The sequence below is a fragment of the Curtobacterium sp. VKM Ac-2887 genome (assembly GCF_015350935.1).
In the GTDB taxonomy this organism is placed as follows: Bacteria; Actinomycetota; Actinomycetes; order Actinomycetales; family Microbacteriaceae; genus Curtobacterium.
Map to the genome: position 1 here is coordinate 170,756 of NZ_JADKSB010000005.1, position 57,671 is coordinate 228,426.

At 71.0% G+C, this 57,671-nt stretch carries 51 protein-coding genes (1 of these 51 cut by a window edge); 8 read left to right on the forward strand and 43 right to left on the reverse strand.

Going from position 1 to position 57,671, the window contains the following annotated elements:
- Nucleotides 1–193, reverse strand: the 5' portion of a protein-coding gene (locus tag ITJ69_RS07950; RefSeq protein ID WP_111085771.1) for a HesB/IscA family protein. 179 nt of this gene lie to the left of the window's left edge; the window shows 193 of its 372 coding nt (coding positions 1–193); its start codon is at nt 191–193; its stop codon lies off the left edge, out of view.
- Between the two features lie 58 nt (nt 194–251).
- Nucleotides 252–1,679 (reverse strand): dipeptidase, encoded by a 1,428-nt coding sequence (locus ITJ69_RS07955; RefSeq protein ID WP_194672495.1) that lies wholly within the window; start codon nt 1,677–1,679, stop codon nt 252–254.
- Nucleotides 1,680–1,732: 53 nt separating this feature from the next.
- On the opposite strand from ITJ69_RS07955, the gene ITJ69_RS07960 reads away from it, so the two are divergent.
- Nucleotides 1,733–2,308, forward strand: coding sequence for a DUF3043 domain-containing protein (locus ITJ69_RS07960; protein ID WP_235035956.1), 576 nt, complete (start codon nt 1,733–1,735; stop codon nt 2,306–2,308).
- Between the two features lie 378 nt (nt 2,309–2,686).
- Here the strand turns inward: ITJ69_RS07960 and ITJ69_RS07965 are convergent, their stop codons facing one another.
- From ITJ69_RS07965 to ITJ69_RS08090, 26 genes are all read right to left on the reverse strand, one after another.
- Nucleotides 2,687–3,763 (reverse strand): quinone-dependent dihydroorotate dehydrogenase, encoded by a 1,077-nt coding sequence (locus ITJ69_RS07965; protein ID WP_194672496.1) that lies wholly within the window; start codon nt 3,761–3,763, stop codon nt 2,687–2,689.
- Complete coding sequence (gene nrdR / locus ITJ69_RS07970; protein ID WP_194672497.1) at nt 3,760–4,239, reverse strand: transcriptional regulator NrdR; 480 nt, start codon at nt 4,237–4,239, stop codon at nt 3,760–3,762. The genes ITJ69_RS07965 and nrdR overlap by 4 nt, the downstream gene beginning before the upstream one ends.
- Before the next feature lie 13 nt (nt 4,240–4,252).
- Nucleotides 4,253–5,560 (reverse strand): histidinol dehydrogenase, encoded by a 1,308-nt coding sequence (hisD, locus tag ITJ69_RS07975; RefSeq protein ID WP_194672498.1) that lies wholly within the window; start codon nt 5,558–5,560, stop codon nt 4,253–4,255.
- Nucleotides 5,561–5,572: 12 nt separating this feature from the next.
- Nucleotides 5,573–6,448, reverse strand: coding sequence for a hypothetical protein (locus tag ITJ69_RS07980; protein WP_159573273.1), 876 nt, complete (start codon nt 6,446–6,448; stop codon nt 5,573–5,575).
- Entirely contained in the window at nt 6,445–6,795 is a 351-nt protein-coding gene (locus ITJ69_RS07985; RefSeq protein ID WP_194672499.1) for a DUF2200 domain-containing protein, read from the reverse strand. Before ITJ69_RS07985 ends, ITJ69_RS07980 begins: the two co-directional genes overlap by 4 nt.
- Before the next feature lie 13 nt (nt 6,796–6,808).
- Complete coding sequence (gene dnaE, locus ITJ69_RS07990) at nt 6,809–10,291, reverse strand: DNA polymerase III subunit alpha (RefSeq protein ID WP_216834008.1); 3,483 nt, start codon at nt 10,289–10,291, stop codon at nt 6,809–6,811.
- A 438-nt stretch (nt 10,292–10,729) separates the two neighbouring features.
- A complete protein-coding gene (locus ITJ69_RS07995) occupies nt 10,730–11,659 on the reverse strand; it encodes an RluA family pseudouridine synthase (protein ID WP_123672602.1) in 930 nt (309 codons plus the stop codon).
- Complete coding sequence (lspA, locus tag ITJ69_RS08000; protein ID WP_228505129.1) at nt 11,656–12,324, reverse strand: signal peptidase II; 669 nt, start codon at nt 12,322–12,324, stop codon at nt 11,656–11,658. The genes ITJ69_RS07995 and lspA overlap by 4 nt, the downstream gene beginning before the upstream one ends.
- 2 nt (nt 12,325–12,326) lie before the next feature.
- Nucleotides 12,327–13,013 (reverse strand): DivIVA domain-containing protein, encoded by a 687-nt coding sequence (locus tag ITJ69_RS08005; RefSeq protein WP_165900993.1) that lies wholly within the window; start codon nt 13,011–13,013, stop codon nt 12,327–12,329.
- A 231-nt stretch (nt 13,014–13,244) separates the two neighbouring features.
- The gene (locus ITJ69_RS08010) at nt 13,245–13,541 is read right to left on the reverse strand and encodes a YggT family protein (protein ID WP_111085780.1); all 297 of its coding nucleotides are present in this window, start codon (nt 13,539–13,541) and stop codon (nt 13,245–13,247) included.
- 71 nt (nt 13,542–13,612) lie between these two features.
- Nucleotides 13,613–14,191 (reverse strand): cell division protein SepF, encoded by a 579-nt coding sequence (locus ITJ69_RS08015; protein WP_123292468.1) that lies wholly within the window; start codon nt 14,189–14,191, stop codon nt 13,613–13,615.
- Nucleotides 14,192–14,234: 43 nt separating this feature from the next.
- Nucleotides 14,235–14,960 (reverse strand): YggS family pyridoxal phosphate-dependent enzyme, encoded by a 726-nt coding sequence (locus ITJ69_RS08020; RefSeq protein WP_132100586.1) that lies wholly within the window; start codon nt 14,958–14,960, stop codon nt 14,235–14,237.
- A gap of 7 nt (nt 14,961–14,967) precedes the next feature.
- Nucleotides 14,968–16,128 (reverse strand): cell division protein FtsZ, encoded by a 1,161-nt coding sequence (gene ftsZ / locus ITJ69_RS08025; protein WP_111085783.1) that lies wholly within the window; start codon nt 16,126–16,128, stop codon nt 14,968–14,970.
- Between the two features lie 145 nt (nt 16,129–16,273).
- Entirely contained in the window at nt 16,274–17,650 is a 1,377-nt protein-coding gene (locus tag ITJ69_RS20930) for an FtsQ-type POTRA domain-containing protein (protein ID WP_194672500.1), read from the reverse strand.
- On the reverse strand, nt 17,647–19,050 hold the full coding sequence (gene murC, locus ITJ69_RS08035) for a UDP-N-acetylmuramate--L-alanine ligase (RefSeq protein ID WP_159573276.1): 1,404 nt from the start codon (nt 19,048–19,050) through the stop codon (nt 17,647–17,649). The genes ITJ69_RS20930 and murC overlap by 4 nt, the downstream gene beginning before the upstream one ends.
- Nucleotides 19,047–20,186, reverse strand: a complete 1,140-nt coding sequence (gene murG, locus ITJ69_RS08040) for an undecaprenyldiphospho-muramoylpentapeptide beta-N-acetylglucosaminyltransferase (protein ID WP_243650002.1) — start codon at nt 20,184–20,186, stop codon at nt 19,047–19,049. Before murG ends, murC begins: the two co-directional genes overlap by 4 nt.
- On the reverse strand, nt 20,183–21,442 hold the full coding sequence (gene ftsW / locus ITJ69_RS08045) for a putative lipid II flippase FtsW (RefSeq protein WP_123938312.1): 1,260 nt from the start codon (nt 21,440–21,442) through the stop codon (nt 20,183–20,185). Before ftsW ends, murG begins: the two co-directional genes overlap by 4 nt.
- Nucleotides 21,411–22,940: a UDP-N-acetylmuramoyl-L-alanine--D-glutamate ligase gene (gene murD / locus ITJ69_RS08050; protein WP_159573277.1), complete on the reverse strand. Its 1,530-nt coding sequence runs from the start codon at nt 22,938–22,940 to the stop codon at nt 21,411–21,413. The genes ftsW and murD overlap by 32 nt, the downstream gene beginning before the upstream one ends.
- Nucleotides 22,941–22,944: 4 nt before the next feature.
- Entirely contained in the window at nt 22,945–24,048 is a 1,104-nt protein-coding gene (gene mraY / locus ITJ69_RS08055) for a phospho-N-acetylmuramoyl-pentapeptide-transferase (RefSeq protein ID WP_123938314.1), read from the reverse strand.
- Nucleotides 24,045–25,553, reverse strand: a complete 1,509-nt coding sequence (locus ITJ69_RS08060; protein WP_194672501.1) for a UDP-N-acetylmuramoyl-tripeptide--D-alanyl-D-alanine ligase — start codon at nt 25,551–25,553, stop codon at nt 24,045–24,047. Before ITJ69_RS08060 ends, mraY begins: the two co-directional genes overlap by 4 nt.
- Nucleotides 25,550–27,220, reverse strand: a complete 1,671-nt coding sequence (locus ITJ69_RS08065) for a Mur ligase family protein (RefSeq protein ID WP_159573279.1) — start codon at nt 27,218–27,220, stop codon at nt 25,550–25,552. Before ITJ69_RS08065 ends, ITJ69_RS08060 begins: the two co-directional genes overlap by 4 nt.
- Before the next feature lie 14 nt (nt 27,221–27,234).
- Complete coding sequence (locus tag ITJ69_RS08070) at nt 27,235–29,004, reverse strand: peptidoglycan D,D-transpeptidase FtsI family protein (RefSeq protein WP_159573280.1); 1,770 nt, start codon at nt 29,002–29,004, stop codon at nt 27,235–27,237.
- Between the two features lie 49 nt (nt 29,005–29,053).
- A complete protein-coding gene (locus ITJ69_RS08075) occupies nt 29,054–29,761 on the reverse strand; it encodes a hypothetical protein (RefSeq protein ID WP_159573281.1) in 708 nt (235 codons plus the stop codon).
- 1 nt (nt 29,762) lies between these two features.
- The gene (gene rsmH / locus ITJ69_RS08080; protein ID WP_123292832.1) at nt 29,763–30,728 is read right to left on the reverse strand and encodes a 16S rRNA (cytosine(1402)-N(4))-methyltransferase RsmH; all 966 of its coding nucleotides are present in this window, start codon (nt 30,726–30,728) and stop codon (nt 29,763–29,765) included.
- A gap of 106 nt (nt 30,729–30,834) precedes the next feature.
- Nucleotides 30,835–31,266: a division/cell wall cluster transcriptional repressor MraZ gene (mraZ, locus tag ITJ69_RS08085; RefSeq protein WP_071254530.1), complete on the reverse strand. Its 432-nt coding sequence runs from the start codon at nt 31,264–31,266 to the stop codon at nt 30,835–30,837.
- Nucleotides 31,267–31,831: 565 nt separating this feature from the next.
- Complete coding sequence (locus ITJ69_RS08090; RefSeq protein ID WP_131846264.1) at nt 31,832–32,233, reverse strand: DUF3040 domain-containing protein; 402 nt, start codon at nt 32,231–32,233, stop codon at nt 31,832–31,834.
- Nucleotides 32,234–32,343: 110 nt separating this feature from the next.
- On the opposite strand from ITJ69_RS08090, the gene ITJ69_RS08095 reads away from it, so the two are divergent.
- A complete protein-coding gene (locus ITJ69_RS08095; RefSeq protein ID WP_111085795.1) occupies nt 32,344–33,462 on the forward strand; it encodes a polyprenyl synthetase family protein in 1,119 nt (372 codons plus the stop codon).
- A gap of 70 nt (nt 33,463–33,532) precedes the next feature.
- On the opposite strand, the gene ITJ69_RS08100 is transcribed toward ITJ69_RS08095, so the two are convergent.
- A complete protein-coding gene (locus tag ITJ69_RS08100) occupies nt 33,533–33,889 on the reverse strand; it encodes an Rv2175c family DNA-binding protein (protein WP_111085815.1) in 357 nt (118 codons plus the stop codon).
- Nucleotides 33,890–34,060: 171 nt separating this feature from the next.
- Here ITJ69_RS08100 and ITJ69_RS08105 point away from each other — a divergent pair, with 171 nt between their 5' ends.
- Nucleotides 34,061–35,362 carry a LysM peptidoglycan-binding domain-containing protein gene (locus ITJ69_RS08105; protein ID WP_323743064.1) on the forward strand — a complete coding sequence of 434 codons (1,302 nt, stop codon included), beginning with the start codon at nt 34,061–34,063 and terminating at the stop codon, nt 35,360–35,362.
- 82 nt (nt 35,363–35,444) lie between these two features.
- The gene (pknB, locus tag ITJ69_RS08110) at nt 35,445–37,508 is read left to right on the forward strand and encodes a Stk1 family PASTA domain-containing Ser/Thr kinase (protein ID WP_194672502.1); all 2,064 of its coding nucleotides are present in this window, start codon (nt 35,445–35,447) and stop codon (nt 37,506–37,508) included.
- A gap of 303 nt (nt 37,509–37,811) precedes the next feature.
- Here the strand turns inward: pknB and ITJ69_RS08115 are convergent, their stop codons facing one another.
- The 3 genes from ITJ69_RS08115 to ITJ69_RS08125 form a co-directional block, all read right to left on the reverse strand.
- A complete protein-coding gene (locus ITJ69_RS08115; RefSeq protein WP_123340362.1) occupies nt 37,812–39,197 on the reverse strand; it encodes a class II 3-deoxy-7-phosphoheptulonate synthase in 1,386 nt (461 codons plus the stop codon).
- Between the two features lie 93 nt (nt 39,198–39,290).
- A complete protein-coding gene (locus ITJ69_RS08120) occupies nt 39,291–40,016 on the reverse strand; it encodes a lysophospholipid acyltransferase family protein (RefSeq protein ID WP_123292455.1) in 726 nt (241 codons plus the stop codon).
- A gap of 61 nt (nt 40,017–40,077) precedes the next feature.
- A complete protein-coding gene (locus tag ITJ69_RS08125) occupies nt 40,078–41,031 on the reverse strand; it encodes an ROK family glucokinase (RefSeq protein WP_111085799.1) in 954 nt (317 codons plus the stop codon).
- 122 nt (nt 41,032–41,153) lie between these two features.
- Between ITJ69_RS08125 and ITJ69_RS08130 the strand changes: the two genes are divergently transcribed.
- Nucleotides 41,154–43,049, forward strand: coding sequence for a long-chain fatty acid--CoA ligase (locus tag ITJ69_RS08130; protein ID WP_323743065.1), 1,896 nt, complete (start codon nt 41,154–41,156; stop codon nt 43,047–43,049).
- Nucleotides 43,050–43,142: 93 nt separating this feature from the next.
- Here ITJ69_RS08130 and ITJ69_RS20715 read toward each other — a convergent pair whose 3' ends face one another.
- The 3 genes from ITJ69_RS20715 to ITJ69_RS08140 all read right to left on the reverse strand — a co-directional run bounded on the left by ITJ69_RS20715 (nt 43,143) and on the right by ITJ69_RS08140 (nt 47,315).
- On the reverse strand, nt 43,143–43,274 hold the full coding sequence (locus ITJ69_RS20715; protein ID WP_260155074.1) for a hypothetical protein: 132 nt from the start codon (nt 43,272–43,274) through the stop codon (nt 43,143–43,145).
- 125 nt (nt 43,275–43,399) lie between these two features.
- Complete coding sequence (locus ITJ69_RS08135) at nt 43,400–43,903, reverse strand: peptide deformylase (protein WP_159573893.1); 504 nt, start codon at nt 43,901–43,903, stop codon at nt 43,400–43,402.
- Between the two features lies 1 nt (nt 43,904).
- Entirely contained in the window at nt 43,905–47,315 is a 3,411-nt protein-coding gene (locus ITJ69_RS08140) for a pyruvate carboxylase (RefSeq protein WP_194672503.1), read from the reverse strand.
- A gap of 60 nt (nt 47,316–47,375) precedes the next feature.
- Between ITJ69_RS08140 and ITJ69_RS08145 the strand changes: the two genes are divergently transcribed.
- On the forward strand, nt 47,376–48,197 hold the full coding sequence (locus ITJ69_RS08145) for a ParA family protein (protein ID WP_123939176.1): 822 nt from the start codon (nt 47,376–47,378) through the stop codon (nt 48,195–48,197).
- A 338-nt stretch (nt 48,198–48,535) separates the two neighbouring features.
- Here ITJ69_RS08145 and ITJ69_RS08150 read toward each other — a convergent pair whose 3' ends face one another.
- The 5 genes from ITJ69_RS08150 to ITJ69_RS08170 all read right to left on the reverse strand — a co-directional run bounded on the left by ITJ69_RS08150 (nt 48,536) and on the right by ITJ69_RS08170 (nt 52,628).
- Entirely contained in the window at nt 48,536–49,096 is a 561-nt protein-coding gene (locus tag ITJ69_RS08150) for a MerR family transcriptional regulator (RefSeq protein WP_111085817.1), read from the reverse strand.
- Nucleotides 49,097–49,280: 184 nt separating this feature from the next.
- Complete coding sequence (locus ITJ69_RS08155) at nt 49,281–49,985, reverse strand: MerR family transcriptional regulator (RefSeq protein ID WP_123312968.1); 705 nt, start codon at nt 49,983–49,985, stop codon at nt 49,281–49,283.
- Complete coding sequence (locus ITJ69_RS08160) at nt 49,985–50,464, reverse strand: FHA domain-containing protein (RefSeq protein WP_123292449.1); 480 nt, start codon at nt 50,462–50,464, stop codon at nt 49,985–49,987. The genes ITJ69_RS08155 and ITJ69_RS08160 overlap by 1 nt, the downstream gene beginning before the upstream one ends.
- A gap of 113 nt (nt 50,465–50,577) precedes the next feature.
- Nucleotides 50,578–51,597, reverse strand: coding sequence for a FecCD family ABC transporter permease (locus ITJ69_RS08165; protein ID WP_323743066.1), 1,020 nt, complete (start codon nt 51,595–51,597; stop codon nt 50,578–50,580).
- A complete protein-coding gene (locus tag ITJ69_RS08170; RefSeq protein ID WP_123340359.1) occupies nt 51,594–52,628 on the reverse strand; it encodes a FecCD family ABC transporter permease in 1,035 nt (344 codons plus the stop codon). Before ITJ69_RS08170 ends, ITJ69_RS08165 begins: the two co-directional genes overlap by 4 nt.
- A 160-nt stretch (nt 52,629–52,788) precedes the next feature.
- On the opposite strand from ITJ69_RS08170, the gene ITJ69_RS08175 reads away from it, so the two are divergent.
- Nucleotides 52,789–54,318 carry a S1C family serine protease gene (locus ITJ69_RS08175; protein WP_228505136.1) on the forward strand — a complete coding sequence of 510 codons (1,530 nt, stop codon included), beginning with the start codon at nt 52,789–52,791 and terminating at the stop codon, nt 54,316–54,318.
- A 30-nt stretch (nt 54,319–54,348) separates the two neighbouring features.
- Here ITJ69_RS08175 and ITJ69_RS08180 read toward each other — a convergent pair whose 3' ends face one another.
- Both ITJ69_RS08180 and ITJ69_RS08185 read right to left on the reverse strand, forming a co-directional pair.
- Nucleotides 54,349–55,506: a hypothetical protein gene (locus ITJ69_RS08180; protein ID WP_194672504.1), complete on the reverse strand. Its 1,158-nt coding sequence runs from the start codon at nt 55,504–55,506 to the stop codon at nt 54,349–54,351.
- Nucleotides 55,507–55,977: 471 nt separating this feature from the next.
- Nucleotides 55,978–56,235 (reverse strand): hypothetical protein, encoded by a 258-nt coding sequence (locus ITJ69_RS08185; protein ID WP_323743067.1) that lies wholly within the window; start codon nt 56,233–56,235, stop codon nt 55,978–55,980.
- Between the two features lie 33 nt (nt 56,236–56,268).
- Here ITJ69_RS08185 and ITJ69_RS08190 point away from each other — a divergent pair, with 33 nt between their 5' ends.
- The gene (locus ITJ69_RS08190; protein WP_123292446.1) at nt 56,269–56,631 is read left to right on the forward strand and encodes an RNA-binding S4 domain-containing protein; all 363 of its coding nucleotides are present in this window, start codon (nt 56,269–56,271) and stop codon (nt 56,629–56,631) included.
- Nucleotides 56,632–56,662: 31 nt separating this feature from the next.
- Here ITJ69_RS08190 and ITJ69_RS08195 read toward each other — a convergent pair whose 3' ends face one another.
- Nucleotides 56,663–57,628, reverse strand: a complete 966-nt coding sequence (locus tag ITJ69_RS08195; RefSeq protein ID WP_194672505.1) for a DnaJ domain-containing protein — start codon at nt 57,626–57,628, stop codon at nt 56,663–56,665.
- Between the last annotated feature and the right edge of the window lie 43 nt (nt 57,629–57,671).

The following is a 57,671-nucleotide window of genomic DNA, read 5'->3' on the forward strand; positions in this document are numbered from 1 at the left end:
GGCGCTCGTCGAAGTACAGCTGGTAGATCAGACCCGAGCAGCCCCCGGGCTGGACGGCGAGGCGCAGGCGCAGGTCGTCGCGGCCCTCCTGCTCGAGGAGACTCGCCACCTTGCCGGCCGCGGCGTCGCTCAGGAGGACGCCGTGCGAGGCCGCCTCGGTCACCGGTGCGTCGGTGGTGATGGTGTCGCTCATCGCGCGTCTCCCTCCGGGCGGTGCGGTTCACCGCGCCTGGCGTCGATTGTAAGCACCGTCAGCTGCGCGTCGCGAGCCTGGCGAGCAGGATCGCCTCGGACGCGATGGCCCGGTGCAGGACGCCGAGGTGCTGCGACTCGTTCGGGCTGTGGGCGCGGGTGTCCGGGTCCTCCACCCCGGTGACCAGGATCTGGGCCTCCGGGAACTCCGCGGCGAGGTCCGAGACGAACGGGATCGAGCCGCCGATGCCCTGTTCGACCGCCTCGGCACCCCAGCCCTCGCGCATGGCCGTGCGGGCCTCCTGGACGGCCCAGCCGGCCGTGTCGACGAGGAAGCCGTCGCCGCTGTCGGGCTCGGAGATCTCCATGCGGGCACCGAAGGGCACGTGTGCCCGCAGGTGCCGTTCGACGGCCGCGTACGCCTCCGTGGCGGGCTGGCCGGGTGCGACCCGGACCGAGACGCGGGCGGAGACGGTCGGGAGCAGCGTGTTGGAGGCGTTCGCGACGCTCGGCACGTCCATGCCGGTCACGGTGATCGACGGCTGGAACCACATGCGCGACAGGACCTCGCCGGTGCCGATCGGTCGGACGCCCTCGACCAGGGCCGCGTCCACGGCGAGCTCGTCGTCGGTCCGTGCCGGGACGTCGGCTTCGTACGAGGTGAGCCCGTCGACGGCGACCGAACCGGCGTCGTCGTGCAGCGACGCGAGCAGCTTGACCATCGGGATCATGGCGTCCGGCGCCGCTCCCCCGAACATCCCGCTGTGGCTGGCGTGTTCGAGGGTCGTCAGGGTGAGCTTGAAGGTGACGTTGCCGCGGAGCGAGACCGTGATCGACGGCACGTCCACCGACCAGTTGTCACTGTCGGCGACCACGATGACGTCGGCTGCCAGGCGCTCCTTCTGGTCGGCGAGGAAGATGCGGAAGGACCGGGAGCCGAACTCCTCCTCGCCCTCGACGAACAGGACGACACCGAGGTCGAGGTCGTCGCCGAACTGCGCGTGGATCGCTCGGAGTGACGCGATGTGGGTCATCACACCGGCCTTGTCGTCCGAGGCGCCGCGACCGTACAGCCGGTCACCGCGGAGGGTCGGCTCGAACGGCGGCGTCTCCCACAGGGCGTCGTCGCCCTGCGGCTGCACGTCGTGGTGGGCGTAGAGCATGACGGTCGGCTTGCCGTTCCGGGCCGGGCGGACGGCGAGCACGGCGGGCTGACCGAGCTCGAGCGGCTCGTCGTCGCTGATGGCCGAACGGATGATCTCGACCTGGTCCTCGGCGAAGACCCCGGTGCTCAACGCCAGGTCCGCCACGGCACGCGCGCTCGCGAGCACGTGCGACTCGTCGAACGCCGACCACGACACCGACGGGATCCGCACCAGCGCGGACAGATCGGCGATCGTCGCGGGCAGTGCACCCTGCACCTGTTCGCGCAGGGCGTCGAGGAGAGCGGGGTCGGTCGCGGAGCTGGGCTGTGCGGTGTCGGTCATGCCCGGTAATCTAGAGGACGATCCCGCACGCACAACGCCGTTAGGAACGCACCGTGGCGAAGGCAGCCCCCAAGACCAACACGACCGTGAACCCCACCGAGGAAGAACTCCTCGAGCAGGGCAAGGGCCGCCCGACGCCGTCCCGCCGTGAGCGCGAGGCAGCGAACCGCCGCCCCCTCGTCGGCAACACGCCGGTCGACAAGAAGGCCGCCCGCGCGCGACTCAACTCCGACCGCGAGCGCGCCCGCGTCGGCATGGCCAACGGCGAGGAGCGCTACCTGCCGGCGAAGGACCGCGGTGAGCAGCGTCGCTTCGTCCGCAACTGGATCGACGCGCGCTGGAACGTCGGCGAGATCATGATGCCGGTGCTCGTGCTGTTCCTGATCGTCGGGTTCGCCGCCTCGCAGACCGCGATCGCCTCGTACTCGCTCCTGCTCGTGTGGGCGTTCGTGGCCCTGTTCGTGATCGACTGCGTGGTCCTCTGGCTGTCGATGCGTCGCAAGCTCACCACCAAGTTCGGCGAGATGCAGCGCGGCACGTTCCTCTACATCCTGACGCGGGCGTGGCAGCTGCGGTTCCTGCGCCTGCCGAAGCCCCAGGTCAAGCGCGGGCAGTACCCCGCCCTCTGACCCCAGCGTCGCTGTCCGAAGCGCCGTCCGGCCTCGCCGGGCGGCGCTTCGTCGTTCCGGCGTGCGCGCTGCGCGGCGAGGTTCCACGACCCGCCGCGTGCGCGTCGCCGAGGTTCCACAGACGGCCCGCCCGCGCGCCGAGGTTCCGAAATCTCGGACACTCAGCGGCCGCGGCCGGGCGTGGCCACGCACCGACGGACGGGAGGCCCGTGGCGGGACCGCACCGGGCCTCCCGTCCCAGGGGTGGTCGGCGAGGTTCCACGACTCGCCGCGTGCGCGTCGCCGAGGTTCCAGAGACGGCCGCCGATGGCCGCGAGATGCCGAGATTTCGGAACCTGGAGGGCGCCGGGCGGGACGCGCGCCCGCTCCCGCCCGCGCTCAGCGCGCGGCGCGGCGCAGCCGCTTGCGACGCAAGCGGTTGATGCGCGTGGCCCAGCTCGGCCCCTCGTAGAGGAACGCCGTGTAGCCCTGCACCAGGGTGGCCCCGGCGTCGATGCGGTCCTGCACGTCCTGCTCGGTCGTCACCCCGCCGACGGCGATGACGCAGAACTCGGCGGGCACCGCGGCACGGACGCGACGCAGCACCTCGAGCGAACGCGCGGCGAGGGGAGCACCAGAGAGTCCCCCGGCACCCATTGCCTCGACGTCGGCCGGGTCCGCGGTGAGTCCCTCACGGGAGATCGTCGTGTTGTTCGCGATGATGCCCGACAGCCCGAGCGACACCGCGAGGCCGGCGATGGCGTCGACCTGCTCGTCGGTCAGGTCCGGCGCGATCTTCACCAGCACGGGCGTGTCGCCGGCGGCGTCGCGGACGGCGGACAGCAGCGGTCGGAGCTGGTCGAGTTCCTGCAGGCCGCGCAGGCCGGGCGTGTTCGGGGAGCTGACGTTGACCGCCAGGTAGTCGGCGAACGGCGCGAGGCGTCGTGTCGACTCCAGGTAGTCGTCGATGGCGTCCTCGACGGCGACGACCCGGCTCTTGCCGATGTTCACGCCGATGACCGGGCGACCCGGGTTGCGTCGGGCGCGCTCGAGCCGTCGGGCAGCGGCACCGGCGCCGTGGTTGTTGAAGCCCATCCGGTTGATGAGGGCGCGGTCCTCGATGAGACGGAACAGGCGCGGACGCTCGTTGCCGGGCTGGGGCTTCGCCGTGATCGTGCCGACCTCGACGTGACCGAAGCCGAGCAGGCCGAGGCCACCGATGCCGCGGGCGTCCTTGTCGAACCCGGCGGCGAGGCCGAAGCGCGACGGGAAGTGGATGCCCATCGTCGTGATGCCGTCAGCAGCTGCCGGGCGGGAGTACCGCTCGACCAGACCGCCCACGAACGGCACGTGGGGCAGCGCCTTGATAACGGCGAACGCCAGGTGATGGGCCCGCTCGGGGTCCATCTTGGCGAAGACCGACCGGAAGACGACGGCGTACCCGGACCGGACCAGGCCTTCCGCGACCCCGCTCACGCGCCGGCACCCGCCGGCGAGCCGGCAGCGTGGTGGTCGCGGCGGAGCTGGCCGATGGCGTCCTCGAAGTCCTCGAGCGAGTCGAAGGCCTGGTAGACGCTGGCGAACCGCAGGTACGCGACCTCGTCGAGCTCACGGAGCGGCGCGAGGATCGCGAGGCCGATGTCGTTCGCGTCGATCTGGCTCGAGCCGGACGACCGCACGGTCTCCTCGACGCGCTGCGCGAGCACGGCCAGGTCGCCGTCGGTGACCGGGCGCCCCTGGCAGGCCTTGCGCACGCCGGAGACGATCTTGTCGCGGCTGAACGGTTCGGTGACGCCGTTGCGCTTGACGACGTTGAGCGACGCGGTCTCGGTGGTCGAGAAGCGTCGTCCGCAGTTCGGGCACTGTCGACGGCGGCGGATGGAGGTTCCGTCGTCGCTCGTCCGTGAGTCGACGACGCGGGAGTCCGGGTGGCGGCAGAAAGGGCAGAACATGTCGTCGCCCAGGCTATCGGTTCGTGCGCTCCGTCACGGCGGCGCCGTGCGCGGGGAGCTGCTCCTCGGTCGACAGCGCGACGATGTGCGCGGCGACCTCGTCGAGCGCCGACGCCGAGTACCGGATGACCTGCTGCGGCCGCAGGAACGTGGACGCGGACAGTCCGGAACCGAAGCGCGCCTGGCCGCCGGTGGGCAGCACGTGGTTCGACCCGGCCAGGTAGTCCCCCAGGCTGACGGGCGTACTCGGCCCGACGAACACCGCTCCGGCGGCGTCGATGTCGGCGAGCACCGCGTCGTCGTCGGCCGTCTGGATCTCGAGGTGCTCCGGCCCGTACGCGTTGCTCACGGTCGCGGCGTCGGCGAGGGAGTCCACCAGCACGATCGCGGACTGCGGTCCGTCCAGGGCGGTCTGGAGGCGCGCAGCCGTCCCGAGCAGCGCCGTGCGTTCCGGGATGGCGGCTTCGACCGCATCGGCGAACGTCGCCGACGTCGTCACCAGCACACTGCCGGCCTGCTCGTCGTGCTCGGCCTGGCTGATGAGGTCGGCGGCGACGAACCCGGGGTCGGCGGTCTCGTCGGCGATCACGAGGATCTCGGTCGCACCGGCCTCGGAGTCGATGCCGACGACACCGCGCACCAGGCGCTTCGCGGCGGCCACGTAGTTGTTGCCAGGACCGGTGACCAGGTCGACGGGCTCGAGGTCGATCGCGGGGACGCCGTAGGCCAGCGCGCCGATCGCCCCGGCACCGCCCATCGCGTAGACCTCGTCGATGCCGAGCAGTCCGGCCGCGGCCAGGATCGTCGGGTGGACCGCACCGCCGTGGTCGCGCTGCGGCGGGGACACGAGTGCGATCGACCGGACCCCGGCGACCTGCGCCGGGACGACGTTCATGACGACGCTCGACGGGTAGACGGCCTTGCCACCGGGCACGTAGAGCCCGACGCGGCGCATCGGCTGCCAGCGCTGGTGCACCTCAGCGCCGTCGGCGAGGGTGGTGACGGAGCCGGCCGGCACCTGTGCGGCGCTGGCGGCTCGGACGCGGCGGATGGCTTCGTCGAGCGCTTCCCGCAGTTCGGGGGTCAGCCCGGCGACGGCCGCCGCGATCTCGGCGACCGTCACCCGGACGTTGGCCGGGGCTCCCCCGTCGAAGCGTTCGGCCTGGTCGTGCAGTGCGTCCGCTCCGCGGTGTCGGACGTCCTCGACGAGCTCGCGGGCGGCGTCGACCGCGTGCGACACGTCACCCACGGCGCGCGGCATGAGTCGGAGGAGTTCGGCACGGGCGGGCAGGCCGCCGCGGAGGTCGATTCGCTGCATCATCAGGGAACAAGCCTACCGAGGTGACGTGGGCGTCCGCCGTCCGACGAGTGCGTCGACGACCGGCCGGTGGTGTGCCACGGCCGCGGCGTCCCAGACACCGAGCAGGTGCAGTGTGGCGATGCGGAACACGAGCGCCCGGGTCAGCAGCGACGTCCATTCCGGCTCGTCTGCCTCGGCCGCAGCCCCGTGCGCGGTCCTGCCGAGGGCTGCCAGTCGCCCGACCGGGAAGCCGTGCCAGCAGACAGCGTCGACGGCTGCGATCGCTGCGCCGAACTCCGCTGGACGCCAGTACGGCGGCCAGTCGATGATCGTCGGCGGCTGCCCGTCAGCGAACAGCACGTTGCCGAGCAGGTCACCGTGGACCAGCTGCGACGGCGCTCGGACCGGCCGGAACGCCGCGGCGAGCCGGGCGAGGATCGGGTCCGCCGGCAGCGGTTCCTCGCCCCACGCCATCCGGTCGGCACGGGCCCACGGGGCGGTGACGGCGCCGGGATCCGTGCCGAGGAACGCGGGCCGCTCCAGGCCGGCGATCGCGCGGTGGAAGGCACGGCCCGCCCGGATCACGTCCTCGACGCGGGACTCGTCGGCCGCACCGGGCACGAACTCCCACGCCTCCCAGTCCCCCGACCTCCAGCTGCCGTCGCGGGCGGCCACGGGCCGAGGCGTGCGGAACTCAGCCGGGTGCTCGGACTCCGCTGCGTGTTCGAGTTCCGCCAGGACGCCGGCACGCCAGTCGGTCACCGCCGGATCGTCGTGGGGCCGGAGGACGATGCCCTCGGCACGCCAGGTCAGCCCGCGCCCGCCCGCGAGCGGCACAGGCGTGGACTCGGCGACCCCGAAGGCACGCAGCACCTCGGCGCCGGGAACGCTCCCGTCGGCTCCGGTCACGCGGTCCGCAACACCTTCGCCATCGGACGGCCCTTCGCGACCTCGTCGACGAGCTTGTCGAGGTACCGGATCTGCCGCATGAGCGGGTCGTCGATCTCCTCGATCCGGACGCCGCAGATCACGCCCGTGATGAGCGGCGCGTTCGGGTGCAGCTGCGCGGCGACGAAGAAGTCCTCGAACGTGGTCTCGTCCGCCAGGTGCCGTGCGAGCGCTGCGTCGTCGAACCCGGTCAGCCACGTGATGACGGCGTCGAAATCACCCTTCGTGTGGCCCTTCCGCTCCACCTTCGCCAGGTAGTGCGGGTAGACCGCCGCGAAGGGCGTCCCGAAGATCCGGTGTCCGGCCACGATCACATCCCTGCTACACCAGACAGCGCGGCCCGAGCAGGCTCTTCAGCTCGCCGAACAGGTCGGGTGTCAGGTTCACCGGGAACGGCAGCTCGAACGTGCGCGCGACGTCGTCCTTCAGCAGCTTCAGCCGGACCTCGGTCTCGCCCTGGTGCCGTCCGAGCACTGCGGCGAGCTCCGTCACCGTGGAGGTGGTGGCCTGCCGCTCCGGCAGCGACAACGTGAGCGGACCGGAGCCCATCGCGTCGCCGATCGCCGGCTGGAACATGCTCACCGCGTGCAGGGCCTTGCCGTCGTCGCGGACGTTCACGCGCCCGCGCAGGACCACGATCGAGTCGGCCACGAGCGACGGTCCGAACTCCTGGTAGGTCTTGCCGAGGAACATCACGCCGATCTGGCCGCCGAAGTCCTCGATGTCGACGATGCCGTACGGGTTGCCGCTCGTCTTCGCCACCCGGTGCTGCACGCTCGTCAACAGCCCCGCGACCGTGACGGTCTCCCCCTCGACCGAGTCGTCGGCCGCGATGAGGTCGGCGATGGTGATCGACTGGTGCTTCGCGAGCTCGATCTCGAGACCCGCGAGCGGGTGGTCCGAGACGTAGAGGCCGAGCATGTCGCGCTCGAACGCGAGCTTGTCGCGCTTGGACCACTCCGGACGGTCGGGCACCTGCGACACCGGACCGGTGGCCGGCGACTCCTCGGCGACCTCGGCGAACAACGAGTCGAAGTCGAAGCCGACGTTGCCGTGGGCCTCGTCGCGCTTGACCTTGACGGCGCCTTCGACCGCGCCCTCGTGGATCTCGACCAGGGCGCGGCGGGAGTCGCCGAACTCGTCGAAGGCACCCGCCTTGATGAGCGACTCGACGGTCCGCTTGTTCGCCGACGAGATCGGGATCTTGCGCAGGAAGTCGTGGAACGACTCGAACGCGCCCTTGTCGGTGCGGGCCTTCACGATGTCGTCGACGACGTTGAACCCGACGTTGCGGATCGCACCCATGCCGAACCGGATGTCCTCACCGACAGCGGCGAAGAAGCCGATCGACTCGTTGACGTCCGGCGGCATGACCTTGATGCCCATGCGGCGGCACTCGTTCAGGTACAACGCGAGCTTGTCGCGGGCATCGCCCACCGAGGTGAGCAGCGCCGCCATGTACTCGGCCGGGTAGTGCGCCTTGAGGTAGGCGGTCCAGAACGAGACGACACCGTACGCGGCGGAGTGCGCCTTGTTGAAGGCGTAGTCGGAGAACGGCAGCAGGATGTCCCACAGCATCTTGATCGCCGCGGCCGAGTAGCCGTTGTCCAACATGCCCTTCTCGAAGCCCGCGTACTGCTTGTCGAGCTCGGACTTCTTCTTCTTGCCCATCGCGCGGCGGAGGATGTCCGCCTGGCCGAGGGAGAACCCCGCGACCTTCTGCGCGATGGCCATGACCTGCTCCTGGTAGATGATCAGGCCGTAGGTCCCGCCGAGGATCTCCGCCAGGGGCTCTTCGAGCTCCGGGTGGATCGGCGTGATCGCCTGCTCGCCGTTCTTGCGGAGCGCGTAGTTCGTGTGCGAGTTCGCACCCATGGGGCCCGGACGGTACAGGGCGATGAGCGCGGAGATGTCCTCGAAGTTGTCGGGCTTCATCAGGCGCAGCAGCCCGCGCATCGGCCCGCCGTCGAGCTGGAAGACACCGAGTGTGTCACCGCGCTGCAGGAGCGCGTACGCCTCGGGGTCCTCGAGTCCCATGGTCTCGAGGTCGAGCTCGATGCCACGGTTGTTCTTGATGTTGTCGAGGGCGTCACTGATGATCGTGAGGTTGCGGAGCCCCAGGAAGTCCATCTTGATCAGGCCGAGCGACTCCGCTGCCGGGTAGTCGAACTGCGTGACGACCTGGCCGTCCTGCTCCCGCTTCATGATCGGGATGATGTCGATGAGCGGATCGCTCGACATGATGACGCCGGCCGCGTGCACGCCCCACTGGCGCTTCAGCCCCTCGAGCCCGAGCGCGGTGTCGAAGACGGTCTTCGCCTCGGGGTCGTTCTCGACCACGGTGCGGACGTCGACGGCTTCCTTGTAGCGCGGGTGGTCCTTGTCGAAGATCCCGGTGAGCGGGATGTCCTTGCCCATCACGGGCGGCGGCATCGCCTTGGTGAGCTTCTCGCCCATGCCGAACGGGAACCCGAGGACGCGCGAGGAGTCCTTCAGCGCCTGCTTCGCCTTGATCGTGCCGTACGTGACGATCTGCGCGACGCGCTCCGACCCGTACTTCTCGGTGACGTACTTGATCGCCTCACCGCGGCGCCGGTCGTCGAAGTCGACGTCGAAGTCGGGCATCGAGACGCGGTCCGGGTTCAGGAACCGCTCGAAGATCAGGCCGTGCCGGATCGGGTCGAGGTCGGTGATGCGCATCGCGTACGCGACCATCGAGCCGGCACCGGAACCACGGCCGGGACCGACGCGAATGCCGTTGTTCTTCGACCACAGGATGAAGTCGGAGACCACGAGGAAGTACCCCGGGAACCCCATCTGGTTGATGATGCCGACCTCGTAGTCGGCACGCTCCTGCACCTCGGCCGGGATGCCGTCCGGGTACCGGTAATCCAGCCCCTTCGCGACCTCCTTCTCGAACCAGGAGTGCTCGGTCTCGCCCGCCGGCACCGGGAACTTCGGCATGTAGTTCGCCGAGGTGTCGAACTCGACGTTGCACCGCTCGGCGATGAGCAGCGTGTTGTCGCAGGCCTCGGGGTTGTCGCGGAAGACGTGCCGCATCTGCTGCGGGGACTTCAGGTAGAACTCGTCGGCGTCGAACTTGAACCGGTTCGGGTCGTTCAGCGTCGAACCCGACTGCACGCAGAGCAGGGCGGCGTGCGACTTGGCGTCGTGCGAGTGCGTGTAGTGCAGGTCGTTCGTGCCGACCAGCGGGATGTCGAGGTCCTTCGCCAGCCGGATCAGGTCGCTCATGATCCGACGCTCGATCTCGAGTCCGTGGTCCATGACCTCGGCGAAGTAGTTCTCCTTGCCGAAGATGTCGCGGTAGTCGGCGGCGGCCTTGACGGCTTCGTCGTACTGGCCGAGGCGCAGGCGCGTCTGGACCTCGCCCGACGGGCACCCCGTCGTGGCGATGATGCCCTCGTGGTACTCCTCGAGCAGCTCGATGTCCATGCGCGGCTTGAAGTAGTAGCCCTCGAGCGACGCCTTCGACGACAGCCGGAACAGGTTGTGCATGCCCGTCGTGTTCTCGGCGAACATCGTCATGTGCGTGTACGAGCCAGCACCGGAGACGTCGTCCCCACCGCCGTCGCCCCACCGCACACGGGTCTTGTCCGTGCGGTGCGTCCGGGGGGTGATGTACGCCTCGGTCCCGATGATCGGCTTGACGCCGCCGGCCTTGGCGGCCTTCCAGAACTCGAAGGCGCCGAACATGTTGCCGTGGTCGGTCACCGCCACGGCCGGCATGCCCTGCGCAGCGGTCTCCTGCACGAGGTCGCCGAGCCTGGCAGCGCCGTCGAGCATCGAGTACTCGCTGTGCACGTGCAGGTGGACGAAGGAGTCGGAATCCGCCACGGAACCTCCGGTCGAACGAGCTGCTTGCGGGACGCGAACAGCCTAACCGCGACCGCGGACAAATCCGCGCGTGTCCGAGCGGTCCGATGCCGAGGTCGCACGACACGCCGGGCGCAGTCCGGCGAGGGTGCAGGAACGTGTCCGCACGGCGGTGGAGCCCGCACGCGGCGGACGGGAGGCACGGGGCGGCGTCGCCACGGGCCTCCCGTCCGGGGTGTGAACGTGACGGATGCGGCACGCCCGTCGCTCCCCCGTCGACGTTCCACAACACGCCGCGTGCGCTCCGCCGGGGTTCCACAGACCGACGCACAGCGCGCCGACATGCCGAGATTTCGGAACCTCGGCGACCGACGCGACGACGCGAACCACGCGACCGGCGCGCGCGCGTCAGGACGAAGCGGCTCGGATGCGGTCGAGCGCGAGGCGCAGGTCGTCGGGGTACTCCGCCTGGAACGACACCCACTCGCCGGTGCGCGGGTGGTCGAACCCGAGTCGAACGGCGTCGAGCCACTGGCGGGTCAGCCCGAGCTCCTGCGCCAGGACCGGGTCGGCGCCGTACATCGTGTCGCCGACCAGCGGGTGGCGGGTCGCGGCCATGTGCACGCGGATCTGGTGGGTGCGCCCGGTCTCGAGGTGCACCTCGAGCAGGGTCGCCGACCGGAACGCCTCGAGGGTCTCGTAGTGGGTGACGCTCGGCTTGCCGTCGGCGGTGACCGCGAACTTCCAGTCGCTCGACGGGTGCCGACCGATGGGGGCGTCCACGGTGCCGGAGGTCGGGTCGGGGTGCCCCTGCGCGAGGGCGTGGTAGACCTTCTCGACCGTGCGCTCCTTGAAGGCGCGCTTGAGGTGCGTGTACGCGAGCTCGGTCTTCGCGACGACCATGAGTCCCGACGTGCCGACGTCGAGTCGGTGCACGATGCCCGCACGCTCGGCGGCGCCCGAGGTCGCGATGGTGAACCCGGCTGCGGCGAGGCCCCCGGGCACGGTCGGACCGTCCCAGCCGGGCGAGGGGTGTGCGGCGACGCCGACGGGCTTGTCGACGACGACGATGTCCTCGTCGTCGTGCACGATCGTCATCCCGGGCACGGCCGCCGGCACGATGCGCGGCGGCTCCTTCGGGGACCACTCGACCTCGAGCCACGAGTCGGCGTGCAGGCGGTCGGACTTGTCGACGGGGACGCCGTCGACCCGGACCCCACCGGCGGCGACCACGTCGGCCGCGAACGAGCGGCTGAACCCGAGGAGCTTCGCGATGGCGGCGTCGACACGCTCGCCGGCGAGCCCGTCGGGGACGGGAAGGGAACGCGACTCGCTCACGTGGCGTCGTGCCCCAGCGCGTCGCGTCGGTCGCCGTCGTTCGGCCTGGAGGCGCGGGTCGGCTCGTCGACAGCGGCGTCAGCTGACGAGAACGCGGCCCCACCGTCGAGCGGCTCCGTCGTGTCCGCCTGCGCAGCGCGCTTCGCGGAGACCGTGCGGGACCCGTCGAGGTTCACCCCGAGGATCACCAGCAGCACGAAGACCACCATGCTGATGCAGATGAACGAGTCGGCGACGTTGTAGATCGCTGGCATCATCCACGGCGTCGAGATGAAGTCGACCACGTGGCCGCGGCCGAAGCCGGGCTCACGGAAGAGTCGGTCGATCAGGTTGCCGAGCGCGCCGCCAAGCAGCATGCCGAGCACGACGGCCCACCACATCGACCGGATCCGACGCGAGTAGATGATGATCGCGGCGACGACCGCCGCCGAGATGATCGAGAACACCCACGTCATGTTCACCGCGAAGGAGAACGCCGCCCCGGGGTTCCGGACGTACAGGAACTGGAGCGCCCCGCCCAGGATCGGGACGGGGGTGCCGTACGGCAGGTTCGCGACGACCAGTGCCTTCGCGACCTGGTCGAACGCCACCACCACGACAGCGGCGAAGGCCAGTGCCGCGATAGCGCGGACACTGACCTTCGCTCGTGATGCTGGTCGCGACAACGTCAGTTGCCGAAGCCCTGCGCCGATGCCGGCGCCGGGGTGAGACCGGACTGCTCGTTCGAGGAGTCGAGCTCGGAGAGCTGCCCCTGGATGTAGCTCTTGAGCTGGGCGCGGTAGTCGCGCTCGAACGTCCGGAGCTCGTCGATCTTGCCCTCGAGCTGGCGCTGCTCCTGCTCGAGCACCTGGACACGCTGACGGTTCGTGTTCTCGGTGTCGGCGATGATCTGGCGCTGCTTGGCCTCGGCCTCGGAGACGAGACGCGCTGCCTGGGCGGTGCCCTCGGCGATGAGCGCGTCGCGCTTCTCGACGCCTTCGCGGACGTGCTCCTCGTGGAGACGACGCGCGAGCGTCAGGAGGTTCGTGGTGCCCTCGGTGTCCTCGTCCGCCGGGACCGTGGTCGCCGGGGCGGCCGCTGCGACCGGAGCGGGCTCGGGAGCCGCCTCGACCGGGGCCGGCACGGGCTCCGGCTCGGGTTCTGCCGCGGGAGCGGGCTGCTCGGCCTGCGCCGACTGCGGGGCCGACTCGGCCGCCTGCAGGCGCTGGCGGAGCTCGTCGTTCTCCGCGGTCAGGCGACGCAGCTCGACCACGACCTCGTCGAGGAAGTCGTCGACCTCGTCCTGGTCGTAGCCCTCGCGGAACTTCGTCGGCTGGAACCGCTTGTTGACTACGTCTTCCGGCGTCAAAGCCATTGCCGTCACCTCAATAGAACTGCTGAACGTGTGGAACCACTTGCGTCGTGACCGAACTTACCAGTCACCACGTGTGGTGCGGATGCCGCGCCGGAGGCGAGCATCGATCCCGACCACCGTACACCGACGACGGGGAGGAACGACGACCACTGCATCGGCGCGGCGCGTGTCGCGGACCTGGATCGACCCACGAGCGGGCCCGGATCGAGCCAGGAACGGACCTGGATCGGGTCAGACCGCGACGGCGATGCCGTTGACGACGACCCGGGCGATGATCACGACGAGCATGACGATCGTCCAGCCGAAGTCGAGTGCCACCGGCCCCATGCGGAGCGGCGGCAGGACCCGCCGGACCGCGCGGATCGGCGGATCGGTGATCGTGTAGACGAACTCGGAGACCACGAGCAGTCCCCCGCGCGGCCGCCAGGACCGGTTGAAGTTCTGCACGAGGTCGAGCGCGAACCGCCCCCACATGACGAAGAAGTACAGCAGGAGGGCGAGGGAGATGATCCCTAGGATCACGGACACGATGGGGCTCGCTCGTCTCGGGCGAGTGCCGTCATGCGACGACGCTCACGGGCGGGTGGCCGGGGGACGGCTCAGGACTGGGCGAAGAAGTTCGCCTCGATGTCGGACTCTACCTCAGCCGGCTCACCGCTCACTGCGACGTGTGCGGGCGACAGCAGGAAGACCTTGTTGGTGACGCGCTCGATCTTGCCGTACAGGCCGAGCGACAGGCCGGAGGCGAAGTCGATCATGCGTCGGGCGTCGTTCTCGGTCATCTGCGAGAGGTTGATGATGACGGGGATCCCGTCGCGGAAGCTCTCGGCGATGGACTGGGCGTCCTTGTACTCGCGCGGGTGGACGGTGAGGATCTCGTTCATTTCCTGGACCGGGGTCGCCTTCTGTGCGGTCGTGTGCGAGCGGCGGAGCGGAGTGACCTGGGCGCCGCGCTGGTGGGTGTGCGTCTTCGCGGGAGCGGCGGCCGGGGCCGCTGCCGGAGCTGCGGCGGCCGCGGGAGCGTCCGCCGGGGCGGGGGCATCCTGCGGTGCTGCGGCCGGAGTGGCGGGAGCCTGCTGGCGCGCGGGCGCGGCCTGCTGCGGCTGCTCGTCCTCGTAGTCGAGTTCCTCGTCGGCGAGGCCGAGGTAGACCATCGTCTTCTTCAGCGGGTTGGCCATGGTTCCTCCGGAGGTTGGTGCACGTGGATGCCCTGCAACGAGGCTAGGGTGCCGCCGGCCGATTTCCCGTGATTGCGGTGCCGATCCGCAGGTGTGTCGCGCCCTCGAGCACGGCGTCGGCGTAGTCGCCGCTCATGCCGGCCGAGATGTCGGTGGCGCCGGGCTCGAGCGCAACGACCCGGTCCGAGATCGCCCGCAGCCGAGCGAACGCCGCACGGGGCTCCTCGTCCAGCGGCGCGACGGCCATGACCCCGCGCAACCGGATGGTGCCGGTCTCGAGCACGCGTGCGGCCATCGCCTCGACGTCGTCCGGTTGCACGCCGCCGCGACCGGGATCGTCGGTCAGGTTGACCTGCACGAACCCGTCGATGACCGGTGGATCCGGCTCGGCCTCGGTCGGCGCGAAGGCATCCACGACCGACGTGCGGTCGAGGGACTGCACGACGTGCGCGTAGCGACGGACCTGCCGGGCCTTCTTCGACTGCAGCTGCCCGATGAAGTGCCAGGTCAGGTCGAGGTCGGCGAGTTCCGCGGCCTTGGCCTGTGCCTCCTGGTGGCGGTTCTCACCCACGTCGGTGACGCCGAGTGATGCCAGCGCACGGACGAGGGACGCCGGGTGGTACTTCGTGACGACGATCAGCGTGAGGTCGTCGGCCGAGCGCCCTGCGGCGCGCGCCGCGTCGGCGATGCCGCTCCGGACGGACGCGAGACGCGCCTCCAGTCCGTCGTCTGATGACGAGGCGGACGGGAGGCGCGTGTCTGCTACCAAGGAGGGGTTACTTCAGGAAGTCGGGGACGTCGAGCTCGTCGTCGTCGTCGAACGCCGGGTCGGCGGCGCGCTGCACCGGCGGCTGGTGTTCCTGCGAGGCCCAGGAGGGGCTCGACGTGCTGGAGTCCTCGATCGCTCCGGTCGAGGCGGCGACGGGGGCCGTCGCGCTCGACTCGGGGTCGACGTAGCTCGAGCGACGCTCCTTCTGCTGCTGCGCCGGCTCGCCGCCGTCGAAGCCCGCGGCGATGACGGTCACGCGGACCTCGTCGCCGAGGGTGTCGTCGATGACCGCACCGAAGATGATGTTCGCCTCGGGGTGCACGGCTTCCTGCACCAGACGCGCGGCGTCGTTGATCTCGAAGATGCCGAGGTTCGAGCCACCCTGGATCGAGAGCAGCACACCGTGCGCTCCGTCGATCGAGGCCTCGAGCAGCGGGGACGCGACGGCGAGCTCGGCGGCCTTGATGGCACGGTCGGCACCGCGCGACGAGCCGATGCCCATGAGCGCGGAACCCGCACCCTGCATGACGGACTTGACGTCGGCGAAGTCGAGGTTGATGAGACCCGGGGTCGTGATGAGGTCGGTGATGCCCTGCACGCCGGCGAGGAGCACCTGGTCGGCCGTGGCGAAGGCCTCGACCATCGAGATGCCGCGGTCGCTGATCTCGAGCAGTCGGTCGTTCGGCACGACGATGAGCGTGTCGACCTCGTCCTTGAGCCCGGCGACACCGTTCTCGGCCTGCGACTGGCGACGCTTGCCCTCGAAGCTGAACGGCTTCGTGACGACACCGATGGTGAGGGCGCCGATCGACTTGGCGATGCGGGCGACGACGGGCGCACCACCCGTGCCGGTCCCACCGCCTTCACCGGCGGTCACGAAGACCATGTCGGCACCGGCGAGGGCCTCTTCGATCTCCTCGGCGTGGTCCTCGGCGGCACGACGGCCGACCTCGGGGTCCGCGCCGGCGCCGAGGCCGCGGGTGATCTCGCGGCCGACGTCGAGCTTGACGTCGGCGTCGCTGAGCAGGAGCGCCTGCGCGTCGGTGTTGATCGCGATGAACTCGACGCCACGGAGGCCGAGTTCGATCATCCGGTTGACGGCGTTGACGCCGCCGCCGCCGACACCGACGACCTTGATGACGGCGAGGTAGTTGTGGTTCGTGGTCACGTCAGTCAGGCCTCCGGTTGAACCCTCAACCTCTACTTGAAGTTCAGGGGCAATGCTGGTAGATGTGGTGCTGGCTTCGACGCTACGGGTGGGTTCCGCGCACTGTCGCCCCGCCACGCCGCGTGTCGCCGATCAGGTCGGCAATTCAGTCCTTCGCGCGGATCACGCCGTTGTCCGGTGCGGACACGTCGTACTCGACCACGACACCCGGGTTCCGCGCCGCGTGGTCCTTCACCAGGGCGGCGAGCAGCGCGGCCTTCGCCTCGGAGTCGTCGGGGCTCCCCCACACGACGGTCGAGCCGTCCTTGAGCGTCAGGGTCACGTCGTCGGCGGTGGACCCGGCGACCCGCGTGACCTGCGATCGGACGGTCGACGGCAGCGCCAGCACGACCTCGGTCATCGTGCGGAAGCTCGAGGACCCGAGGCGCGCACGGGCGATGTCGGCGAGCGGCATGGTGGCTGGACGCTGCGGCGACGACTGCACGACGATGCCGGCCGGGTCGACGAGGTCGAACGAGCTGCCGGACTGCACGGCGACGACGGGCGTGCGCTCGGTCACCGTCACGACGAGGGTGTGCGGCGGGGCCTCTTCGGTCACGTAGCTCTCGATGAGCGGGAAGCCGGCGATGTCCTGCTTGATCTCGTCGAAGTCGAGCCGCGCGAGCGGGGTGCCGATCTGGTCGGACAGGGCCTGCCGCAGCGCGGTCTCGTCGACGCGGTTGGTGCCCTTGACCTCGATCGTCTGCAGGGCCATCAGCGGCGAGAACACCGCCACCAGGATCGAGACGCCGAGCACGAGCACGATGCCGGCCGCGGTGATCCACGCGGCGCGGCGGTGGCGGCTGCGCCGGGTGAACCGCCGCACCTCGGCCCGCTCGAGCAGGCGACGGCGACGCTTCGCGATACGCGCCTCTCGCGCGGTCTCGGCAGCGCGGACGCCGGCACCGATGGGTGCGTCGTCGTGCTGGACCGGCCGGGAGGCACTGCCCGCGTCGAGCACGTCGGTCACGGTCGCGTCGTGGTCGCGTGCACTGCCCGCCGCGCCCCCGGACGGTCGTCGCGCCCCGTCTCCTCGGGGCGCGTTGCCCGCATCGGGGCGCGAGTCGCGGTGGTCCTCGTCCGGTGTGTACTCGCGCAGGCGGTCGGCGACGGCCCCGAAGCCGGCGCCGACGCGGCGGCCGGCCGCGCCCGCGAGGGTGCCGACGCGGTCGCGCGTCGAGTCGGCGGCATCGGTGGTCGGATCCGCGCCCGCGGACGGTCGTCGCGCCCCGACGCTCGGGGGCGCACCGACCGCTGGGGGGCGCGTTCCGGAGAGCCCGGTGGCCGGGGTGGTGGAGGCCGGGGCCTCGTCGACCGCAGCCGACTCGTCGGGCGTGGGACGGGCCTCCCGGTCGTCGGGTGTGCGCCCGCGGAACGGGAGCCGCGGCATCGAGGGGCCACGACGCTGCCGGGGCGCGTCGGCGCCCTCGACCGGGGCGTCCCTGCGGGCGTCCCCCTCGTCGAACCCCTCGGGTCGCCTCACCGGCCCAACGCTCCCAACACCTGCGGGATGATCCGGTACACGTCACCGCAGCTGAGCGTCATGATGATGTCGCCGTCGCGGGCGACCGCGGCGGCACGGGCGGCGGCCTCGTCCCAGTCCGGCAGGAACTCCACGCGGGACTGGTCGGCGAAGCGCTCCTGCACCAGGGCGCCGGTGACGCCGGGCTCCGGGTCCTCGCGCGCGCCGTAGACGTCGAGGACCACCGTGTGGTCGGCGAGCTCCTCGTAGACCCGCGCGAAGTCACCGGCCATCAGACGGGTGCGGGAGTACAGGTGGGGCTGGTGGATCGCGATGATGCGGCCGTCGCCGACGACGTTGCGGGCGGCCTTGAGCGCCGCGGCGACCTCGGTCGGGTGGTGCGCGTAGTCGTCGTAGACCGACACCCCGCGCTCGACACCGTGCAGTTCGAAGCGGCGCTGGGTGCCGCCGAAGGCCTCGAGCCCGCGGATCGCGTCGGCGGCGCTCACTCCCAGACCGGTCAGGACCGCGAAGGCACCGACGGCGTTGATCGCGTTGTGCCGGCCCGGCACGCGGAGGGTCAGGTGGTGTGCCTCGCCGCCGGCGCGGAACGCGACCTCGACGCCCGCGGACTCGATGATCCGCTCGATGCGCACGTCGGCGTCGACGGCCTCGCCGAAGGTGACGACCTCGGGGGCGTCGGCACGCGCGCGGATGCCCGCCGTGACCGTCTTCGCACCGGCGTCGTCGCCCGAGATGACGACGCGCTCGCTCGCCTTCGCGGCGAACTCGACGAACGCCTCGGTGAAGGCCTCCTCGCTGCCGTAGTGGTCGAGGTGGTCGGCGTCGACGTTCGTGATCAGGGCCACGGCGACGTCGTAGAGCAGGAACGAACCGTCGGACTCGTCGGCCTCGACCACGAACAGGTCGCTCGAGCCCGGCGCCGAGCTCGTGCCGAGCGACTGGATGACGCCGCCGTTGACGAAGCTCGGGTCGAGGCCGAGCTCGACCATCGCGGTGACGATCATGCCGGTCGAGGTGGTCTTGCCGTGCGCGCCGGCGACCGCGACGAGGCGGTGCTCGGCGATGAGGGCGGCGAGGGCCTGGGACCGGTGCAGCACCGGCAGGCCGCGGCGCTGCGCCTCGAGCAGTTCGGGGTTGTCTGGCCAGAGCGCGCTCGTGACGACGATCGTGTCCGCGTCGCCGACGTTCGCGGCGTCGTGGCCGATGTGCACCGCGGCGCCGAGGTCGCGCATGATGCCAGTCGTCTCGGTCTCGCGGGAGTCGCTGCCCGTCACGCGGTGACCGGCGGCGAGGAACATCCGGGCGATGCCGCTCATGCCGGCGCCGCCGATGCCGACGAAGTGCACGGTGCCGAGGTCGTCCGGGATCGGCTGCGTCAGGTCCGGCTTGATGGTCATGGTTCCTCCGTGGTGCTGGCGGCGCCGTTGCCTCGTGCGGTTCCTCGTGCGGCACCTCGTTCGGTGCCTCGTGCTGCGTCCAGGACGAGGTCGGTCATCCGGTCCGCGCCGTCGCGGTGTCCGACGCTGCCCGCCCGGACCGTCATGTCCGCGATGCGGGCCCGGTCCTGCAGGATGGTCAGGAGCTGGAACGTCACCCAGTCGGGGTCGAATTCCCCGTCCGCCACGAGCACGGCTCCCCCGGCGTCGACGACGTCCTTCGCGTTGTGCCGCTGCTCGCCGTTGCCGACAGGGTACGGCACGAGCACGCTCGGCAGCCCGACCGCGGTGAGCTCGCAGACCATGCCGGCGCCGGAGCGGGACACGACGAAGTCGCTCGCCGCGTACGCCAGGTCCATCCGGTCGCAGTAGGCGAGCACGTGGTAGCCGTCGAGGTCGCTCGGACCGATGTCCGACGCAGCACCGACGACGTGCAGGACCTGCCAGCCGGCGCCCACGATGGTCGCCGCGGACTTGTTGATCGTGCGGTTGATGCTGCGGGCGCCCGAGGAACCACCCGTGACGAGGAGCACCGGGCGAGCCGGGTCGAGCCCGAACTCGGCGAGGGCCTCGGCACGGCTGGCACGGCGGTCGAGCGACTCGATCTCGCGCCGGAGCGGCATGCCGACGACCCGGCCGTGCCGCAGTCGGGTGTTCGAGAAGGTCAGGCCGACGTGCTCGGTGAGGAACGCGGCGAGGCGGTTCGCCAACCCCGGCTTCGCGTTCTGCTCGTGCACGACGATCGGGGTGCCGGTGCGCCGGGCCGCGATGTACGCCGGCGCCGCCGCGTAGCCGCCGACGCCGAGGACGACCTCGACCTCGTGCTCGCGGATGATCTGCTCGGTGCGCTTGACGGCCGCGGCGAAGCGCTGCGGGAAGCGGAGGGCCGCGCCGTTCAGCTTCCGAGGGAACGGCAGGCGCGGGATCGTCAGGAGCTCGTAGCCGCGCATCGGCACCAGGCGGGACTCGAGGCCTTCGGCGGTGCCCAGGACGAGCACCTCGGCATCCGGCTCGCGCTCGGTCAGCCGGTCGGCGACCGCGAGCAGGGGGTTGACGTGTCCGGCGGTGCCCCCGCCGGCGAAGAGGTACTTGCTCACCGGAGTCGTCCGTTCGTGGTGGTGCTGTCGAGGGGCGGGTTCGTGGTGCGCGGGTCGTTCTTCCCGGGCAGGTCGCGGGCGAACGACAGCACGACGCCGATCGCCACCAGGGTCATGATGAGCGCGGACCCGCCGGCCGAGATCAGCGGCAGTGGGACGCCGAGGACCGGCAGCAGGCCGAGCACGACGGCGATGTTCACGAGCGCCTGGCCGATGATCCACGCCAGGATGCCGCCCGTGACGGTCTTCACGAACGGGTCGCGGGACTGCCGGATGATCTTGATCATGCCGACGGCGAGCACGACGAACAGGGCGAGCACGACGACGGCGCCGATCAGGCCGAGCTCCTCGCCGATGATCGCGAAGATGTAGTCGTTGTCCGCCTCGGGCAGCCACGACCACTTCGCCTTGGAGTTGCCGAGTCCGACGCCGAACACGCCACCGGACGCCAGCGCCCACATGCCGTGCACGGGCTGCCAGCACAGGTCGGCGTACTGGTTCGAGTCCGTGCAGCCGGACAGCCACGCACTGATGCGCACCTGACGGGACGACGACGCCATCGTGACGAACGGCAGCATGACCGCCATCGCCGCCAGGCCGACGAGCAGGTGGCGGGCGCGGGCTCCGCCGACGTAGAGCGCACCGAGGATCAGGATGAGCATGATCATCGCGGTGCCCTGGTCGCCACCGAGGATCACGAGGCCGAGCGACAGGAGCGAGGCGATCCCGATCGGGATGAACACCTCTTTCCAGTCGTCGAGCTTGTCGCGCTTGACGTACATGATCGCGCCGATGCCGAGCACCAGGCCGAGCTTGACGACCTCGGACGGCTGCGCGGTGAACGAGCCGATGCCGATCCAGTTCCGGTTGCCCTGGACGTCGATGCCGAGCGGTGTGTACACGAGCAGCTGCAGGACGAGGGCAGCACCGAGCAACCGCATCGCCCACTTCCGCCACAGCCGTGTCGGGATCCGGCTCGCGACGAGCATGAGCGGGACACCGAGGACCGCGTACAGACCCTGGCGGGACGCTGCGCCGAAGAAGTCGTGCGTCGCGGCGTACTGCTCGACGCTCGACGACGACAGGACCATCACGACGCCGAAGACGACCAGGAAGAGCGTGACGCCGAGGATCGTGTAGAAGGTGCTGGACTCGGCGACGAAGACGTTCTTGACGGCGACGAGTGCACCGTTCGTGCGACGCGGGTTGCCCGTCGCCGGCGTGCTACGACTGTTCGGAAGATCCGTCGTCGCCATCGGCGTTGCCTCCCAGGTGCTCGTGGACCGCCGCCGCGAAACGACGCCCCCGGTCGGCGTAGGAGCCGAACTGGTCGAACGACGCAGCCGCCGGGGCGAGGAGGACCGTGTCGCCCGGCCTCGCGACCGATGCGGCATGCCGGACCGCCTCGGGCATGACCTGATCAGTGTCCGTCGTCTCCACCTGGAGCACCGGCACCCCGGACGCGTGTCGCGCGAATGCCTCCAGGACGGGGGTCCGGTCGGAGCCGATCACGACGACGGCACGGACCTCGGGGCCGAAGCGTGCGACGAGCCCGTCGACGTCGACGCCCTTGAACAGACCGCCGACGATCCACACCACGGTGTCGAACGAGGCGAGCGAGGCGGTGGCGGCGTGCGGGTTCGTGGCCTTCGAGTCGTCCACCCACGCGACGCCGGCCGACTCGGCCACGAGCTCCGTGCGGTGGTGGTCGGCGCGGAAGGCCCGGACGGCGGACTGGATCGCACTCGGCTGGACGGTGCCGGCACGGGCGAGGGCCGCGGCGGCCAGGACGTTCATCGTCATGTGCGGGCTGGCGAGCCCGGCGACCTCGAGGTCGGCGAGGGTCGACAGCTCGAGCGCGCTGTTCCGACGGTCCTCGTTGAAGGCGCGGTCGCACAGGACGTCCTCGACGATGCCGACGTCCCCCGGCGCGGGCACCCCCGGCGTGAAGCCGACGGCACGGCAGCCCTCGACGACGTCGGCGTCCTGCACCATGTCGCGCGTGACGTCGTCGGCGGTGTTGTAGACGCACGCCATCACGGTGCGCTCGTAGACCTTGGCCTTCGCGGCGCGGTACGCCGCGGCGGAGCCGTGCCACTCGAGGTGGTCGTCGGCGATGTTCAGGCAGGCGCTCGCGAGCGGCACGACCGCGCCGTCGCCCGAGGTCGCCATGTAGTGCAGCTGGTGGCTGGAGAGCTCGACCACGAGCACGTCGTAGCCGTCCGGGTCGCGGACGACGTCGAGCACCGGCACGCCGATGTTGCCGCAGGCCACGGCACGCAGTCCGCCGGCCTCGTACATCGCGGTCGTGAGCTGCGTCGTGGTGGTCTTGCCGTTCGTGCCCGTGATCGTGATCCACGGCGCCGCGACCGGACCGCGCACGACCTTGTCGCGCACGCGCCAGGCGAGCTCGATGTCGCCCCAGACCGTGCTGTTCCGGACGGACCACTCGACGGTCGCGTTGTGCGGCGGCAGACCGGGCGACACGATGACGACGTCCGGCGCCTGCTCCTGCAGCGCGGCCGGCACGGTGTCGAGCGGCGTCTGCACGAAGCGCGCGCCGATGACGTCGAGCAGGTCGACGTTGTCCGACGGCGCGTCGGACGAGTAGACCGTCACCGCACTGCCGAGCTCCACCAGCGTGTCGGCGACCGAGAACCCGGTCGCGCCGAGCCCGAGGACGGCGACGTTCAGGCCCTTCCACCCCTCGGAGTACCAGCTGTCGAGGGACTGGAGGCGGGAGGACGTGGACACCGGGTCAACCAACGCGTGCGATCCATTCGAGGTAGAAGAGGCCGACCCCCGCGGCGACGAAGAGCCCCGCGATGATCCAGAACCGGACGACGACCGTCACCTCGGCCCACCCCTTCAGCTCGAAGTGGTGGTGCAGCGGACTCATCCGGAAGATCCGCTTGCCGTGGGTGATCTTGAAGTACGCCCGCTGCAGGATGACCGAGCCGGTGACGATGAAGAACAGGCCACCGATCAGGATGAGCAGGAGCTCGGTGCGGCTGAGGATCGCGAGACCCGCCAGCGCCCCACCGAGGCCGAGCGAACCGGTGTCGCCGAGGAAGATCTGCGCCGGCGAGGTGTTGTACCAGAGGAACCCGATGAGCCCACCGCAGACCGCGGCCGCGACGACCGCCAGGTCGAGCGGGTTGCTCACGGTGTAGCAGGCGTGCTCCGTGCTCGCGTCGAGACGGGCGCCGCCGCAGATCTGGTTGGACTGCCAGAAGCCGATGATGACGTACGAGCCGATCGCCAGGATGCTCGAGCCGGTCGCGAGACCGTCGAGCCCGTCCGCGACGTTGACGCCGTTCGACGTCGACACCGTGAGCAGCACGATCCAGGCCAGGAACAGCACGGTGCCGATGACCGTGCCGAGCGCCATGAAGTCGAGCCACGGGATGTCCCGGATCGCCGAGATCATGGTCGACGCCGGGGGCTTGCCGTTCGACGTCGGCACCACCAGGGCGACCGTGGCGAAGATGACACCGACGATGACCTGGCCGAGGACCTTGGCCCATCCGCCGAGCCCGAGGCTCCGCTGGCGCCGGACCTTGAGGAAGTCGTCGATGAACCCGACGAAGCCCAGCCCCACCATGAGGAACAGCACGAGCAGGCCGGACAGGGTGATCGAGTCACGTCCGACCAGGTGGCCGACGAAGTAGCCGATCACGGCGCCGATGATGAGGACGATGCCGCCCATCGTCGCGGTGCCGCGCTTGGTGTGGTGCGACTGCGGACCGTCGTCACGGATGAACTGCCCCCACCCGAGACGGTGGAACAGCTTGATGAAGAACGGGGTGAGCAGCAACGTGAACACCAGCGACGTAGCGCCGGCGATGAGGAGCGCGATCATTCGGTGACACCTCCGAGGCGGTCGCCGAGGAATCGCAGTTCGGCCGACTTCGAGGACTTGACCAGGACCACGTCGCCGGGGCGGAGCATGTCCTGGAGTGACCGGACGGCGTCGTCGACGTCCTCGATGAACACCGATTCGCCGTCCCACGATCCCTCGAGGGTGGCGGCCTGGTGGATGGGCATCGCGCCGCGGCCGACGACCACGAGCTGTCCGATGCCGAGACGGACGACGAGCCGACCGATGCGGTCGTGCTCCTCGGTCGAGAACTCGCCGAGCTCGGCCATCTCGCCGAGCACGGCGACGGTCCGCTCCCCCGGACGCACGATCTGCGCCAGGGTCCGCAGCGCCGCCGCGGTCGAGTCCGGCGACGCGTTGTAGGCATCGTTGATGACGGTGACGCCCTCGGGGCCGCCCTGCAGCAGCTCCATGCGCCAGCGCTCGGCGCGCGTCATCGACGCGAGCGCCGCGGCGCCGTCGGCGAGCAGGACGCCCCAGCGGTGGGCGACCGTCAGGGCCGCGGCCGCGTTCATCGCGTGGTGCTCACCCAGGATCGCGAGGCGCACGTCCACGTGATCCGGGCCTCCAGGCTGGCTACGGTCCGTCGGACGGTCGCCTTCCTGATCGACGGGAGGCGCGGTGAGGGTGAAGCGGGTGCCGCTGCGGTCCGTCTCGATGCCGGTGATGCGGTAGTCGGCATCCGCCGACGTGCCGAAGCCGACCACCTGGGCGGCCGTCAGGTCGCGCATCGACGCGACCCGGTCGTCGTCGACGTTGAGCAGTGCGGTCGCGGAGGCAGGCAGGTCGGTGACCATCTCGGACTTCGCGCGCTGCGTCGCCTCGATGCCGCCGAACTCGCCGGCGTGCGCCAGGCCCACCTTGAGCACGACACCGACGTCCGGCTCGGCGATGCGGACGAGCGCCGCGATGTGGCCGACGCCACTGGCCCCCATCTCGACGACCAGGAACCGGGTGTCGTACGTGACCCGGAGCATCGAGATCGGTGCCCCGACGTGGTTGTTGAAGGACCCCTGGGGCGCGACGGTCTCGCCGTGCTGCTCGAGGATCGTCCGGAGCATGTTCTTCGTGCTCGTCTTGCCGTTCGAGCCGGTGATGCCGACGACCTTGAGCGGTGCCGGACGCCCCTCGGCGTCGACGCGGTCGGCGGATGCCATCCGGACCCGGGTGACGACCTCGTGCGCGAGCGCGGCGAGTGCTGCGTAGCCGTCCGCGACGACGACCTGCGGCGCGGTGGTCTCGACGCGCTGGGGCGTGATGACCAGCGCGGCACCCGCCTCGGTCGCGGCGGGCACGAAGCGGCGCCCGTCCGTGACCTCGCCGGGCAGGGCGAAGAAGACACTGCCGGGGCGGACCAGGCGTGAGTCGGTCTCGACCGACCCCTCCACCACCAGGTCGCCGGGCTCGGCGACGTCGGTCGCCTGGGCACCACCGATCAGCTCGCCGCCGACCGCGGTGGCGATCTCGGCGAGGGTGAGCGCGATCATCGGAGGTCCTCGGCCGGACCGGAGTTCGGCTCCCAACCGGCTTCGCGCAGGGCCTGACGGGCCTCGTCGCGTGCCGAGTAGGGGGTGCGGACCCCGGCGATGTCGCGGTAGTCCTGGTGGCCCGGGCCGGCCCAGAGGATGGAGTCGCCCTCGCCGAGCAGGCCGACGGCCAGGCGGATGGCGGCCTCGGGCGGACTCACCTCGTGCAGCTCGTGGTCCGGGAACGCCTCGCGCGCGGCGTCGACCAGGGTCTTCCGGATCGACGCGGCGTCCTCGAAGCGGGGGTGGTGGTCGGTGACGACGAGGATGTCGCTGCCGGCCGCCGCGACGCGGGCCATGTCGCCGCGCTTCGTGGTGTCGCGGTCGCCGTCGGCGCCGAACAGCATGAGGACCTTGCCGGAGGTGAACTGGCGGACGGCAGCGAGGGTGTTCTCGAACGCGTCGGCGCTGTGGCCGAAGTCGACGTAGACGCTCGGGCCGTGCTCGCCCGAGACCCGCTCGGTCCGGCCGGGCAGGTAGCACTCGATGGCGGAGACGCGGCGCACGGCGCCGTCGCGGTCACGGTCGCTTCGCGCCTCGTGCTCGTCGCGGTCGTCTTCGTCCGGGTAGCGGCGGTGGTTGCTGTCGAGCGCGTGCGCGATGGCACCGAGCTCGAAGCCGCCCTCGACCAGCATGACGATCGCCAGTGCGGCGTTCGCGGCCATGTGCCAGCCGATCAGGGGCACACGGGTGGTGAGCTCGCGGCCCTCGGGACCGGTCAGGCGGAACTCGGTGTACGCGGCGTGCGCCTCGACGATGTCGACGTGCCACTCGGCCTCGACGTCCGGGTGCACGGTGATCGTCGTGACCGGGATGCGGGAGTCCTGCACCACGCGGTGGCCCCAGTCGGTGTCCAGCGAGACGACGCCGCGACGGGCGTGCTCGGGCTGGAACAGCGGGAGCTTCGCCTGGTAGTACTCCTCCATGTCGGCGTAGTCGTCGAGGTGGTCGTGCGACAGGTTCGTGAAGGCCGCGACGTCGAAGACGATCCCGTCGACCCGGTGGCGGCTGAGGGCCTGCGCGCTCACCTCGACGGCGACCGCGCGCACCTCGCTCTCGCGCATCCGGGCGAGGAGCGCGTGCATCTCGCTGGCCTCGGGCGTGGTGAGACGGCTCGTCACGCTGAGCGTGCCGATGTGGCGCTCGGCGGTCGAGCTCAGGCCGGTGACCAGGCCGAGCTGCTTGAGGATCCCCTCGAGGATGTACGACGTGCTCGTCTTGCCGTTCGTGCCGGTGACGGCGAACAGCTGCGGCAGGTCGGTGGCCTCGTCCGGGTGGGTGCGGTAGACCCAGGCGGACACGTCGCCCAGAGCGGCACGGGGGTCGTCCACGACGAGGACCGGCAGGCCGGCCGCTCGTGCGCTCTCCACGCCCGCGTCGTCGGTCAGGACGGCGACGGCACCGCGCTCGGCGGCCTCGGTGGAGAACTCCGCGCCGTGCCGGTTCGCACCGTGCACGCCGACGAAGACGTCACCCGGCTGCACCTCAGCGGCGCTCAGCGTGACACCGGTCGTCTCGACGGCGTCGAGGGAACCGACGACGCGGAGGCCGAACGCGTTCGCGAGTTCGGCGACCGCCCTCGGGGTCGGGTGTTCGGGCCGGAGGACCGGGGGGATCCGTGCGGACAAGTGTTCCTTCTTCCTCACCACGTGGACGGGTAGAGCTTCGCCTCGGACGCGGAGGGGGCTACTCGGTACTTCTCGAGCACCTGGGACATGAGTGTGCGGAACGCCGGAGCCGCTCCGCTCGACCACTTGTTGGTCTGCGGCTTCGTGAACGTCACCGTGACAACATACTGGGGGTCTTCGGCGGGTGCCATTCCGGCCACCGAGGTGATGCGCTGACCGCCGTAGCCCTTCGAGCCCTCGGCCACCTCGGCGGTACCGGTCTTCGCGGCGATGTTGTAGCCCGAGATCGGCTTCATGCCCACGAGCGTGCCGCCCGTGACCACGCTCTGGAGCATGTCGGTGACCTGGGTCGCAGCGTCGGCGGACACGACGCGCTGCTTCTGCACGTCGGGCGCGTCGATGGTCTTGCCGTCCGAGGTGGTGCAGCCCTTGACGAAGTGCAGCGGGATCCGGACACCGTCGTTCGCGATGGTCTGGAACACGCTGGCAACCTGGACCGCGGTCGTCGAGATGCCCTGGCCGAACATCGAGTTGATGTTCGTCTGCTGGTCCCAGTTCGGGCTCGAGCCGTAGTCCATCGACGGCTGGCCCGGGTAGTCGATCGCCGACTCCGGCTCGAACAGTCCGAACTTCTGCATGTAGTCGTACCGCTGCTGCGCCGTCAGCCGCGCGCCGAGCTCGGTGATGCCGACGTTCGACGAGTTCTGCAGGATGCCCGTCAGCGTCAGGTTCTCGGTCTCGTGGAACTCGGAGTCGTGGATCGTGCCGCCCCAGGGGAAGGTGCGCGAGTACGGCACGACCGCCTGGTCGGTGGGACTCGACTTGCCCTGGTCGATCAGGGCGGCGGCGATGGCGGCCTTGATCGTCGAACCGGGCTCGTAGGAGTCGGTGAGCGCACGGGAGCCGAACGCCCCCTTGTCGGTCGTGGCGTCGACGTCGTTCGGGTCGACCGTCGGGTAGTCGGCGACCGCGAGCAGCTCGCCCGTCTTCACGCTCGTGACCGTGGCCGTCGCCGACGCCGCCTGCAGGGTCTTCGCGGCGGACGCGATGGTCTGCTGCGCCATGTACTGCAGGTCGCTGTCGATCGTCGTGACGAGCGTGCCGCCGTCCTTGGCCTGCTTCTTCGTCACGGTGCTGCCGGGCAGCTGGACGCCGTCCTCGCCGCGCTCGTACGTCTCCGAGCCGTTCGTGCCGGCGAGGCACTTGTTGTAGGCGTACTCCAGGCCGGCCTGTGCGCCGTCGGTGCCCATGAAGCCGGTGACGTTGCCCGTGGTCGCACCCGTCGGGTACACCCGCGACGCCTGCTGCTCCTTGTAGATCCACGGGATGCCGAGGTCGGTGACGGCCTCGTAGTGCTTCACGTCGAGGCCCTTGACCAGGTACGCGAAGTCCGACTTCGGGTTCGCGGCGATGTTCTTCCGCATGGTTGCGACGTCGCCACCCGAGGCCTTCGCCAGGGCGGTGAGCGCCGTCGACACGCTGATGTCCTTGACCCGGGTCCCGCCGAGCTTGCCCTTGAAGGCCTTGACCAGACGCGGGGCGGTGGTGATGTTGTACCGGGTGACGCTGTCGGCGAGTTCCGTGCCGTTGCGGTCGACGATCGACCCGCGGGTGCCGTAGATCGTCACCGGGATGCTGCGCTTCTGCGTCGACTGCTCGTTGAGGGCCGAGGCCTGCACGACCTGGATGTCGACGAGGCGGACCACGAAGACACCCACCAGGGCGATCACGGCGATCATCACGATGCTGTAGCGCAGTCGGCGGTTTCGGATCGTCTTCGTCACGCGGTGCGGTCCTTCCCGGATGGTGCTGAGGGTGGTTCAAACCCGCAGGTCACCGGGTGGAGGGCGCCTGGAGCTGGTTCGCGTCGGACTCTACGGAGGACTTCGAGGAACCCCCGTCCGACGCGCTGGCGCCGCTCGTCTTCTCAGACGCGGCGGTGCCGGTGGTGCTGTCGGCGGTGCTGTTGCCGGCGGTGTCGTCGGCCTTCGCGTCGGTACTGGCGCTGCCCGTGGTCGAGCCCGTCTCCTTGCTCGTCGACGTGTCGCCCTGCTTCGCAGCGAGGGGGACGTCGTTCAGCAGGGAGTTCGGCACCTGGTTCGAGGTCGCTGCGGTGGCCTGGTCGGCGACCGCCGGCGTCGGCGTGCCGTACACCCGGCCCGTCTTGGGGTCGAGGTACACCGGCGTGGAGTTGGCGATCATCCCGAGCGACTGCGCGTTGCGGGCCAGGTTCTGCGGCGAGTCGAGCACCCGGAGTTCCTCGGAGAGCGACTGCTGCGTGCGGGAGAGGTTCGTCTGCTCCGTGCCGAGGGCGCTCAGCGTGTAGGCCCCCTGGCTGAGCACCATGCTGATGCCGAGCTGGGCGAGCAGCAGGATGCCGAGCGCGACGACCGCCGTGACGGCGTAGCCGATGCGGGGCCGTGCACGGCGCTGGGCCGCGGTCGGCGTGACCTCGACGAGCTCCGGTCGGTGCTGACGGTCCGGGCGCGGGGCGCGGGACGGGACGACGGCGGGGTCGACGAGTGCGAGGTTCGTGCTCATGTCACTTCCGGATCCGCTCGGCCGCGCGCAGGCGCACGGGTGTTGCTCGGGGGTTGGCGGCGCGCTCGGCCTCGTCGGCCAGCTCGGCGCCCTTGACGATCAGGGAGAAGGTGGGGGCGTGCTCGGGGAGCTCGACCGGCAGCCCGGCGGGGGCGCTCGACTTCGTGCGCGCCACCAGTGCCCGCTTGACGATGCGGTCCTCGAGCGACTGGTACGACTCCACGACGATGCGACCGCCGACCGCGATGGCGTCGAGCGCCGCCGGGATCGCGCGTTCGAGGACGCTGAGTTCGGCGTTCACCTCGATGCGGAGCGCCTGGAACACGCGCTTCGCGGGGTGGCCCTGGCGCTGGATCGCGACCGGGGTCGCGTCGTGGAGCACCTGCACCAGGTCGCCCGACATCTCGAACGGCACGCTCGCGCGGCGGTCGACGATGGCCCGGGCGTAGCGGCCGGCGAGCTTCTCCTCGCCGTAGCGCTGGAAGATGCGGCGCAGTTCGCCCTCGTCGTAGGTGGCCAGGACGTCGGCGGCGGTCTGCCCCTCGGTCCGGTCCATGCGCATGTCGAGCGGGGCGTCCTGGCTGTACGCGAAGCCGCGCTCGGCCCGGTCGAGCTGCAGCGAGCTGACGCCGAGGTCGAACAGCACGCCGTCGACCTGGCGGAAGCCCTCGCCCTCGATCGCGTCGACGATGCCGTCGTACACGGTGTGCACCAGGCGGACGCGGTCGCCGAAGCGGGCCAGGCGCTCCCCCGCGATGCCGAGGGCGTCGGTGTCACGGTCGAGACCGATCAGCGTCAGGTCCGGGAACCGCTCGAGCAGCCCCTCGGAGTGTCCGCCCATGCCGAGCGTGGCGTCGACGACGACCTTGCCCGGTCCGTCGAGCGTCGGCGTGAACAGGTCGACGATGCGCTCGAGCATCACCGGCGTGTGCGGGAAGCGTGGTGTCCCGTTGTCGTTGTCGGCCATGTGCAGCCCCTCGTCTTCCGGGCCGCGGGTCCGGATCCCCATCCATGCGACCTGACATCGGGGAAGTGATGTCAGGGCTTCACGGCTGGGAGTCCCGATCCACGGATCAGAAGATCCCCGGGATCACCTCCTCGTCGTTGTCGGCGAACGCCTCTTCGGCTTCGGCGTAGTAGGCCTCCCACGCGGTGGTCGACCAGATCTCGGCACGGTCACCGCTGCCGATGACCGTCAGGTCCCGCTCGAGCCCCGCGTACTCACGGAGGTTCTGCGGGATCGTCACGCGGTTCTGCTTGTCGGGCTGCTCGGCGCTGGCCCCCGAGAGGAACAGGCGCATGTAGTCCCTGGTGCGCTTCGACGTCATCGGTGCGGTCCGGATGCGTTCGTGGAGTTCCTCGAACGTCCGGGCACTGAAGACCACGACGCAGCGTTCCTGGCCGCGGGTCATCACAAGTCCCCCGGACAGTTCGTCCCGGAACTTGGCGGGGAGGATCACGCGACCCTTCTCGTCGAGCTTCGGGGCATGAGTACCGAGCAGCACGCCGGGCCTCCCCTCCGCTCCACCGGACCGTTGCAAGCCCCACTTTACTCCACTGCCCTCCCCTCGGCCAGGATTCCGCTCCCTTTTCGCCCCGTGGCACCCCTTTTGGGGCCGTTTCGGCAGCGCCGAAGCCCGGACAGCGGTGGCGGATGCCCGTCATGCCGGGGATCTGGGCGGGTGTGGCGGCCGTGGAGGAAAGTGGAGGACTTTCGCAGCCAGTGGAGCGTCCCGTGGCGCGCCGAGGTGCGGCGAGGTGCGGCGGCGTGTGGCGAGGGTGCGGCGGCGTGTGTCGCGCTGCTGCTCGGCGTTGCTCGGCGCCGTGGCGTGTGCGCCCGATCACCCCTGCCACACCTCCGCCACACCCCCCTGCCACACCCGAGGCATCGCACCGAGGTTCCACGACAGGCCGCGCGCAGGTCGCCGAGGTTCCACGAAGGGACGCCCGAGCGCGCGAGATGCCGAGATTTCGGAACCTCGACGGCGCTCGACGAGGAACGCCCCCGGAACGCGAAACGGGGCCGGCCCGAAGGCCGGCCCCGTCACGAGGGAGGAGTGTGGAGGGCTGCTACTGCCCCTGGTCGTTCCGCTTGTCCCAGCGGTCGTTCATGCGATCCATGAAGGACCCGCCGCCACCGCCGCCACTGGCCGGACGAGCCGAACCACCGGACGCCGGAGCACCCGGCCGAGCGGGCTTCGCCTTCGGGGCACGCATGCCCGGGCGCAACGCGAAGAGCACACCGGCGAGCATCACGACGAAGCCGAGGATGCCCAGCAGCGGGGCCTTGATCACGAGACCGACGATCACGATCGCGACGCCGGCGAGTGCACCGAGCACTCCGAGCGTGATGGCTGTGTACGTCGGACGACCCTGTCGACGTGTGACACGCGCCACGAAATCGGAATCGTTCTGGTAGAGGCTGCGCTCCATCTCTTCGAGAAGGCGCTGCTCCTGTTCCGAGAGCGGCATCTTGGTTCCCTCTGTTCCTGGGATCGACGCGGGGTTGAACAACCGGGCTGGAAAACACTCGGTTGAGTGGACCGATTCTATGTCCCAACCGCTCCACTAGGGTAGGGACTGTGGCTGAGAGTACGCGATTAGTGGACCTCGTATCGGCGCGTATCGACCGGGCACTCGACGAGCAGCGTGAACGGCTCCTCGCGATCAGCCCCGATCTCGCCCCGTTCGACCTGTACGCCCGAGATCTGCTGTCCGGTGGCAAGCGCTTCCGGGCGCTGTTCTGCTACTGGGGATGGCAGTCGGTGGCGGGCCGTTCGGGCTCGTTCGACCCGCTCGCCGAGGGCTCCCGTCAGACCACGGCCGAGGCGATCGTCACGGTCGCCGCGGCGCTCGAGGTCTTCCACGCAGCAGCCCTGGTGCACGACGACATCATGGACCGCTCGGACACCCGCCGTGGGCGTCCCGCAGCACACCGCCGGTTCGAGTCCCTCCACCAGGAGTCCGGCTTCGTCGGCGACCGCGGGCAGTACGGCACGAACTCGGCGCTGCTGCTCGGCGACCTGCTGCTGTCCCTCAGCGACTCGGTGTTCGACGAGGGCCTCGCGCTCCTCGACCCGGTGCGCGCCCGCATCGTGCGCCAGGAGTTCCACGCGATGCGCCTCGACGTCACCGCGGGCCAGTACCTCGACGTGCACGAAGAGACCGCCTGGCCCGTCATCGACGAGTCCGAGCACCTGCTCCGCGCCCAGCGCGTCATCGTCTTCAAGTCCGCGAAGTACTCGATCGAGGCACCGCTCGTCATCGGCGCGCTGGTCGCCGGCGCGAGCGACTCCCAGCTCGAGGGTCTCCGCGCCTTCGGGCTCCCCCTCGGCGTCGCCTACCAGCTGCGCGACGACATGCTCGGCGTGTTCGGCGACCCCGAGGTCACCGGCAAGCCCGCCGGCGACGACCTGCGCGAGGGCAAGCGGACCGTGCTCATCGCCTCGGCCCGCAAGGCGCTGGCCAGTGGCCCGCGGCAGCTGCTCGACGAGCTCCTCGGCGACCCCGACCTCGACGAGGAGCAGGTGCAGATGCTCCGCGCCACCCTCACCGAGTCCGGTGCGGTCGCCGCGGTCGAGCGTTCCATCGACCGGCACGTGCAGCGTGCGAAGGCGGCGCTCGACGCGTCGCCGTTGACGCCGTCGGCACGCGAGCAGCTCGCGTCGCTGGCCGACACGGTCAGCCGCCGGTCGTCCTAGACGCACCACCAGGACAGACGGGAGGCCCGGTGCCCGCTGGCACCGGGCCTCCCGTCTGCTCGGAACGCGTCTAGAGCAGCGACTGGGCCACGCGACGCACCTCGGCCTTGCGACCGGCGCGCAGCGCCGCGATGGGCGAGACGCCCATCGAGTCGTCGACGGTGAGCATCCAGCGGACCGCCTCGTCGTCGGTGAAGCCGTTGTCGCTGAGCACGGTCAGGGTGCCACGCAGCTCGGGCATGGGCTCGCGGTCCTCGAGGAACTCGCTCGGCACGCGCAGGACACCACCGACGCGGGCCGCCAGCAGGGTCTTCTCCTCGAACAGGCGGTGGATCCGGCCGGGGCTGGTGCTGAACAGGTCCACCAGTTCGGGGACGGTCAGCCAGCGCTCGGAGAGGGAGAGGTCGTCGACGGGTGCAGCACTCACACGCCCATGGTGCCAGAGCGGGGCACCGAGTGAGTACGCACCGTTCGTCACATTCGTCACACGCACCACATCCGGCTCTCTGGTTGACTTGGGAATCACACCATGCCAGCGTTGTGCCACCTGTGAGTGCGCGCATGCACGCGCACGGGACAGTCGAGATCAGGAGAAACCGTGGACAACGCTGCAGACGAAGCCGCCCGGCGCGCACGATCCGCCCGGTTCGCGACCATGCCCATCGTCCTCGCGGGCACGATCGCGGTGACCGCCGGCCTGACCGGCCCCATCGCGCACGCCGAACCGCGACACGACGACGCGGACTCGAACCACAAGCGCCACGTCGACCAGGACCGCAACGTCGGCAACCGTCCGGTCTTCGGCACCGCGGTCGCACGTCCGTCGCAGACCGTCGTCACGACGGTCGCCGCGACGACGAAGGCAGCCGCCCCCACGACCTACACCGTCCGTCAGGGCGACACGGTCTCGGGCATCGCCGCCCGCTTCGGCCTGTCGGCGCAGGAGGTCCTGGTGCGGAACGGCCTCGGCTGGAACACGATCATCCACCCCGGGCAGACGCTGCACCTGGCGTCGACGCCCGCGGTGACCACGGCGCGCACGACCACGAGCGTCGGATCGACGTCCGGGTCCGGGTCGGGGTCGGGGTCGAGCACCTCGAGCTACCACGTGAAGTCGGGCGACACCGTGTCCGGCATCGCATCGCGGGTCGGCGTGTCGACCACGGCGCTCCTCAGCGCCAACAAGCTCTCGCAGCGCAGCGTGATCTACCCCGGTCAGACGCTCCGGGTGCCGCACGGCTCGTCCGGAGGCGGCTCGGTGTCCACGGCCGCAGCGTCGTCGGGTTCGTCGAAGTCGAGTGTGAAGATCTCCTCGGGCGACACGATCGGCTCGATCGCTGCGTCCCACCACGTCTCCGTCGCCTCGCTGCTGTCGGCGAACGGCCTGACCTACACGAGCACGATCTACGCGGGCAAGACCCTCGTCATCCCGTCGTCGAGCACTGCTGCGACGACCGCCGCCGCGCCGTCGCGTGCCGCGGTGAGCGCCGCCGTCGGACTGAGTGCCGAGCAGCGCCAGAACGCAGCCACCATCGTCGCCGTCGGCCGCTCCCTCGGGGTGTCCGACCGCGGCATCGTGGTGGCCCTGGCCGCCGCGATGCAGGAGTCGAGCCTGCGCAACCTGCCCCACGGCGACCGCGACTCGGTCGGCCTGTTCCAGCAGCGGCCGAGCCAGGGCTGGGGCAGTGCGGCGAAGCTGCAGGACCCCGCGTACGCGACGAAGCTGTTCTTCGGCGGTCGCAGCAACCCGAACGTCGGCAAGACCCGCGGGCTGCTCGACGTGCCCGGGTGGTCGTCGATGAGCATCACCGACGCCGCCCAGGCCGTGCAGCTCTCCGCCTACCCCAAGGCCTACGCCAACTGGGCGAGCGCCGCCCAGGGCTGGCTGGCCACCCTCTGAGTCTCATCCGGAAGATCGAGATTGGGTCACGACCGGTGCGCCGGTGCGGTGTCGTGCAGTCTCGATTCGTAGAATGCCGCCGATGACCACCAACGCCGCCACGGATCCGATGATCGGTCGCATGATCGATCAGCGGTACCGCGTCCGCTCCCGCATCGCGCGCGGGGGCATGGCGACCGTGTACCTCGCGACCGACGTCCGCCTCGAGCGACGCGTCGCGATCAAGATCATGCACGGGCACCTGGCCGACGACCAGGCCTTCCGTGAGCGCTTCATCCAAGAGGCCCGGTCCGCCGCGCGGCTGTCCCACCCGAACCTGGTCGGCGTCTACGACCAGGGCGCCGAGGACGACACCGCCTACATCGTGATGGAGTACATCCCGGGCATCACGCTGCGGGACCTGCTGCAGGAACACCACGCCCTGACGCCCGAGCAGGCGACCGACATCCTGCGCGCCGTGCTGGCCGGACTCGCCTCGGCCCACCGCGCCGGCATCGTGCACCGCGACCTGAAGCCCGAGAACGTCCTGCTCGCCGACGACGGCCGCATCAAGCTCGGCGACTTCGGCCTGGCCCGGGCGACGACGGCGAACACCGCGACCGGGGCCGCCCTGCTCGGCACGATCGCGTACCTCTCCCCCGAGCTCGTCACCCGTGGCGCCGCCGACTCACGCAGCGACATCTACGCGCTCGGCATCATGCTCTACGAGATGCTCACCGGCGAGCAGCCCTACAAGGGCGAGCAGCCGATGCAGATCGCCTACCAGCACGCGAACGACACGGTGCCCGTCCCGAGTGCCGCGGTGTCCGGCGTCCCGCCCGAGCTCGACGAGCTCGTCGCCTGGTCGACCGCCCGCGACCCCGAGGACCGACCGCGCGACGCCCGCGAGATGCTCGACCACATGGCGGGCAACCAGCAGCGTGCCACGGGCCAGTACCGGACCGCCGTGCTGCGGCCCGAGAACGCGACCGCCATCCTGCCGTCCGGCGGCGGGACCGCTGCCGGTGTCGGCGCTGCTGCCGCTGGTGCCCGTGCTGCCGCCGACGCACCGGCGGCCACCGATGCCACGGCGATCATCGACAGCCCCGACCGCGGGCGTCCCACGACCCGGAACCGCAACACCGGTCCGGGCCCGCGCCGCACGGGCGCGCAGCCCGGGGTGCTCTCGCCCGCGGGACAGCGCCTGGCCGACCTCTCCGCGAAGCGTCGCAAGCGCGGCTGGATCGCGCTGTCGGTCTTCGTCGTGCTCCTGCTCATCGGCGCGGGCTTCGGCTGGTACTTCGGGCCGGGGCCGGGTGGCAACGTGCGCATCCCCGAAGTGACGGGCAAGTCGGTCTCGCAGGCCCGGCAGCTGCTCGAAGCCCAGGGCCTGCACGCGGCGTCGAAGACCGGAACCCGGTTCGACGCCGTCGTCGCGAAGGGACAGGTGTCCATCACCAAGCCGGCCGCGAAGCGCGAGGTGCAGAAGGGCACGTCGGTGCAGCTCGTCGTGTCGAACGGGCCGAAGATGATCGCGCTTCCGACGATCGTCGGGCAGCCGATCTCCACCGTCACCGCCGCGCTCGACGACGACTTCGAGCTGCAGGACAACCGGTACGAGTTCTCGGCCGACGCCGCGAAGGACACCGTCATCGCGGCGACCGGCCGCGCGTCCGGCGGCAAGGCGCTCGACCTGACGTCGGTCAAGGCCTACGGGGAGACCGGCCCGGTCACGCTCACGGTGTCCCTCGGCGCCGTGCCGGACGTCGTCGGGAAGACCGTCGACCAGGCCTCCGCGGAGCTCGACGCGGTCGGCCTCGTCCTCGGCGCCCGCACCGAGGAGTTCAGCGAGGACGTCCCCTCCGGACAGATCGTCTCCGCCGAGGTGCAGGACTCCCCCGCCGTGCGCGGCACCGCGATCGACGTCGTCGTGTCGAAGGGCCCGACGCCGATCACCCTGCCCGAGGACGGCGTCGTCGGCTCGACCATCAACGAGGCCACCGCGACGCTCGAGGGCCTCGGGCTCAAGGTCTCCGTGCCCGACTGCACGAACATCCTGTGCGGGTTCTACGACTGGAAGTCGTCGCTGCCGGTGACCGGTACCAACCCGGGCGCCGGAGCCACGGTGTACCGCGGCGACACGGTCACGCTCTCCTACGACCAGTAGGCGGTCCCGCCCGCCCGGTCCGGTCCGGTCCGGTCCGCCGAAGCGACACCTGTCCGCTCGGCGTCGCCGAAGGCACCGCGAAAGCGACAGTGTGCCGTCGAACATCGGCGGCACACTGTCGCTTTCGCGGACCGGCGCGGGAAACGCGTGGCCGGGCGCGAGGTGGACGCAACCGGCACGGCGGACGGGAGGCGCGGGGCAGAGCCGCCACGGGCCTCCCGTCCGGCACACGGAAGCGACAGAACCCCGCCAACGGTTCGCGGGGTTCTGTCGCTCTGGCGGGACTGACCCGGCCCGGTCGCGCTACGCGCGCACGTGCGGGTGCGCGCCGAGCTCCTCGGCCACGAGGAACGCGAGCTCGAGCGACTGCATGTGGTTCAGCCGCGGGTCGCACAGCGACTCGTAGCGGGTGGCGAGGGTGGCCTCGTCGATGTGCTCCGACCCGCCGAGGCACTCCGTGACGTCGTCACCGGTGAGCTCGACGTGCATGCCACCCGGGTACGTACCGACCTGGCGGTGCGCCTCGAAGAAGCCGAGGACCTCGTCCACGACGTCGTCGAACCGACGGGTCTTGTAGCCGGTGGGCGTGGTCAGGCCGTTGCCGTGCATCGGGTCGGTGACCCACAGCGGGTTGGCGTCCATCCCCTTGATCGCCTCGAGCAGCTTGGGCAGCTCGTCGCGGATCTTGCCGGCACCCATGCGCGTGATGAACGTCAGACGGCCGGGCTCGCGGTTCGGGTCGAGCTTGTCGACCAGGGCCTTCATGTCGTCGACGCTCGTGGTCGGGCCGAGCTTCACGCCGATCGGGTTCCGCACCCGCGACAGGAAGTCCACGTGGGCACCGTCGAGATCACGCGTGCGCTCACCGATCCAGATGAAGTGGCCGGAGGTGTCGTACGCCAGACCGGACCGCGAGTCGATGCGGGTCATCGGGCGCTCGTAGTCCATGAGCAGACCCTCGTGCGACGCGTAGAACTCGACGTGCTTGAGCGCCTCGAAGTCGGCACCGCAGGCGTCCATGAAGCGGATCGCGCGGTCGATCTCCTTGGCGAGGTGCTCGTAGCGGGCGTTCGCCGGGTTCGACGCGAAGCCCTTGTTCCACGAGTGCACCTGGCGCAGGTCGGCGAAGCCACCCTGCGTGAAGGCGCGGACGAGGTTCAGCGTCGACGCGGCCGTGTGGTACCCCTGCACCAGGCGGCGCGGGTCGGCCGTCCGGCTCTCCGGCGTGAAGTCGTAGCCGTTCACGATGTCGCCGCGGTAGGCGGGCAGCGTGACGTCGCCGCGGGTCTCGAAGTCGCTCGAGCGCGGCTTGGCGAACTGCCCGGCCATGCGACCCATCTTGATGACGGGCATCGACGCGCCGTAGGTCAGGACGACGGCCATCTGCAGGATCGTCTTGACGCGGTCGCGGATGGAGTCGGCGGTCGCGCCGGCGAAGGTCTCGGCGCAGTCACCGCCCTGCAGCAGGAACGCCTTGCCCTGTGCGGCGGCGGCGAGCCGCTCGCGGAGCTTGTCGACCTCGCCCGCGAAGACGAGGGGCGGCAGCGTGGCGATCTCGGCCGAGGCGGCCTCGGCCGCTGCGGCGTCGGGCCACGTGGGCTGCTGCTTGATGGGGAGGGTGCGCCAATAGTCGAGGCCCTCGATGACGTCCGGATCCTGCAGGGCGACGAAGTCGGTCGACTCGAACAAGGGCGTTACCTCGGTGTTCTGTGCGGGCGGCCCGCCTGGCCGCCGGAAGGCGGCAGAACGGGCGTCCTGGCGGAGTGCCGGGACCATCAGAGCCTAACGTGCGGGCGACGACTTCCGTTCCCGCATGACTGCCTCGCGTGCGGAGCTCGCGCGTTCCTTGACGCTCGTCGCGTACACGTCGACGTACTCCTGACGGCTCAGCCCCGCGAGCTCGTGCATGACCTCGTCGGTGACGCTGCGCAGGATGAACCGGTCGGTCTCGAAGCCCTGGAAGCGCGAGAAGTCGAGCGGCTTGCCGAACACCACGCCGACGCGCTTGATCTTCGGGAAGCGCTGCCCGATCTGCTGCACTTCACGCGTGCCGACCATGGCGACGGGGACGACGAGCACCCGGCCCTCGAGGATCATCCGCGCGATGCCGGTGCGACCGCGGTAGAGCTTGCCGTCGGGGCTGCGCGTGCCCTCCGGGTAGATGCCGAGCTGCTCGCCGCGGGCCAGGACCTGCAGGCCGGTGCGGAGCGAGGCCTCGGACGCCTTGCCGCCGGAGCGGTCGATCGGCAGCTGGCCGATGGCGTTGAAGAACGTCTTCGTCGCCCAGCCCTTGAGCCCCCGCCCGGTGAAGTAGTCGCTCTTCGCCAGGAAGGACAGCCGCCGGTCGAGCACGGCCGGCAGGATCACCGAGTCGATGAAGGAGATGTGGTTGGACGCGAAGATGACCGGGCCCTTGGCGGGGACGTTCTCACGGCCGACCACCCACGGGCGGAACAGGGTGAGGATGAGCGGGCCGAGCAGGAAGTTCTTCAGCAGCCAGTAGGTCATCGACGACTCCAGGTGGTGGGGTGGGCCTGAGCGACCCTACGCCGTGCGGGCCGGTACGCGGTTACGCCGTGCGGGCGTGGATGCGGGCCAGGTCGGCGGCGCCGACGACTCCGGCGTCGTTCACCAGCTCGGCGATCACGAAGTCCGGCTCGGGGTGGTAGCCACGCGCCGGCAGGTTGTTGAGGTACGCCTGCTTGATCGGGTCGAGCAGCCGGTCCCCCGCGCTGGCGACCCCGCCGCCGAACACGAACAGCTGCGGGTCGAGCACCGCGGACAGCGAGGCGCAGGCCTCACCGAGGTGGCGGCCGAGGCGACGGAGCGCCGCGAGGGCACCCGGGTCGTCGGCCAGGATCAGGTCGCCCACGATGTGTCCGTCGAGCTCGCCGCCGTTGGCTTCGCGCGCGTCGGCCAGCGCGGAGCCGATGCCGCCGGCGTCGGCGACGTCGTTCGCCATCCGCTGCAGGGCACGGCCGGAACCGTACTGCTCGATGCAGCCACGCGCGCCACAGCCGCAGGGCAGACCGTTCGGCACGATGCGCAGGTGGCCGATCTCGCCGCCGGTGCCGAACCCACCGCGGAACAGGCGGTCCTCGGTCACGATGGCGCCGCCCACACCGGTGCCGATGGTGAGCATCGTCATGTCGGAGACGAGCCGGCCGGCGCCGAAGCGGAACTCGGCCCACCCGGCGGCGTTGGCGTCGTTGTCGACCGTGATGTGCAGGTCGCCGAGGCGCTGCTGCAGCTTCTGGCGCAGGGGCTCGTTCCGCCACCGGATGTTCGGCGTGTAGTAGACGATCGACTGCGAGGCGTCGATGAAGCCCGGGGCCGCGACGCCGACCGCGCCGACCTCGTGTCCTGAGCTGAGTCGCTCGACCATCGAGACGACGTCGTCGAGCATGGCGTTCGGGTCCGCAGCGTTGGTGGCCACGCGGTCCTCGGCGATGATCTCGCCGAGTTCCGTCACGACCGCTCCCGCGATCTTGGTGCCCCCGATGTCGATTCCGATGGCGTGCACGGTCCAAGAGCCTACCGGTTCACCGCGAACTCACGGAACGCCCGGTGACGCGTCCTATGCTGACCGTGTCGCCTCGCAGGATGAGGCGCCCTCGAATCGAACCGGCAGACAAGGGAGTCACCGTGAACGATCAGCGACCCGAACGCGCCAGTCAGGTCCCGACCGGGAGGCACGCCTCGCGTCCGACGAGCGGCCCCGTCGCTCCTGACCACGGCTCCGCAGCGCGGCTGCTCGGCGACCGCGCCCGTCTGACGCCGTCGCGTCCGATCCTGGCCCAGCGCCACGGCGACACGTGGACGACGATCACCGCCGGCGAGGTGCTCGCACGGGTCCGCGGCATCGCGAAGGGCTTCGTCGCCGCCGGCCTCGAGCCCGGCGCCCACGTCGCGATCCTGTCCCGCACGCGCCTGGAGTGGACGCTCGTCGACTTCGCGGTGTGGACGGCGGGCCTGGTCTCCGTCCCCGTCTACGAGACAAGTTCTCCCGACCAGGTCCGGTGGATCCTCTCCGACTCCGAGGCCGTCGCGATCGTCGTCGAGCAGGAGGAGCACGCGCGTCGGGTCGCCTCGATCGCCCCGGACCTGCCGCACCTCGGGCAGCACTGGACGATCGACGGCGGCGGGCTCGACGACCTGACCCGGCTCGGCGAGAACGTCACCGACGACGAACTCGACGCGCGGACGGCATCGGTGCACGGCCACGACGACGCGACGATCATCTACACCTCCGGGTCGACCGGACGCCCGAAGGGGTGCGTCCTGCGGCACGACAACTTCACCGCGACGGTCGAGAACGCCAGTGTCGCGATGCCCGAGGTCGTCGCGGACGGCGCCTCGACCCTGCTCTTCATCCCGATGGCCCACGTGTTCGCCCGCTTCATCGCGGCGATGTCGGTGTCCGCCGGGGTACTGGTCGGCCACGAGCCGGACACGAAGGACCTCATGCAGGCCGTGTCGTCGTTCAAGCCGTCCTTCCTGCTGGCGGTCCCCCGGGTGTTCGAGAAGATCTACAACGCCTCCGAGCAGAAGGCCGACCTCGGCGGCAAGGGGAAGGTCTTCCGGGCCGCTGCGGACACCGCGGTCGCCCACTCCGAGGCCTTGGCCGCCGGTCGGGTCCCGCTCGTGCTCGGCCTGAAGTTCAAGCTGTTCGACAAGCTCGTCTACGCGAAGCTCCGGAACGCCCTCGGTGGCCGCACCGAGTACGCGGTCAGTGGCTCGGCACCGCTCTCGCCGCGGCTGTCGCACTTCTTCCGCTCGATCGGGGTGCTCATCCTCGAGGGCTACGGGCTCACCGAGACGACGGCCCCCGCGACCGTGAACCGCGCGGCGGACCTGCGCATCGGGACGGTCGGGCCGGCACTCCCCGGGGTCGAGATCCGGATCGCCGACGACCAGGAGATCCTGATCCGCGGCGTCGACGTGTTCGACCGCTACTGGCGGAACGACGAGGCCACCGAGCGGGCGTTCACCGACGACGGCTGGTTCCGCACGGGCGACCTCGGACGGCTCGACGACGACGGCATCCTGACGGTGACCGGACGCGCCAAGGAACTCATCGTCACCGCGAGCGGCAAGAACGTCGCACCGGCACCGCTCGAGGACGGCGTCCGCGAACACCCGCTCATCGGGCAGGTCGTGGTCGTCGGCGAGGGCAAGCCCTTCATCGCCGCCCTCGTCACGCTCGACCGCGAGATGCTCCCGGGGTGGTGCGAGAGCCGCGGGATCACCCCGGCGCTCTCCGCGCACGAGGCCGCGTACGACGAACGCGTGCTCACCGCCGTGCAAGAGGCGATCGACACCGCGAACGGCCGGGTCTCACGAGCCGAGTCGGTCCGGTCGTTCACGATCCTGGACACCGAGCTGACGGAGGGCTCCGGACACCTGACGCCGAAGCTGACGATCAAGCGGTCGGTCATCCTGCGCGACTTCGCGGCCGACATCGACCACATCTACTCGGGGTCGAAGGTGCAGACGACCGCGACGCCCGTCATCGAGGAGCGTCGCGCGCGCCGCGGGTAGCGCTCCGCCGTCTCGGCGTACCGGGGCGTTTCGGGCGTACCAGGTCGTTTCTTCCGACCAGGTACGCCCGATTCCGCCAGGTGAGCGCGGGGCTCAGGCCTCCGGCGACTGCTCCGGCGCGGGGGCGTCGAGGACGGCGGTCGAACCGGTGGCGACCGTGGTGTCGGCCGGACGACGGTTGGTGCGGGTGCGGTGCGAGCTGAGCTCGTCAGTCTGACTGGTCATGCGGGAGTCCTGGGGGGATGGGATGGTCGTCGGTGGGAGGCCGACGCCGATACGGTACCTCTTCGTCAGGACAAAGCGACAATCCCCCGTGGGGGTGTCATGAGCAGGCACTCATGACCTGCGGATCAGTGGAACCACTCCTGCGCCCGGATGTCCCGCAGCGCCTGCCGTCGGACCTCTGGTTCGAGCGTCATCACGTAGACGGTGCCGTCCAGGTGGTCGACCTCGTGCTGCAGCGCCTCGGCCATCAGTCCGGTGCCCTCGAGCACCACCTCGGCGCCGTCGACGTCGACGCCACGGACCTTGGCGTACGGGTGCCGCCGGGTCGGGTAGCCGAGCCCCGGGACGGACAGGCACCCTTCCTCCATGAGCTCGGGCTCCCCCGAGACCTCGACGACCTCGGGGTTCAGGACGTACCCGACCTCGCCGTCGACGTTGTACGAGAACGCGCGGAGTCCGACACCGATCTGCGGCGCGGCCACACCGGCGCGGCCGGGCTCCTTGACGGTGTCGATCAGGTCCTGCACGAGGTCGCGGACCCCGCTCGACCCGAAGGCCGCCGGAGCGATCGGGTCCGCAGGCGAACGGAGGACGGGGTCGCCGAACAGGCGGATGGGACGGACGGTCAATTTACTGCAGCACCACCAGGAGGTCGCCGGCGTCCACCTGCTGGGTCGCCGGGATCGCGAGACGGCCGACGGTGCCCGCCACGGGCGCCGTGATGGCCGCTTCCATCTTCATCGCCTCGATGCTCGCCACGGCCGCTCCGGCCTCGACGACGTCACCGACGGCGACCTTGAGCGTCACCACACCGGAGAACGGCGCGGCGACGTGCTTCGGGTCGGACTTGTCGGCCTGCTCGGCGACCTTCGTCTCGACCTCGATCGACCGGTCGCGGACCGAGACCGGGCGGAGCTGCCCGTTCATCGTGGCCATGACCGTGCGGATGCCCTTGTCGTCGACCTCGCCGATCGCCTCGAGCCCGACGAACAGGTTGACGCCCTTGCCGAGCGGCACGACGTGCTCCTGCCCGGGGCGCAGCCCGTACAGGTAGTCGACGGTCGGCACCACGGACAGGTCGCCGTACTGCTCGCGCACCCGCTCGAACTGGGCCGTGGGCTGCGGGAACAGCAGCCGGTTCAACGCCTGCTGGCGCTCGGGCCCCGCGGCGTCGAGGTGCGCGCGCTCGGCGTCCGGCACCGGGGTGATCTCGAGGCGGACGTCGCGGCCCGCCAGGACCTTCGTCCGGAACGGCTCCGGCCAGCCACCCGGCAGGTCACCGAGCTCGCCGGCCATGAACCCGACGACGGAGTCCGGGATGTCGTACTTGTCCGGGTTCTGCTCGAAGTCGGCCGGGTCGGCGTTCACCGCGGCGAGCTGCAGCGCGAGGTCACCGACCACCTTCGACGACGGCGTGACCTTCGTCGGGCGTCCGAGGATCCGGTTCGCCTCGGCGTACCAGTCCTCGACCTGCTCGAACCGGTCGCCCAGGCCGAGCGCGATCGCCTGCTGGCGGAGGTTCGACAGCTGACCACCGGGAATCTCGTGCTTGTAGACCCGACCCGTCGGGCCGGGCAGCCCGGACTCGAACGGGGCGTAGGCCCGACGGACCGCCTCCCAGTAGGGCTCGAGGTCGCCGACCGCGTCGAGGGACAGTCCGGTGTCGCGCTCCGTGTGGGCCAGGGCGGCGACCAGCGCGGACATGCTCGGCTGGCTCGTCGTGCCGGCCATCGGCGCCGAGGCGACGTCCACCGCGTCCGCACCGGCACGCGCGGCGGCGAGGAGCGTCGCGAGCTGCCCACCGGCGGTGTCGTGCGTGTGCACGTGCACGGGCTGGTCGAAGCGCTCGCGCAGCGCGCCGACGAGCTTCTCGGCGGCGCCGGCGCGGAGCAGGCCGGCCATGTCCTTGATGCCGATGACGTGCGCGCCGGCCTCGACCATCTGCTCCGCCAGGCGGAGGTAGTAGTCCAACGTGTACAGGTCCTCGGCAGGATCGAGGAGGTCGGCGGTGTAGCAGAGCGCCGCTTCGGCGACGGCCGTGCCGGTCGCGAGCACTGCCTCCAGGGCCGGTCGCAACTGGCTGACGTCGTTGAGCGCGTCGAACACGCGGAAGACGTCGACGCCCGTGGCGGCGGCCTCGGCGACGAACGCGTCCGTCACCTCGGTCGGGTACGGGGTGTAGCCGACCGTGTTGCGGCCGCGCAGCAGCATCTGGATCGGGATGTTCGGCATCGCCTCGCGCAGCGAGGCCAGGCGCTCCCACGGGTCCTCGCCGAGGAACCGGAGGGCGACGTCGTACGTCGCTCCACCCCAGGCCTCGACGCTCAGCAGCTGCGGCGTGAGCCGCGCGACGTACGGTGCGACGGCGACGAGGTCCTTCGTGCGGACGCGGGTGGCGAGCAGCGACTGGTGCGCGTCCCGCATCGTCGTCTCCGTCACGGCGAGCCGGGTCTGGGCACGGAGTGCCTTCGCCCACTCGGCCGGACCCTGCGCCAGCAGCAGGTCGCGCTGGCCCTCGGGCACCGGGGCGCTGAGGTCGAGGGCGGGGAGCTTGGCGCTCGGGTCGGTGACCAGCGGCGACCGCTCACCGTTCGGCTTGTTCACCGTGACGTCGGCCAGCCAGTTCAGGACCTTGGTGCCGCGGTCCTTCGACACGTGGCCGCTGAACAGCTGCGGACGCTCCTCGATGAACTTCGTCGAGACGTCGCCGCGGGCGAAGTCCGGGTCCTCGAGCACGGCCTGCAGGAACGGGATGTTCGTGCTGACGCCGCGGATGCGGAACTCGGCGAGGGCACGCTTCGCACGGGCGACGGCCGTCGGGAAGTCGCGTCCGCGGCACGTCATCTTGGCGAGCATGGAGTCGAAGTGCGGGCTGATCTGCGCACCGGTGGCGACCGTACCGCCGTCCAGGCGCACGCCAGCGCCACCGGGGCTGCGGTACGTGGTGATGCGGCCGGTGTCCGGCCGGAAGCCCTGCGTCGGGTCCTCGGTCGTGATGCGGGTCTGCAGCGCGGCCCCGTGCACGGAGACGGTGTCCTGCGACAGGCCGAGGTCGGCGAGCGACTCGCCCGAGGCGATGCGCATCTGCGACTGCACCAGGTCGACGTCGGTGACCTCTTCGGTGACGGTGTGCTCGACCTGGATGCGCGGGTTCATCTCGATGAAGACGTGCTGACCCTCGCGCTCGCCCTCGGTGTCGAGCAGGAACTCGACGGTGCCGGCGTTCACGTAGCCGATCGACCGGGCGAAGGCCACGGCGTCGCGGTGCAGAGCCCGGGCGACGGCGGGGTCGAGGTTCGGCGCCGGGGCGATCTCGACGACCTTCTGGTTGCGGCGCTGCACGGAGCAGTCCCGCTCGAACAGGTGGATCGTCCCCGCCTCGGTGCCCGTCGCGTCGGCGAGGATCTGCACCTCGATGTGCCGCGGCCGGATCACCGCCTGCTCGAGGAACATGGTCGGGTCGCCGAACGCACTGTCGGCCTCGCGCATCGCTGCTTCGAGCGCTGCACGGAGTTCGGGCTTGGTCTCGACCCGGCGCATGCCACGGCCGCCACCGCCGGCGACGGCCTTGGCGAACACCGGGAACCCGATGGCGTCGGAGCCGGCGATGAGCTTCTCGATGTCGCGACTCGCCGGGGTGCTCGCGAGGACCGGGACGCCGGCCGCGATCGCGTGCTCCTTCGCGGTCACCTTGTTGCCGGCCATCTCGAGCACGTGTTCGCCCGGACCGATGAAGGTGATGCCGGCTGCGGCGGCCGCGGCGGCGAGCTCCGGGTTCTCGGACAGGAAGCCGTACCCCGGGTAGATCGCGTCGGCGCCCGACTCGCGCGCCACGCGGATGATCTCGGAGACGTCCAGGTACGCCCGGACCGGGTGGCCACGCTCACCGATCAGGTAGGCCTCGTCGGCCTTCAGGCGGTGCAGGGAGTTCCGGTCTTCGTAGGGGTAGACGGCGACGGTGCGCGCCCCCAGTTCGTACGCGGCACGGAATGCGCGGATGGCGATCTCACCACGGTTCGCCACGAGGATCTTGCTGAACACGACGTCCCTTTCAGCCCGGGTTGAGGTGAGACAACCCTAGTGGCGGTAACGTTGCTGATCGTGCATGTACTCAGCGTGAGCTCCCTCAAGGGCGGTGTCGGCAAGACGACGGTGACGCTCGGCCTGACTTCGGCCGCCTTCGCCAAGGGACTGCGCACGCTGGTGGTGGATCTCGACCCGCAGTCCGACGTCTCCACCGGCCTCGACATCAACCTCGCCGGACACCTCAACGTGGCCGACGTCCTCGAGAACCCGAAGGAGAAGATCGTCCGTCAGGCGATCGCCCCCTCCGGGTGGACGAAGGGGTCGCAGGGCAAGATCGACGTCATGGTCGGGTCGCCCTCCGCGATCAACTTCGACGGGCCGCACCCCTCCATCCGCGACATCTGGAAGCTCGAAGAGGCCCTTGCCAACGTCGAGCAGGACTACGAGCTCGTGCTCATCGACTGCGCGCCGTCGCTGAACGCCCTCACGCGCACCGCGTGGGCAGCGTCCGACCGCGTCACCGTCGTCACCGAGCCCGGCCTGTTCTCCGTCGCCGCGGCCGACCGTGCGCTGCGGGCCATCGAGGAGATCCGCCGCGGTCTCTCCCCCCGCCTGCAGCCGCTCGGCATCATCGTGAACCGTGCCCGCGTCCAGTCGCTCGAGCACCAGTTCCGCATCAAGGAACTCCGCGACATGTTCGGGCCGCTCGTCCTGTCGCCGCAGCTGCCCGAGCGCACCTCGCTGCAGCAGGCGCAGGGTGCCGCGAAGCCGCTGCACGTGTGGCCCGGCGAGTCTGCGCAGGAGATGGCACGCAACTTCGACCAGCTGCTCGAGCGCATCATGCGGACCGGCAAGATCGGCCCGTACGCCGACGGTTCGGGTGCCGTAGGCGCGTAGGGCGCTGCCGCGCGGGCGCGCCGCGCTGCTCACGTCCGCCGAGCGGTCACCAACTGTCGGCCGACCGCCGCGCGGACGACGGTTCGTGACCACTCGACGACGCTCACACGGCGGTTCGTGACCACGCGCCGACTGCCAGGAGGCCCGTCTGTGCCCCGGCAGACACGCCCGGCCCCGGCTCGCCCAGCGGTCACAACATCCCGCTCACGTCCGCCGAGCGGTCACCAATTGTCGGCCGACGGCCGCGCGGACGACGGTGCGTGACCACTCGGCGACGCGCACACGACGGCGCGTGACCACTCGGGACGATCCGCGGGACGAGAACCGCGAGAACCTGGTCAGGAAGCGCGGGAAGCGCGACGCGCGGCGAGCTCGTCGGACGGGTCGGCCGCCGCGGAGGCGTCGAGCTCGACCAAGGAGGTCTCGACCTCGCGCAGGACCTTGCCGACCGCGATGCCGAATACACCCTGACCGCGGGACACCAGGTCGATGACCTCGTCGTCCGAGGTGCACAGGTACACCGAGGCTCCGTCGGACATCAGGGTGGTCTGAGCGAGGTCGGACACGCCCGACTCGCGGAGCTGGTTCACGGCGGTGCGGATCTGCTGCAGCGAGATGCCAGTGTCGAGCAGGCGCTTCACGAGCTTGAGCACGAGGATGTCGCGGAACCCGTACAGGCGCTGGGAACCGGAGCCGGCAGCGCCGCGGATGGTGGGCTGCACGAGTTCGGTGCGTGCCCAGTAGTCGAGCTGTCGGTACGAGATGCCGGCTGCACGTGCGGCGACGGTGCCGCGGTAGCCGTTCTGCTCGTCGTGCTCGGGGAGGCCGTCGGTGAAGAGCAGCCCGAGGTCGTACCGCGTCGTGTCCGACTCGGTGCCTGGGGTGTCGTTCCCACTCATGCGCTTGCCTTCCACGACGATCGAGCTCCCACCCGAAGGTTCAACGACGGGTTGAGAGTTGTTCCGAGGTCAACGGTAGCGACTCCGACCGCTCCCGCGCGGGACATCCGACTCGGCGCGTCCGGCGTGTCGAGGATACGCCCCACCCACTGACGCACAAGCCCCCGCGGAGCACCGGAACGGATCATGCGTCGAGACGACCGATCGCCGCGCGGATGAGGCTCGAGCGGATGACCTCGAGCTGGACGGCGATCTCGCGTGCGAGTTCCGTAGCCTTCGCCCGTGACGTCGCATCGCCCCGGCGGGACACGGGCATGAGCGCGGATTCGATGAGTCCGACCTCGCGCTCGGCGGTGCTGCGGAGCGTGCGCAGGTGCCGCGGCTCGATGCCGGTCCGCTGCAGCTCGACGAGTGCCTTGAGGACCGACACGCTGTCCTCGCCGTAGGTCTCGGTGGCGGGGAGCAGTGATGCGGAGACCGCGTCGGCCAGGAGCATCGGGGACGCGCCGGCCGCTCGGGCCGTCTCGTCGCGGGTGTACCGGCGTTCGCGCCCGAGGATCGAGGGACGTGGGGCGTCCCCACCGCCCGGCAGTACGGGCTCGCGCCCGGCGTCGAGGTCGGCGAGGTAGTCCTTGATGACCTTGAGTGGCAGGTAGTGGTCGCGCTGCAGGCCGAGGATCACCCGGAGGCGGTCGACGTCGGCCGCCGAGAACTTGCGGTACCCGCTGGCCGTGCGGATCGGCGTCACGAGCTCGCGCTCTTCGAGGAAGCGCAGCTTGGAACTCGACAGGTCCGCGAACTCGGGCTTGAGGCGAGCGAGGACCTGCCCGATCGTGAGCAGGTCCGGTGCCGCTGACCCCGCCCGGGCCGCAGCGGACCGTGCGGCCACTACGCGTTCGCCAGGCGCGCCAGGTCGACCCGGGACGCGTAGAACGTCAGACGGAACTTGCCGACCTGGACCTCTGCCCCGTCGGTGAGCGGTGCTTCGTCGATGCGGTCACCGTCGAAGTACGTGCCGTTGAGCGAACCGTTGTCCTTGACGGTGAACGCCGTGCCGTGCCGCAGGAACTGCGCGTGCTTGCGCGACACCGTGACGTCGTCGAGGAAGATGTCGGCGTCGGGGTGTCGACCCGCCGTCGTGACGTCGGAGTCGAGGAGGAACCGCGCACCCACGTTCGGACCGCGGCGCACGACGAGCAGCGCCGATCCGGACGGCAGGGCGTTGACCGCCTCGCGCTCTTCCGCTGAGACACCGGACTCGGCGGTGAGCGCCGCGCCCATGTCCATGCTGAAGGTCAACGTGGTGTCGACCAGCCGCTGCTCCGGGGTCTTCTGACCGTCCGGCTGCGGGACCACTGGATCTGGCATCGGTGGACCTCCTCCTCTTGGCCCACCAGCGTATCGGAAAGGAGGGCTCCAGCGGCAGCCCCGAACTGGGCCTGTGGACGATCGTCCGCGGTGCGCGAACGCGCGGTCCGGGTTCAGCGACCGCGCGCGAGCAACCAGAGCAGGTACGGGGCGCCGACGACACCCGTCACGACGCCGACGGGCAGGGCGTTGCCGGGGATCGCGAACTGGGCGATGAGGTCGCTGCCGAGGGTGATCGCCGCTCCCACCGCGGCGGCCGGCCCGAGGGCGACGCGGCCGCCGCCGACGAGCCGACGCGCGATCGGCGCCGCCATCAACGCGATGAACGACACCGGCCCCGCCGTGGCGACCGCAGCTGCGGTCAGGCACACCGCAGTGAGGAGCAGCAGCACCTTCGCGCGGTCCGGCCGGAGCCCGAGGGCCGCCGAGACCTCGTCGCCGAGCGTCAGGACGGTCAGGCGCGACGACTGCAGCAGGGCGAGCAGGAACAGCACGACGAACGCGACGCCGAGCACGCCGACCAGGTTCCGGTCGACGGCGTTCAGGCTGCCGGACAACCACAGCAACGCGGTGCCGGCCTGGGTGACGGTGCCGCTGGTGAGCATCCAGCCCGTGATGCTCAGGCAGATCGCCGAGACGCCGATCCCGACGAGCACGACCCGGTTGCCGGTGATCCCCCGCCGCCAGGCCAGTCCGGCGATCACGATCGACACCACGACCGCGCCGACGAGCACGACCGAGAACAGGGTGCCGCCGGACGCCCCGAACAGCACGATCGCGGTGAGACCCGCAGCACTGGCACCCGAGGTGATGCCGATGACGTCCGGGCTCGCGATCGGGTTGCGGACGACGCTCTGCACGATGGCGCCCGCGACCCCCAGGCTGGCGCCGACCAGGATCGCACCGAGCACCCGGGGGCCGCGCAGCTGTCCGATGACGAAGTCCGAGATGCGGTCGCCCTGACCGAACAGCGCACCGACCACCTGCGCCGGGGTGAGCGGGATCGAGCCGACCCCGAGTCCGATGAGCACCAGCGCGACGAGCACGACGACGACGACCGCCAGGACCACGAGCTCGCGCCGGGCACCGACGAGCTCCTGCCGGACGCCGACCGACCGGCGGACACGACTCACAGGCCCCGCACCGCCCTCGACCGCACGAGTGCGATGAACACCGGCGCACCGATGAGGGCCGTGACGATGCCGACCTGCAGCTCCCCCGGGTACGCCACGACGCGACCGATGACGTCGGCCACCAGCAGCAGCGCCGGCGCGACGATCGCGGACAGCAGGATGGTCCACCGGTGGTCGGGGCCGCTCAGCCGACGGACGGCGTGCGGGACGGCGAGCCCGACGAAGGCGATCGGCCCCGCTGCGGCCACGGCCGAGCCGGCGAGCAGCACGGTCACGAGCCCGCCGACGGCCCGGACGAGCACGACGCGTTGCCCGAGCGACGCCGCGAGCTCGTCGCCGAGGGCGAGCGTGTTGAGCGAGCGGCCCAGGCCGAACGCGATCGCGAGACCGATCAGCACCGGCGCCGTGATGATGCCGGCGGTGCCGAGGTCCTTGCCGGCGAGGGCTCCCACCTGCCAGAACCGCAGCTGGTCGAGCAGGCTCGCGTTCGTGACGAGCACCGCCGTCGTGATCGACGACAGCGCGGCGGCGACCACGGCACCGGACAGCGCGAGGCCGACCGGCGACAGTCCGCGCCGGGCGACGGCGGCGATCCCGTAGACGAGCAGTGCGGCCAGGGCAGCACCGAGGAACGCGAACGGCAGGTAGGCGGCCGTGCCGCTCACCCCGAAGAGCGCGATGCCGGCGACCACGGCGAGGGCCGCCCCGGAGTTGATGCCGAGGACGCTCGGGTCGGCGAGCGGGTTGCGGGTCACGCCCTGCATCACCGCGCCGGCGACACCGAGGGCGGCACCTGCGAGGAGCCCGACGACGGTGCGCGGGACGCGGTTGCCGAGCACGATCAGCCCGACCTCGTCGTTCCGCCCCGGGTGCAGGACGGTGTCGAGCACGGTGTGGAGCGGGATCGGCCGGGATCCGTAGGCGATCGACAGCGCGCACGCTACGGCAAGGACGACGACGGCCAGCACGGTCGCCCCGACCAGACGGGAGACGGAGGCGGGCGCCGGTGGCGCGGACGTGGAGGAGCGCATGGGAAGTAAGGCAACCCTAACGCCCGAACCCCACTCGGCGTCCCCCGAGCAAGCCCGGAGCAGTCGCTGGGTCCGTTCATAGGCTCGTCATTGGATCGCCGCCTGTACTGGTCTCCATCGACACCCGCCCGGGTCGTCGAGGGACGACCGGAGAGCACCGATGAACGAGACCCCGAACCCCGCCGCCGACGCCGACCGCGAGCACGACGAGCAGGGCACCGCCCGGACCGACGGCACGCAGCAGCAGCGGCAGCAGCAGGCGTACGGGATGAGCTGGGAGGCACCCCACGCCGACCCCGCCACCCTCCGTCCGGCCTACGCCTTCGACGGCTCCGGCCCGTACCTGTACGGCCCGGACGGCTCCGGCCCCTACGCGTACTCCCCCGACGGCCGCGGCCCGTACCTGATCGGCAGCCCGGCGCTCACCGGCACCCACCACGCCTGGGCGCACACCGCGGCGACGGCGAACCACCCGGGAGCGGGCACGAAGCGCCCGCGTCGCCTCGGGCTGATGATCGGCTCCGGCATCGCGGCCCTCGCGATCGTCGGCGCCGCCGGCGGCACGGCCCTCGGCCTGTCCTCGCAGAGCACGACCACGACGTCGAGCCAGTCGCAGGGCACCACGACGCTGCCCGACACCGGCAGCGGCACGGGCAGCAGCGACGGCACGAACGGCTTCACCGTCCCCGGAGACGGCAGCGGCACCGACGGCAGCGGAACCGACGGCAGCGGCACCACCGACGGCAGCACCGGCACGAGCACCGAGTCCGCCGCCACCGCAGCGACCGCCGCCCAGAAGAAGGGCGTCGTGACGATCAACACCGTCCTGAACTACGACGAGTCCTCGCAGGCGGCCGGCACCGGCATGATCCTCAGCTCGAACGGCACGGTCCTGACGAACAACCACGTCATCCAGGGCGCCACGAGCATCACCGTCACCGACGAGACCACCGGCAAGGAGTACAAAGCGGACGTGGTCGGCACCGACGCCACGAACGACGTCGCCGTCCTGAAGCTCGAGGACGCCTCCGGCCTGTCCACCGTCACGCTCGACGACGACGGCGAGCCGAGCACCGGTGACACCGTCACCGACGTCGGCAACGCCGAGGGCACGGGCAACCTCGTCGCCGCCGAGGGCACCGTCACGGCCACCGACCAGGACATCCAGGTGCAGAGCGAGTCCGGCACCGGGACCGAGTCGCTGTCCGGTCTGATCGAGATCGCGGCGAACATCGTCTCCGGCGACTCCGGCGGCCCCGTCGTCGACAGCGAGGGCGAGGTCGTCGGCATGGCGACCGCAGCGTCCTCGGGCACCGCGGACGTCACCGGCTACGCCATCCCGATCACCACCGCGAAGGCGATCGCCGAGAAGATCCTGGCCGGGGAATCCTCGAGCACGATCACCATCGGTCTGCCGGCCTTCCTCGGCGTCCAGGTCAGCAGCACCGCGAGCACCACTGGCGGCGTCGCTGTCGCCGGCACGGTCGAGGGTTCCGGTGCCGCGAGCGCCGGCCTGGCCGAGGGCGACACGATCACGAGCCTCGGCGGCAAGACGGTCACGACCTCGGACGAGCTCACCGCGGCCGTGCAGTCGCACTCCGTCGGCGACAAGGTCGTGGTCGGCTACACCGACAGCGCCGGCGCCGCCAAGACCGTCACCGTCACCCTGACCGCCGGCCCGGCCGCCTGAGCGGAAGCAGAAGCGCGAGCGAGCGCCGGCTCAGCCGAGCAGCGCCCGCACCACCGACCGGTACACGTTCGCCGGGGAGTCCGTCTGGAAGACGGTCTCCCCGGCTTCCGTCTTGCCCACGCGGGCGAAGCCGATCCCCTCGGCGCGAACGATCGTCATCGGCTTCGGCTTGCCCGGTCGACGCAGGTACGACACCGTCCACGGCGCCGCCCAGAAGCGCGCGAGCCGCGGGTCCGCCTCGACGAGGGCCTCCGGCAGGTCCGGTGCGTCGGAGCCGCCGGCCAGCCGGCGGCCGAGCAGGTGCCCTGGGAGCGACCCCGTGCGGAACGGGAAGGTCCACGTCGGGCCGATGCCGAGCCTCCCGGCCGTCAGCGCGACCGCGCGATCCGGCGTGACGGACGCGACCACTGCGCCCGCCTCGGCGGTCCCGTCCACGACGGTCTGCGACCAGGCCTGGAGGCGCGACTCGCCACCGTCTGGCAGGTGCTGTTCCAGCGTGACCGGCTGGGCATCGCCCTGCCACGGCTCGAGCAGTGCCTGCGTCGACTCCGGCAGCGTGCCGAGTCGGCCGAGGAGGCCCGCTTCGATGAGTTCGCGGCCCGCCGCGGTGCGGAGGAGCGTCGGGTTCCACCGGCGTCCGGCGAGGCTCTTGAGCGTGCCGACCGCGTCGGCGCTCAGGCGGGGGCCGTCGAGCTCCGGGCCGGGCGCCGGGGTGGGCAGCGGCTCGAGGTCGCGCTCGGGGCGGACCGGGGACGGCTCGGCGGCGCGGACGCTCTCGAGGACCGCGAACACGAGCTCGTCGGTCTCGAGCAGGCGTGCCAGGGGGCGTTCGATCGTCAGGTCGACGCGGTGCCGCCCGGTGACGAAGAGCAGGTGCGCACCTGCGACGTCGCCGTGTTCGTCGGGACGCACGTACTCGACCAGGCGCGCGGGAGCCCCGGCAGCGGTCCAGGTGTCGCAGCCGACGAGCAGCAGCCCTTCGACGGAACCGGGCAGTCTCGCGAGGAGGCCCGTGTTCTCGTCGCCGATCGCGCGGTCGCTGGGTCGGGATCGGACGGTGAGGACGATGTCGTCGCCGGTGACGCGCAGGTCCGCCTGGGCAGAGTCCTCGCGGCGCCACTGGTCGGGGCGGCGGAGGGTGAGGCGGGCGGTGCGGTCCTCGGTGCCGAGCGGGACGGGGACTGCCATGGGTCGAGGCTACGTCGGGTGCGGGGTGCGGAGGGGTGCGGCTCGCCGTGCGCGCGCGGCGCGGGTGCGGCGCGGCGTGCGCGGCAGGCGGCGGCGGCGGTGGCGGCGGCGGCGGCGGCGGCGGCGGCGGCGGCGGCGGCGGCGGCGCATGGTGCACGTCTCGTCGCCGGGAGCGAGGTTGGCGGCTCCGTGCCCCGATACAACGCCGCACGGAGCTGTCTCGCCCGCACGGGCCGAGGAAGTCCGCACCGTGCGGGCGCGACGACGCGAAACGTACACGGTGCGTCGGCCGTCAACCGGTGCAGGTTTGACCGCCCCGTGCAGCGCAGCAAGCTCGCACCGAGCGGCCACGCCCGCACGGCCCGACCAACCCTGCACCGTGCGGCCACGACCAGCGCCGCACGAACCTCGTGAGGTGCGAGCCTCGCACGGTGCGAGCCTCGCACGGTGCGAACCTCGCACGGTGCGAGGTCAGCGGCGGGGCGCGCGCGGGGCCGGGGGCGGCGGGACGGGCTTCGCGGCGACGACGTCGGCGAGCCGGACCTCGACCGGGCCGCGGCGGGTCGCGATCGTCACGGTGTCGGGGGTGCGGGCGACGAGGTCCCCGAGGGCGTCCTGTGCGCCGTCGCCGTGGTGTGCCCGCACCACGAGCCGGTCACCGATCGCGGCGTCGTGCAGGACCCCGAGCGCACGGGACCGCGCGATCGCTGCCTGCTCCCCGGTGCTCACCCGCCCAGCGTAGGGGCCGCCTAGAGTGAGGGGATGGCCAAGGCTCGCGTGGACAGCTGGATCTGGGCGGTGCGGATCACCAAGACCCGCTCCGCTGCGACCGCCGCGTGCAAGGCCGGGCACGTCCGGGTGAACGGGGAGCGCGCGAAGCCCGCGCAGCCGATCGGCCCCGGCGACGAGGTCCGGGTGCGGCAGAACGGCTTCGACCGGATCGTCGTCGTCACGGGCATCATCCTGAAGCGGACGAGTGCTCCAGAGGCCGCGAAGCACTTCGAGGACAAGACCCCGCCGCGGCTGTCCAAGGAAGAGGCGGGGTTCGTCCCGATGCGCGACCGCGGTGCCGGGCGTCCGAGCAAGCGGGAGCGCCGCGACCTCGAGAAGCTCCGCGGCTACTGACGCCGGCCCCCGACGCCGTGCGGGCCGGACGTCAGACGAAGCGGACGGTCTGCTGCAGTCGGTCGCGGATCTCGAACACGTCGACCGATCCGGGTGGGGACCACACGCCGTTCAGCACCTGCCCGAGCGCACTGCGGCGGACGACGAGGGCGGTCGGCTTCTTCGGGGAGCCGACGAGCTGCACGTCGACCTCGACGGCGGAGTCCGGCACGACGAGCAGCCGGCCGGTGAACCGCACCCGGGTCTGCTTCTGCACGGCACGGGCGGCGCGGACGAGTTCCTTCACCGGACGCTCGCCGGGCGCCAGGGTCTCTCCGACGATGTCGCCGTGCTCGACCCGGACGGGGGCTCCCCAGTCGATCGACTCGACGGCCCAGAGCCCGCTCGGGGTCAGGACGGCGTGGTCGAGCTTGCCCTCGGACCCGGCGTCGAGGTCGTGCCAGACGGTGACACCGATGCCCATGTCCGAGACGATCGAGGCGGTGGCCTCTTCGGCGAGCGCCTCGCCGAGCAGCCGTCGGATGTGTCGGGGTGCGGAACGGATGAGGGTGGGGTCGTAGGGGTCTTCGATGGGGTCGCCGAGGCCGACCCATTCGCGTTCGGCCTGCAGGAAGACCTCGCGGGAGCGTCCGCCGGGGTGTCCGTGTGACCGGGCGCGGGGGCGGGTGTCGCGACGGGCTGACGGGGGTGCGTAGGCGTCGCGACCGGTGTCGGGCCTCCCGGTCGACGAACCGGACGCACCGGACGTGCTGAACGGGCCGGCGCCGCTGCTGCTGAACGAGCCGCGCGAGCCGGCGTCGTAGGCGCGGCGCGCTGCGGGCGTGCCGATGCGTTCCCAGGCGAGCTGGACGCGGCGGAAGTGCTGGGCGTCGCCGCCGAGGTCGGGGTGGGATTCGCGTGCCGCGCGCCGGTAGGCGCGGCGGAGCGCGTCGTCGTCGGCGGTCGCGGGGACGCCGAGGACTTCGTACGGGGTGGCGTCGGCCGGGCTGTCGGTCATGGCCCTGCGACATTACCCGAGGCAGGGTACGAGTCCGCCGCGT

Bases quoted from the DNA above. Each gene is read 5' to 3' on its own strand.
- ITJ69_RS07955 (WP_194672495.1), bottom strand. From the start codon at position 1,679: ATGACCGACACCGCACAGCCCAGCTCCGCGACCGACCCCGCTCTCCTC.
- nrdR (WP_194672497.1), bottom strand. From the start codon at position 4,239: ATGTTCTGCCCTTTCTGCCGCCACCCGGACTCCCGCGTCGTCGACTCA.
- hisD (WP_194672498.1), bottom strand. From the start codon at position 5,560: ATGATGCAGCGAATCGACCTCCGCGGCGGCCTGCCCGCCCGTGCCGAA.
- dnaE (WP_216834008.1), bottom strand. From the start codon at position 10,291: ATGCTCGACGGCGCTGCCAGGCTCGGCGACCTCGTGCAGGAGACCGCT.
- ITJ69_RS08005 (WP_165900993.1), bottom strand. From the start codon at position 13,013: ATGGCTTTGACGCCGGAAGACGTAGTCAACAAGCGGTTCCAGCCGACG.
- ITJ69_RS08015 (WP_123292468.1), bottom strand. From the start codon at position 14,191: ATGGCCAACCCGCTGAAGAAGACGATGGTCTACCTCGGCCTCGCCGAC.
- murC (WP_159573276.1), bottom strand. From the start codon at position 19,050: ATGACCATCAAGCCGGACCTGACGCAGCCGATCCCGGACGACCTCGGC.
- ftsW (WP_123938312.1), bottom strand. From the start codon at position 21,442: ATGGCGACGACGGATCTTCCGAACAGTCGTAGCACGCCGGCGACGGGC.
- mraY (WP_123938314.1), bottom strand. From the start codon at position 24,048: ATGATCGCGCTCCTCATCGCCGGCGCTACGTCGCTGGTGTTCACGTTG.
- ITJ69_RS08060 (WP_194672501.1), bottom strand. From the start codon at position 25,553: ATGATCGCGCTCACCCTCGCCGAGATCGCCACCGCGGTCGGCGGCGAG.
- ITJ69_RS08075 (WP_159573281.1), bottom strand. From the start codon at position 29,761: ATGAGCACGAACCTCGCACTCGTCGACCCCGCCGTCGTCCCGTCCCGC.
- rsmH (WP_123292832.1), bottom strand. From the start codon at position 30,728: ATGGCCGACAACGACAACGGGACACCACGCTTCCCGCACACGCCGGTG.
- ITJ69_RS08090 (WP_131846264.1), bottom strand. From the start codon at position 32,233: ATGCCGCTCTCGGAACAGGAGCAGCGCCTTCTCGAAGAGATGGAGCGC.
- pknB (WP_194672502.1), top strand. From the start codon at position 35,445: ATGACCACCAACGCCGCCACGGATCCGATGATCGGTCGCATGATCGAT.
- ITJ69_RS08120 (WP_123292455.1), bottom strand. From the start codon at position 40,016: ATGACCTACTGGCTGCTGAAGAACTTCCTGCTCGGCCCGCTCATCCTC.
- ITJ69_RS20715 (WP_260155074.1), bottom strand. From the start codon at position 43,274: ATGACCAGTCAGACTGACGAGCTCAGCTCGCACCGCACCCGCACCAAC.
- ITJ69_RS08150 (WP_111085817.1), bottom strand. From the start codon at position 49,096: ATGAGTGGGAACGACACCCCAGGCACCGAGTCGGACACGACGCGGTAC.
- ITJ69_RS08160 (WP_123292449.1), bottom strand. From the start codon at position 50,464: ATGCCAGATCCAGTGGTCCCGCAGCCGGACGGTCAGAAGACCCCGGAG.
- ITJ69_RS08170 (WP_123340359.1), bottom strand. From the start codon at position 52,628: ATGCGCTCCTCCACGTCCGCGCCACCGGCGCCCGCCTCCGTCTCCCGT.
- ITJ69_RS08175 (WP_228505136.1), top strand. From the start codon at position 52,789: ATGAACGAGACCCCGAACCCCGCCGCCGACGCCGACCGCGAGCACGAC.
- ITJ69_RS08180 (WP_194672504.1), bottom strand. From the start codon at position 55,506: ATGGCAGTCCCCGTCCCGCTCGGCACCGAGGACCGCACCGCCCGCCTC.
- ITJ69_RS08190 (WP_123292446.1), top strand. From the start codon at position 56,269: ATGGCCAAGGCTCGCGTGGACAGCTGGATCTGGGCGGTGCGGATCACC.
- ITJ69_RS08195 (WP_194672505.1), bottom strand. From the start codon at position 57,628: ATGACCGACAGCCCGGCCGACGCCACCCCGTACGAAGTCCTCGGCGTC.